Below are 44,885 nucleotides of genomic sequence, written 5' to 3' on the forward strand. Positions count from 1 at the left end.
GTCATGGTCTTTACCTCTTTCATATTCAGTTTTATAATTTATCACATTTTTATTAAATAAAACAAGTGTGCATATTAGATATCGTACGCTTATCTAATTTACACACTTTATTTTACACTCCCTGATAAAAGGGGAGGTTATATATTTATGAAAATATCAGTATCTAAAAGAGCTTTAATTGCCAGTATTATGTTTATTACATTGAATTTGGCTTTCAATAATATACAGAAAATCCTTTGGCCATCTCTCAACCATTCAGAAATCGCATATATTGTGGAATGCATCTTAGCAGTATCGGTAGTAGCTACGATAGAGCGCCTTCTTTATGATTTTGATCCTTCTCATAATGGTGTTGTATATCTAAAAAAAGAAAAGAGTAAATTATAATTTACTTATGAAAAGAAAGACATATTCCTTCCTATTGGAGAGAACATGTCTTTCTTTTATTTTGTTGCGTTTTCAAACGCTAGTATTTCTTGTTTAAGGCGTTCTACAATCTTTTCTTGTGGGAGTTTTTCGATAACAACTCCTTTTTTTATTAATAATCCTTCGTTATGTCCGCCTGCAATCGCAATATCAGCGTGTTTTGCTTCTCCAGGACCATTTACCGCACATCCCATAATAGCAACGCTTATATCGCAGTTAATTCCTTGGAGGAAGCTTTCCATTTCATTAACGATAGGTTGCATGTCCCATGCGGTTCTTCCACATGTTGGACAAGCGATTAGATTTGGTGTGTTGTGTAATAAACCGCAACACTTTAGCAATTGTTTAACGATGGTGATTTCGTTTACTGGATCTCCATTTACACTGATACGAATCGTATCACCGATTCCTTCGTTTAACAAAGTTCCTAAAGCCATACTACTTTTAATAGCACTTCCGATATATGTTCCTGCTTCTGTTACACCAAGGTGTAATGGGTAAGGGAATGTAGTAGATGCTAAGCGATAGGCTTCGATGCATAATAGTGGGTCACTAGATTTAAAAGATAGAACGATATCATGAAAGTCTAGTTCTTCTAAAATGGAAACATGACGTTTGGCACTTTCCATCATACCTTCTGCTGTTGGCTTACCGTATTTTTCATGGATATCTTTTTCAAGGGATCCTGAGTTTATACCTATACGAATAGGAATATTACGTTCTTTACAAATAGCTACCACTGCCTCTACATTTTCTTTTGATCCAATATTTCCAGGATTTAAGCGAATCTTATCAATACCAGATTCTACACATGCAATGGCTAAACGATAATCAAAATGAATATCTGCTACTAATGGAATATGTGTTTGTGCCTTAATGGATTGAATGGCAGTTGCATCTTCCATATCAATAATTGCTAAACGAACCATTTCACAGCCGACACTTTCTAACTTTAAAATTTGATCAACGGTTGCTTTTATATCTTTCGTGCGTGTGTTGCACATGCTTTGAATCACTACACGATTTTGTGCTCCAATTTGTACATCTTTCACACGTATACTTCTTATTTCTGTCCTTTTCATGAAATCACCTCTTAAAATATTATAACAAATCTGAATTCTTTTACAATAAGGTAGCATTTTTTCACCTATATGTATTATAATATGGGACAGGAGGTGAACGCATGATACGTAATCCTTTTCGAAATTTGGATCATAAAAAATTAAGTAGAAGTTCTGACATTTTAAAATCTCAAAATGATTATTATAAAATTGTAAATAGACGTATCTTTATATTTTCGATTGTAATATGTGTTTTGTTTTCGTTTATTGCTGTTCGTCTAGTTTTTGTACAAATATATGATAAAGAATCATATACCGTGAAATTAGAGAACTATTCATCGAATACAGAAACTGATGCAGCAAGTCGTGGGCAAATTTTTGATCGTCATGGAAATGTAATTGCAAAAACTGTAGCTTCACATAACATTATATATTTTCCGCCGAAAGGTGTAACTAAGGATGAACAGTGGAAGCTAGCACAAAAATTCGCGAAACAATTTACTGTTAGCATTGATAACATGACAACTTCTGATTATCAGGATTTATATATCTTTTTACATAAAGGAAAAGATGGTGAAAAAGATGGTGGAACTAACCTTTTGAAAAAAGGGGAAGAACTATTGGAGATGGAAAAGCAAGAAAAGCTAATCCGTAGTAGAATAACAGAAGAAATGGTAAACGAACTTGCGGATGAACAAACAAAAAAATCATTTGTTGTTTATCTTGCGATGCGTAAATTACCAAGCAAACAAAATAAAGTCGTCATCGAAGATGCAAGTGAAGAAGATGTTGCTTATCTAACGGAAAACAAAGATCAGTACCAGGGCTTTAATGTGGATTTAGGTTCATGGAAACGCGAATATCCATATGGAGATACATTGCGTGATGTATTGGGTAGTGTGACAACATCCAAACAAGGAGTGCCTGCTGAATTAAAAACGTATTATGAAGCAAAAGGGTATTCTATGACTTCAAGAGTAGGACAATCTGGTCTTGAACAACAATATGAAGAGTTGTTAGCTGGAACGCCACGTGTAAGTGAAATCAACTACGATGAAGATGGAACTGCATTATTGAATGAAATCAGCTCAGGAAAAAAAGGATATGATTTACATTTAACAATTGATATTGAACTACAACAGAAATTGGATGATGTAATAACTTCAGTTTTAGAAAAATACACTGGATCAAAAGGACGTGAAGCCTTTGATCGTGCAATCGTTGTAATTATGGATCCACAAACGGGTGATGTATTAGCCATGAGTGGGAAATATGTGCAGGATGGTAAAATATACAATTATTCCAGTGCTGCATATACACAATCCTATGAGGTCGGTTCCGTAGTAAAAGGCGCAACCGTTTATATGGCTTTACAAGAGGGTGTACAAACAAGATCTAGCATAGAGGATGATGCCCCTATGAAAATTGCTGGAACAGGTACAAAATCAAGTTTTTTGAACTATGGACCAGTAAATGCTATAAAAGCTCTAGAAGTTTCCAGTAATGTATATATGTTTAAATCTGTTATTAAACTAGCTGGAGGAAACTATGTATACGATCAACCATTAAATGTTTCTAATGAGAAATGGACAGAAGTACAAAAGACAATGCGTAATTACTACTCTATGTTTGGTTTAGGTACAAAGACATTATTGGATGTTCCTAATGAAGCAATTGGATTCCGTGATTATTCTGTTGCGGGTGGACGTTTAATGGATTACTCCATAGGTCAGTATGATAACTATACACCGATTCAATTAGCACAATACGTTACTACAATAGCAAATGGGGGTAAGAAACTACAACCTCATTTGGTGAGTTATGCAACGGAAGTAAATGCTGATTATAAAGTTATGGAAAATAAGACGAATGTATTGAGTACCTTGACTGGTGATAATAGTTCTGAAAACCTTGCGACGGTACAAGATGGATTTCGTTCTTGTGTAGCTGCAGGTCATTGTGGAAATTTAGGAGGCTTGGAAGAACCGGTTGCAGCTAAAACAGGTACTGCCGAAGTTGAGTCAATTTATACGAATGCATCCTTAATTGGATTTGCTCCATATGGTGGTGAAGCGAAGGTTTCTTTCGCTTGTACAGCACCAAAATCATCAACAAATAACAGCGCTGTAGAAGCAAATATTTGTGGTTCAGAAATTATGCCTCAGATTTTAGCAGAGTTTTTCAAAAAGTATTAGCATTTTTAAATATAATATGATATAATTTTCAAGCAAGTACGAGGAGGGTCAACATGAGAGATAGAATTACATTCAAATGTGCTGATTGTGGTGAAGAAAACTACATTGGAACACGTAATAAACGTAAAAATCCAGAACGTATGCAAATTCAAAAATATTGCCCACGTTGTAACAAGAAAACCTTACATAAGGAGAAAAAATAAGAAGGGCCATGTTTGGTCTTTTTTATTAGTGAGAACGATGAAAAAAATAGATACTTTTGTTTTAGGAATGGTACAAGTAAACACTTATTTGTTATGGCAAGATTCTCATGTCATCATTGTAGATCCAGGTAGTAAGTCTGCAAAGCTTCAGGAACGTATTGATAGCAATGGTGGTATTGTAGATGCGATTGTTTTAACGCATGGACATTTCGACCATATTGCAGGCGTGGATGCATTGGCAGATAAGTATCAATGTCCTATTTATATCAACGAAAACGATGTACCATTATTAAGCAATCCTACTTTGAATTTTTCTTTAGGTGAAAAGATTGTGGTAAAGAATAAGCCTTCAGTTTTGATGCCAGGGAATATGAAGATTGGGGTATTTGATTTCTTTATTATAGATGCACCTGGGCATAGCGAAGGGTGTTCTATGATTCAATGGGATGATAATTTATTTTGTGGAGATGTAGTGTTTCAAGGAAGTATTGGTAGAACAGATTTAGCTACAAGTAGTAATTCACGCATGATGCAATCTCTAAAAATGATGAAGAATACACTTCCTGTAGATTTAACGATATATCCAGGACATGGTCCTAGCACCACTTGGAAAGAAGAGCTTTTATATAATCCATTTTTACAGTTTTAAAATTTAGTTTAAGTGAGGACATCACATAGTGGATGTTCTTTTTTTATGAAAACTTTTATGAAAATTTAGGATTTTTAGTTTTTATCTCGTATTAAGTATAGTGAGGAGGTGAGAAGGTGAAAGAAAAAATGGAACATTTGTTGTATTGGATTTTGAAACATGACGCAAGTGATGTGCACTTCATAAAAGAAGCATCACGCTTGAAAGTTTCCTTCCGTACAGTGGATGGCATGCAAGAGATTCATCAAAACGCATTTGATATTGCGCTATTTAATTACTTAAAGTATATCAGTGATATGGATTTAGCAAACAGCAATCTACCACAAAGTGGAAACTTTACATACAACTATGAAGAAAAACGCTTTTATTTCCGTTTTTCTTTGCTTCAAACGATTGATAAAGAGACCGCTGTTTTACGTATTTTGAACAATCATGGTGACATTACATTAGAAAAATTGACATCCATCCAATCACAATATCAAAGCTTTTTGAGTTGGACAAAAACAAGAAGTGGTCTAGTTGTTTTAAGTGGACCTACAGGAAGTGGGAAAACAACAACGTTACATGCAATTTTATCACGTATCGCTTCATTACATCATTTGAAGGTCGTTTCTTTAGAAGATCCGATTGAAATCTATGATGATTCTTATTTGCAGTTACAAATCAACGAACGAAACAACTTTACATATGAAGAAGGAATACGTCAATTGATGCGTCATGATCCCGATGTCATTATGATAGGAGAAATACGTGACCCTAACAGTGCAAAAATGTTACTTAGAAGTGCATTGAGTGGACACATGATATTTACAACCATACATGCAAAATGTTGTAGTGAAGCAATTAAACGATTGAATGAATTTGGATTATCTAATGAAGATTTAAAACATACGTTAACTGCGGTATGTTCACAACGACTGTATGGTTCTAAAGATAAGAAAGGAAGAGTTTGTATTTATGAAGTACTCGAAAAAGAAGACTTACAGTTTTATTTCCATAATCAAGAACTTCCAATGGAACACAAAGATATCTTTGCGCAAATCAAGGAAGCCCTCCAACAACAAAAAATCAGCTATGAGGAAGCACAATACGATTTGCCAGATTGATTTGTCATCTTGGAAATTCTTTGCGGATTTATTAAAACATGGATATCCTGCTATGGATGCACTGCGCTTTTTGGATATTACAATGAGTGGAATTGAAGAATATGTTGAACAAGGTACACCGCTTATCGATGTTTTGTTAAAGGGGCAAAAAGGAAGGTTTTACGATCACCTAAGATTCTTTGTGAATATTATGTCTTTATATGATGCGATTGATAGCTCTATTGCATTACTGGAGTTTGAAAAGGGAATTAAGACAAGATTGTTAAAGAAGTCGATCTATCCGATTTGTATACTTGTTTTTGCTTATATGCTTTTATGGTTCTTTAGTACGATGATCATTCCTCAAATGATGAGTAGTTTTTCTATGGATGATAGTTTCCAATCTTTATCCTTCTTTGTACTTTGTATAAAGATGTTCTGCATCAGTTTTGCGCTCTTATGCATATTGTTTCTAGGATTTTCTTGTTACCTTATGATGCATAAACAACTTCGTACACAAGTGTTATATAAGCTACATAAGAAATTATCCTTTTTGGTAGATTATGAATCTTATGTATTTAGCGGATATCTTATCGAAATGCAAAAACGAGGCATATCCACAAAGAATGCAATGCGATATTTATCAAGTATTCAAGCAGATTCGCTTTTTAAATATTTAATCGATGAATTGAATCAGTGCTTGATGATGGGAGAAGATTTGTTAGATGTGATTGCACATACAACTCTTTTGAATAAAACATTTATTACTACGTTTCGTATTGGTGCGACTACTTCAAACTTATGTGAATTGTTAATTACATATATGAAACAACAAGAGTATGTTTGGGATAAATATATACGAAAGATTAGTACCACGATTCAATGTATCTCGTATACATTTGTAGGATTTGTAGTATTGATTGTATACCAAATCATGCTTGTACCACTTAGTATGTTAGAACAAATGTGAAGGAGGGAACCTTATGAGAAATAACACAAAAGGTTTTACGATTCTTGAAATGATGATTGTATTATCTATTATTGCGCTAGTTTTTCTTTTGACATTACCAAATATTCAGCAAAAGGAAAAAATCATACGAACAAAAGGGTGTGAAGCTTTGGTTGAGGTCGCAAATGCACAGATTTTATTGTATGAAGTAGAAAATTTAGTGCCACCTACAAGTATTCAGGATTTAATAAGTAAAGGGTATTTAAAGGATACACAAAGACGATGTCCCAGTGGAGATATGATTGAAATCAGCAATGGAGAAGCACATGTCAAGTAAAGGGTTTACACTGATAGAAGTTTTGTTGGTATTAAGCGTGATTGCGGTTTTGGGTGTTTGTTTGCCTTTTTTAAAGGTTCAATCATCTTTGCAACTTTCATATGAAATGAAGATAATCTATCACAAACTACTGTATGCACAAGCACAAAGTATAGCGAAGAAAAAAACGATTTCTGTCGATTTCCAGGGTGATTCTTATCATATAAATAATGACTTAGAAACGTTTTCTTCTTCAATGCATTGTTCAAGTATTCGATTTCACTTTACACCGCTAGGAACGATATCAAAAGCAGGAACAATCACATGTTCACTTCAAGGATATCAAAAGAAAATCGTATTACAGCTGGGAAGTGGAAGAATCTATGTTGAATAAAAAAGGGATGATCCTTTTAGAAACATTGTTCTTTTTGCTTATTTGTATCATACTAGCACAACTTATTGTATCTTATACAAATTCTCAAGTGCATATGGGACACATAGAGAAAGGGGGATTTCAAGATGAAGAAATTCGCTCGATTCAACAACCATAAAGGCTTCACGTTGATGGAAGTTCTCGTTTCCTTATTTTGTATATCACTCATGAGTGTTTTATTGGTAGGATGTGTGCAGATTATGGCTAGATTGAGTAGTATTTCATATGAAAGTGAAGACCGTATTGCTTGTATGCAATTACGTTTCATGCTAGCACAAAGCAAAGGTTTAGTCATAGAAGGGAATACGTTACAATTCCTTTTTCATAACGAACCATTTTCTTTGCAGTTGCATAATAAACGTCTTGTGAAAAGGGAAGGATATGAAATTTTTCTAAAAGATCTTGATACAGTACGTTTTGAATATTCTCAATCATGTGTTTATATGGAATGGAGTCGAAATCATGAAACTAAAAAAGCACTTCTTACATGTGAATAATAATGGATTTATCAGTATGTATGCACTCATGATATTAAGTATCTTTTTATTATTCGCAACCATGTGTACTCAAAAGATAGTTACGTACACTTACATTAGGAAACAAGAACGTGCGATGCTCATTGATTTATATATCATCGAAAACATACAGGATAAAATACAGGAATCCAAAGAAAATGATGTAGAAGATCGTACAGAGATAAACGAACTTGAAGTAATGGATGTAGAATCAGAAGAAAAGGAGATTGAAAAAGAAGAAATAGTTACATGGGAAGGGGAATATGAAAGTACCGTGTTTTATTTTGATTGGAATAAACAACAGGTATTTGTTACTTATATGTGGGATTATGAGCTTAAAAAGGTGAATGTGCAATTGAGTGAAGAATTTTTCATTCTTGATTATGCATATGGTACACCATAAAAGGTAGACTAATCATGGAGGTGTTTTCATGTTAGCCATATTAATGAGTACAATTTTATTTGCCTTTTTAACGTTTTTGGGAAATATCTTAATGTTTGTGGATGAGAGTGCCTATTGGTTGATTCCGTTCTTTTTCATAAGTATGCTTATGATACAGTTTTTGTATCGACAACCCAATTGTCATTCACTCGAATATAAAGATTTTGTATTGACGACATTTTTAACCTTAATATTTTCTATTTTCATTCTATCCATAAACAGAGAAGTGACCTATCATGAATTTTGGTATTTCTATTTGATTACCTTTATTTCTTTGATTCTATTTGCAGATTCGAGACGATTTAAGAGTCTAATGTAGGGTTTATCACAAAATATTTGACAAATGCGCTAAATACATTAAAATATAATAGGATAAATAAAGAAAGGTGACTGTATTTATGATTAGCTCAAACGATTTAAAACCTGGTATGACAATTCAACAGGATGGAGATATTTTCACTGTATTAGAACAAAGTCAAAACAAAACCGCACGTTCTGCGATGGTTGTTAAGGCAAAGGTTAGAAACTTAAGAACTGGTTCAAACGTAGAATTATCATGGGGCGGAGGAGATAAAATCACTCCTGCACATATCGAAAAAAAAGAAATGCAATATCTATATGATAGTGATGAAGCATTGATTTTCATGGATAATGAAACTTATGAACAAATTGAAATTCCAAAAGATAGACTGAAATGGGAAATTAACTTTTTGAAACCAAACGACAATGTAAACATTTCTATGTTTGAAACAGAAGTGCTTGGTGTTATTTTGCCAGATAAAGTAGCTTTAGAAGTTGTAGAATGTGAACCAGCAGTAAAAGGTGACACAGCTACTTCTGCTAGTAAAAATGCAACTGTTGAATCTGGTTTAGAATTAAAAGTACCACTGTTTATATCTCAAGGAGAAGTGATTTTAGTAAATACTTCTGATGGAAAATACTCAGGAAGATACAAAGATTAAATAAAATGACGATAGGGAATTTCATTTTGAAACCTATCGTTATTTTTTGTTTCTAATAAAAATAGAAAAAAGTTCATTTATTAGCTATAATAAGTACCAATGATTCATTATTTTTGGTATAATAAAGCTTAGATTAGGAGGTAATTCGAATGGAAAAATTATCTAGGGTAAAAAAATTCGAAGATTTGCGTAAATCAATTGATACTGAGAATGCTGTGAGTTCTTCAGCACATGATAATATGGAGGTTGAACAGCAAGAGGTATTGAAAAAATTTGATTCTTCTATTTTGAAGAAAGTGGAAATCAAAGAGGATTCTTCTTATATTCCAGAACGTGAAAAATCTCGTGTGCAAGATAACGAGAATAAAATTGAAGATACTTTTACCAACGAATACCTTGATGACTTTATTCGTGAAGTACGCGAATATAATATCCAGAGAGGAAATCGTGAAAGTGAAGATACACAAGTAGATATCCTTTCTCAATTGAATGCTGCTAATCGTGCAAAACGTACACATTATGTAAAACCTATTCAGGAGGATCCCTCTGTAGAGTATACTTCTGGATTAAGTAGAGAAGATATTGCACTTGAAGTACAAAGTTTATTACAAGAAGAAACTGCACCAATTCAACCTTCTTCATTGGATGAAGACATCTATGCAACTACGGAGATGATTATTGATAATCAAAGTGATGTTATAGAGGAACAAGAAATTCCGGTTATTCAAAAAAAGATTATTCAACCAGTATATGATATGGAGAATACGGATGCATTTGAATCCATCCAAACAGCTCCATTACCTGATGAACACTTACATAAGAAATTAATGGAAGAAACACAACAGTTACGTGTACAGATGGATGAGTATGAAGAAGAATTGACTGATTTATCAGATGGAGTAGAAAAAAACAATAAATTATTAAACTTTATTTTATGCTTTCTGATTCTTGTTTTACTTGTAATTATTGGTTTTATAGGATATTACGTATGGAAAGGTGGAGGTTTCTAACATGCGTTTTAATATTGCAATTGATGGTCCAAGTGCAGCTGGTAAGAGTACCATCGCCAAAATATTAGCGAAAGAACTTGGTTTTGCTCATTTAGATACAGGAGCAATGTATCGCTGCGTTGGTTATTATTCAAAAATAAAAGGTGTAGATCAAAGTGATGAAGAAGCATTATCTTCTTTGATTGATACTATGAATATTGAATTTGATTCTGTAGGAAATGTTTTTATCAATCAACAAGATGTTTCAAAAGAAATTCGTGAAAACAATATTTCTATGATGGCAAGTAATGTTTCTGCGTTTCCCAAAGTACGTGAGAAGTTAGTTGCTTTGCAACAAAAAATGGCGGAAGAAAAAGGCTATATTATGGATGGTCGTGATATAGGGACGGTCGTTCTTCCAGATGCAGAGGTAAAAATCTATATGATAGCAAGTGTGGAAGCACGTGCACAAAGACGTTATGATGAATATATTGGAAAACATATAGAAGCGAATTATGATGAAATTTTTAAAGATATAGAAAAGAGAGATTATCAGGATATGAATCGTGAGACTTCTCCTTTAAAGAAAGCAGAAGATGCTTACGAAATTGATACATCTACTATGAGTATCGAAGAAGTCGTAACTGCTATTCGCCATCTAATATCTGAAAAACACTGTTAGGAGGTGGATTCAGCAGCACTGCTGAAGTAATATGATAAATGGAATTGTCGCAATCGTAGGACGCCCAAATGTTGGGAAGTCCACAATATTTAATCGAATGATCGGTGAACGTAAGAGTATCGTTGAAGATACACCTGGTGTTACACGTGATCGAATTTATGGGAAAACCGATTGGTTAACCAAAGAATTTCGCCTCATTGATACGGGTGGAATTCAAATACAGGATCAAGATTTCCAGAATGAAATTCAAATGCAAGTTGAAATCGCTATTGATGAAGCCGATTGTATCGTATTCATCGTTAGTGGTAGAGAAGGTGTCACAAGTGATGATGAATATATCGCAAGAATGTTACAGAAATCTGGTAAAAAGATTATTCTTGCTGTGAATAAAATAGATGATGAATCTATGAAAGCTAGCATTTATGAGTTTTACGGTTTGGGTGTCGGTGAACCAATTGCAGTCTCTGGAGCCCATGGTATTGGGATTGGGGATGTATTAGATGAAGTGGTACATTCACTTCCGCAACAAGGCAAAAACGAATACGAAGGAATGACTAAGTTCTGCGTAATTGGTAGACCAAATGTTGGAAAGAGCTCTTTAGTGAATGCGATTTTGAATCAAGATCGCGTTATCGTATCCAATATTGAAGGTACTACAAGAGATGCTATTGATACACCTTTCAAAAGAGAAGGAAAAGACTACGTTGTTATTGATACTGCAGGTATCCGTAAACGTGGAAAAATCTACGAAAACATTGAAAAATACTCTGTATTGCGTGCCATGAGTGCAATTGAAAGAAGTGATGTTGTACTTGTTGTTATTGATGGAGAAAGTGGTATTCGTGATCAAGATAAACATGTTGCTGGATTTGCACATGAAGCAGGTAAGGCAGTTATCATCGTTTATAATAAATGGGATACTGTTGAAAAAGATGAATTAACCATGGTGAAAATTGAGAAAGAGATTTATGCACATTTCTTATATTTAAACTATGCTCCAATTTTATTTGTATCTGCATTGAAAAAGCAAAGAATTCAAACGCTTCTACCTATGATTGATGAAGTACATGATTATTCATTGATGCGTATTCAAACCAATGTGTTGAATGAAGTCATTATGGATGCTCAACTTATGACGCCTCCACCAACACATAAAGGACAACGTTTGAAAATTTATTATGCATCTCAGGTTGCAGTAGCTCCGCCTACATTTGTATTGTTTGTAAACGATCCTGAGTTACTACATTTTAGTTATAAACGATTCCTTGAAAATAGACTTCGCGAAGCATTTAACTTCAATGGTACAACGTTACGTATTCTAGCAAGAGAACGTACAAGATAGAAAAATGATACCTATGCGTATCATTTTCTTTTGACCCTAGATTTTACATGTAAATTCATGTATAATTAACACGCATTTAGAATCGAATGAAATAGGAGGTAATATCATGGGCAATATCGTCAATGAAATTAATAGAAGAAGAACCTTCGCAATTATATCCCATCCCGATGCTGGTAAGACAACCTTAACGGAAAAGCTATTACTATATGGTGGAGCTATCAATCAAGCGGGAAGTGTAAAAGGTAGAAAAGCGAACAAACATGCAGTCAGTGACTGGATGGAAATAGAAAAACAACGTGGAATCTCTGTCACTAGTTCTGTACTACAATTTGAATATAATGATTGTTGTATTAACATTTTGGATACTCCAGGACATCAAGACTTCTCTGAAGATACTTATCGTACACTTATGGCTGCGGATTCTGCAGTTATGGTGATTGATGCTAGTAAAGGGGTAGAGGCACAGACAAAGAAATTATTTAAAGTATGTTTGTTGCGTAAAATCCCAATCTTTACATTCATTAACAAGATGGATCGTCAAGCAATGGATCCATTTGAATTGATGGAACATATTGAAAAAGAACTAGGGATACATACATATCCTATGAATTGGCCAATCGGATCTGGAAAAGAATTTAAAGGTGTCTATGAACGTGACCATAATAGTATTATTGCGTTTCATGGAGGAGACCATGGACAAAAAGCAGCGAGTGTAACTACAGGGAATCTTGAAGATGAAACATTCCGAGATATTTTAGGAGATCATTTCTTCGAAAAGTTGCGTGAAGATAGTGAACTTCTTAATATTGCTAGTACGGAATTTGATCAGTATGCTGTATCGAACGGAATATTGACTCCTGTTTTCTTTGGTAGTGCTTTGACTAACTTTGGGGTACAACCTTTCCTTGAACATTTCTTAGATATGACAACTGCACCATTACCAAGAGAAAGTAGTGAAGGTGAAATCGACCCATTTGATGAACGTTTTTCTGCCTTCGTATTCAAAATACAAGCTAACATGAACAAGGCACATAGAGATCGTATTGCCTTTATGCGAATTTGTTCTGGTAAGTTTGAAAAAGGCATGGAAGTTACTTTGATGCAACAAAACAAAAAGATTAAACTTTCTCAGCCTCAACAATTCATGGCACAAGATCGTGAGATTATTGATGAAGCATATGCAGGAGATGTTATTGGTGTATTCGATCCAGGAATCTTTTCTATCGGAGATACGTTATGTGATCCTTCCTTCAAATTCACATTTAAAAAGATCCCAACATTTGCACCAGAACATTTCGCACGTGTAACGCAAAGAGATACGATGAAACGTAAACAATTCACCAAAGGAATTACCCAAATTGCACAAGAAGGTGCTATCCAAGTATTCCAAGAAATCAATATTGGTATGGAAGAAATCATTGTTGGTGGGGTAGGGGTATTACAATTCGAGGTGTTGGAACAACGTTTAAAAACAGAATACAACGTAGATATTAAATTGGAAATATTACCATTCCAGTGTGTACGTTGGATTGATGATCAAAGCATTGATCCAAATACCTTGAACTTAACGAGTGATTCCAAGCGTGTTCGTGATTTAAAAGGAAGAAACTTAATTATCTTCATGAATAATTGGGGAATCAAATGGGCACTTGATCAAAATAAGAACCTAACCTTAACAGATGTAGGTACAGTAGAATAATATATGCGAAAGCGTATGTTATTCTTTTTTTTGTGAATACTACAAATAAGGAGGGATTTATGATGAGTGATGACGATATTATCTGCACTTGTATGAGTGTATCTGTAATGGATATTAAAAAAGCAATCGAAGCAGGAGGAAAATCTTTTCCAGAGATTCAAGAAATCACTGGTATTGGCACAGTATGTGGAGCCTGTGATGATGATGCACAAGCATGTGTAACTAGATTATTACGTGAACATAAAGAGCAAGTTCAATAGATGACCTGCTTTTTTTGTGGTTTTTATTCTTACTTTCTATAAGAATCTTTTTGAAATAGTGTCATAATCTATTCTTTCTTAACATAAGTTTAGAATGACTAAGGGAGGTAACGTATGAATACCACAGAGATTATGAAAAATATTGCGCAAAGATGCGGTGGCGATATATACTTAGGAATCGTTGGTCCAGTACGAGTAGGTAAATCTACATTCATCAAATCATTCATGGAAAAAGCAGTGATTCCATACGTGCAGGATGAATATGAAAAAGCTCGTATGATTGATGAATTGCCACAAGCAGGCGTAGGTAAAACCATCATGACTACAGAGCCAAAATTCGTACCTAATAATGCCGCAACAATCGAGTTTGATGATGGATTTAAAGTAAATGTACGATTAGTAGATTGTGTTGGTTATGTAATACCAGAAGCAAAAGGATATAAGGATGAGGATGGCATTCGTATGGTTCGTACACCATGGAGTGATGAACCAGTACCATTCAATGACGCCGCAAAGACTGGAACCCAGAAAGTAATACAAGATCATTCTACGATTGGTATTGTTGTTACTACAGATGGATCTATTTCCGATTTATCAAGAGAAGCATATATTGAAGCAGAAGCAGAAGTGATCGATGAACTAAAAGCCATTGGAAAGCCATTCATTGTTGTTGTCAATAGTGCAGATACCTCATCTTTATCCTGTAAATCTGTAGTAGATAAATTGAAAGAAAAATATGAAGTGCCTGTACTAGCTATGGCTGTCAATCACATGAATGAAACGGACATTCATGATTTATTAAGAGAAGCACTTTATGAATTTCCAGTTTCACAAATCAACATCAACATGCCACAATGGATTGCTGTCTTGAACGATGAACATTGGTTAAAAAAGAGTTTCAACGAGACTATTCAAAATAGTATGGCAAGTGTAGAACGTTTACGTGAAGTAGAAAATATCAACGGAGTTCTTGATGAAAATGAATATATCGAAAGTAGTAATCTTGCCTCTATTGATACTGGAGAGGGAATTGTAAACGTTGATATCACTGTACGTCAAGGATTGTATAATGAAATTCTTAAAGAAATTATTGGTAGTGATATCCATGATAAAGCTCAACTTATTTCACTAATGCAAGATTATAGCAAAGCTAAAAAGGAATATGACGCAGTATCCAGTGCACTTAAGATGGTGAAACAAACCGGCTATGGGTTTGCAAGTGCATCTCTTCAAGATATAGAATTAAGTAAACCAGAAATCATTAAACAGGGAAATCGTTATGGTGTACGTTTAAAAGCAATCGCGCCAAGCATTCATATGATCAAAGTAGATGTAGAAAGCTGTTTTGAACCTATCATTGGTTCAAAAGAACAAAGTGAAGAACTAATTCGTTATTTATTACGTGATGAAGAAAGCAATGAACAGGGGATTTGGGACAGTGAAATTTTTGGAAGAAAACTTTCAGATTTGATTCGTGATGGATTAAATGCAAAACTTTCTATGATTCCTGAAGCAGCTCGTATGAAGCTACAAGATATCCTTACAAAGCTCGTAAATAAAGGAAAAGGAAATGTAATTGCAATCGTATTATAAAAGCGCTTAACTTTTTGTTAAATTGTTGTTTTTTACCTTATTTATATTGAAATATACGCCTAATAATGGTATTATATAAGTATGTTGGAGGTAAATAACATGAGTGAAATTTTAAACAAAAAAGCATTAGTTGAAAGTGTTTCAGAAAAATTGGATATTACTAAGAAAGACGCTACAGTTGCTGTAGATACTGTCTTCGAAGAAATCGCTGCTATCTTAGCTAAAGGCGGAAAAGCTGATATTTCTGGATTTGGTAAATTCGAAATTAGCGAGCGTCCAGCTCGTATGGGAATCAATCCTGCTACGAAAGAACCACTTCAAATCGCTGCTTCAAAAGCTCCAAAATTCAAAGCTGCTAAAGCCTTGAAAGACGCAGTTAAATAATTACTGCTTAATTAAAATTCAAAGATAATCAAAAAGGACATCTATCAACAGATGTCTTTTTTGCATATGAATTAAAATAAGAGACAACAAGAAAAGCCCCCCCTTGAAAGAGGTCAGTGAAAACGCTATGGTTGTTAGATCTTTAACAGAGACATTATATTCCTCACAGCAAAATATCCCTAAAGGGCAGATTCATGCCACATCTTCGTGACTCTTAATATGAAACATTTCCATCTCAAATAGAATCAATATGAGAAAAATCTATAAAAAACATAAACTAAATAGCGACTATTTTTTATTTTTTAGTCTTGTTCTATATTCGTTGACATTATGAGTAGATAGTAAATATAATATGTATATAAAACAAATGTGGGAAGGAGGGATGATTTGTGATTGCATTTATGGGAGTAATTTCATACATTATACAAATAATTTTCTTGTTTTGTGCAATTGATTGTGTTTTTTATCTTAAGAAAATATATAATGAATTAAGTAAAAAAACAGAAAACAACTAAAAAAATATTTTATTGTATCATAAAATTTTAGAAGAAAAATATAAGGAGAGAATGAAATGAAAAAAAATTATTAGTTCTAATCACATCTATAGCTACAGTCACATCTTTAAATTTATCCTTAGCACCAACGTCAATTGTTGCAAAAGAAGTCTTGAAACAGCAAAACAATGATAATACTATATCTGTTGATGGAACAACCTATGTAAAACTAGATTTAAACAAATCCGAAAAACAAACCACACAATATATTGCTGACAATGGTGAAACTTACACGTTCACCTTATATCCATCAGAAGATAACCAAGTTTCATCTTCTTCAAGATTATATGTTACTGATTTTTCTCAAAGATTCGAAGCTAGATCTGCAGATACGGATGTTACTATGTCTGCTGTGTTCTCAGGATCATCAAATCCATATTTAAGTAAATTTACTGCTACACCTAGATCCGGAATTTTTAAGAGTAGTCTTCTCAAACTTGTTTCTAATATTTATGAAATAAAGCAATCCTCAGGGGATTCATCTAGTCCTGCGCATGCTGTTTATATAGCGAATTGCACTTGGACCGCGCCTACTCCATGGGGTGAACTTGGAGGAACAACAACAAAAACGTTGCATATGCTTTTATACCCAGGTCATTCTGCTAGTGTGTATGTATCTGTTCAATAAAACTAATCATGATTTGTGAATATTTGTAGTTAATCTAATAGTATAGTGAAGTAAACAATTTATTGTATAAAAACCAAAACAGATGAAATCGAATATGATGGTCATCTGTTTTTTATATTAAACAATTACTTCGCATAATGTGTATTATGTAATTTAAAGAAATCCATATTTAGCGATATAAAAAGAGAGTATGTATTGCGCTAAGGCTCACACTCTCTCATCTATCATTGAATACCCATTCTTTTAAGCATATGAATCTTAGCTTTGTTTTCTAATTCATCATCTAGTGGTGTCAAATCTTCAAAGTTGAATTCTGGATTTCTTTTCTTTAAGCTCTTATAAATTACAAAATCTGCAATTTCAGGATTTTTAGGAAGTAATGGCCCATGCATATAGGTTGCTAGAACTTGACCATTATAGAACCCTTCCCTTTTTGCATCGAAACTATTCCCACAACCACTCAACACTTCTCCTAACGGAGTTGTTACGTTCATTGTCTGTCCACCATGGTTTTCAAAGCCAACTGCAGTAATATCATGGCCGTCTAATTTGCAACGAATGGCTATATTGCCGATACATCGTGTACCATTGCATCCTGTATCTGTATAATAATCAAAGAATTTCAAACCTTCAATTTTTTCATTATCCGCATTGATATAGTATTGACCAAACAATTGATAGCCACCACAAATCAACAATGCAAAACTACCTTGATCCATAGCTTGCTTAATATTGTCTTTACGTTTTAGTAAATCATCAATAAGAATCATTTGTTCCTTATCAGCGCCTCCGCCTAAAAATAATAAATCATATTGTGATAAGTCACATTCATCACCAATGGATAAGGTGTCAATTGTGATATCGATCCCACGCATTTCACAACGTCTACGTAGTACCATCATATTTCCTTTATCACCATATAAATCCATGATGTCATGATACATCCAACATACTTTTATATTCATAGAAAGACCTCTTTCTTATTTCACATTCGCAACAATCAAGTTTCTGACTGGCTGTAAAGCTGTATAAGTAGCAATCGCATACATCGTTCCATTTGCGTTCAATAAACTTGTGACCGCATCTTGTAAGGACTCATGTAGTTCGATAGTTTCTTCATATCCACTGTATTTCAAACGCAATGCCATATCGTAACAACGAGTACCAGATACAATGATATGTTTGGTACGTTGATTCAATAATTTTTCAAAAAATGTATCATAAATCCAAGAGATATCAGTACCATCTTGGTCGTTATCATTCAACACAAGTAAGATCGTTTTTTCACTTTCATCTTCTTCAATAACCTTCATAACTTCATTGGCGCCTGTGGGATTTTTGATTAAGTTTAAGGTACATGCATGGCCATTTATCTCAAGTATCTCGTTTCTTCCTGCAGGAACTTTAATGTTTTCAAAGGCTTTTTTTGCATATTGTGGATCGATTGAAAATAGTTTACAAGCACATAATACAGCCATACAATTATACATTGTATACAAGCCACCTTGTGGTGCATGATACGTTTGTTGTTCGTATATAAATTGGCGTTGAGGAATGCTTTTTACTTCCCCTTTTACTTCCATGTTCGGTGTTTTAAAATCACATTTTGTACATTGAAATTCACCAATGTGAGAGTATTGATAAAAAGAATATTGTAAACGACTTCCACAACGAGGGCAGAATTTACCTTCACTTGCTTCCCTACTTTCTAGTACGCTGCTTTCACAACGTTCAATTCCATAATACAGTTCCTTAGCAAGTGGTGCAGAATCTTTTAAACGTACAACGTTTGGATCATTCGCATTCAATACAAGTGTTCCTTCAAAAGTATCTAAAGATTGTTCCATACGCTGAATAAGTTGTTCCATTTCTCTTGCACGATCCAATTGATCACGGAAGAAGTTTGTGACTACAAGAGCATCTACTTTCAAACTCTTTATAATATAAGGAATATTCAATTCATCTACTTCCAACACAATGGCTTCCGCTTTTACTTTTCCGCCTAATGTTGCATTTGTTAATAGAGTCGTCACGATACCAGGACGTAAGTTATCCCCTTTTCGATTACTAATTACATGCTTATTCGCATGTAGAAATGTTTCCGTAATCATATTCGCAGTTGATGTCTTACCATTGGTACCTGTCACTAGGATTAGAGGACAATTGGTTTGCAATTGATCCAATATTGTCGGGCATATTTTTAAAGCTATCTGTCCAGGAAGAGAACCTCCTCGTTTTATCAGTTTTAATAGAAATGATGAGATTTTCGTCATTGTAATGGCAATTATCTTCATATAGTTCCTCCCTTTGTCGTGTTCCTAAAACTTCCTTTTTTATTATACATGAAAATCTATAAAAAAGTTTGATATTTTATTACTTTTTATTAATATTATGGATAAGATTTTAATATCCATGTATTGTTTTACTTTATTTATTGAAAAAATGCAATTGTTTTTCTAAAAAATTGAAGAAAGTATAAAAAGTAACTAGAAATACAAAAAAATAATGATATAATATTTACGTTATTCGATATGGAGGTATATCATGAAAAAGATCTACGAAGGAAAAACAAAAGATGTTTATGCATTAGACAACGGAAACGTCATGTTAAAGTTCAAGGATGACTGTACTGGAAAAGATGGAGTGTTCGATCCAGGTGAAAACACAGTTGGCTTAACAATCGATGGTATTGGTAAAGCAAACCTTGAAACTTCTATTCACTTTTTTGAAATTTTAAACGATGCAGGTGTTAAAACTCACTATGTAGGAGCAGATGTTGAAAATGCTACTATGGAAGTTTTAAACGCAAAAGTATTCGGTCAAGGATTGGAAGTTATTTGTCGTTTAGTGGCAACAGGAAGTTTTATTCGTCGTTATGGTGCTTATATAGAAGATGGTACTCCACTTACTGGTGGATTAGTTGAGTGTACATTAAAAGATGATGATAAAGGAGATCCATTGATCACAAAAGATGCTTTAGTGGCTCTTAACATCATGTCTGATGAACAATATGAAAGCTTAAAAGAACAAACTTTAAAAATCACAAAGGTTGTTGCGGATGATTTAAAAACTATGGGTCTAGATCTTTATGATATTAAATTCGAGTTCGGATACCACAACAATGATGTTGTATTGATTGATGAAATCGCTTCCGGAAATATGCGTGTATACAAAGATGGTAAAATTGTTGAACCAGTTGATTTAACAAATATCATTTTAGGTAAATAAAGAGAATGTTAACTGCAGAAAAGAACTACTTTTTCTGCAGTTTTTCTTTGAATTTAAATTGTTGACATGGAATATACACTGCACTATAATGTTGTGTGGAAATGGAGGATATCACGTGGAACAAAAAGAAATGCTATATGAAGGTAAAGCAAAAAAAGTATATGCAACAGATGATGAATTTTCAGTAATTGTAGATTACAAAGATGATGCTACTGCTTTCAATGGATTAAAAAAAGGTACCATTACAGGAAAAGGTGCAATCAACAACAAAATGAGCAATCACCTATTTCAAATATTAGAAAGTAAAGGTATTCCAACGCATTTTATAGAAGAACTAAATGAACGTCGTACCATAGTAAAAAAAGTAGATATTATTCCTTTGGAAGTAATTATTCGAAATAAGGCGGCAGGTAGTTTCGCAAAACGTATGGGGTTAGAAGAAGGAAAAGAATTACTCTCCCCTATTCTTGAATTCAGTTATAAGGATGATGCTCTTGGAGATCCTATGATCAACGATTATATGGCATTGGCTTTAGGAATCGCAGCACAAGAAGATATTGACACCATTACAAAGATGGCTTTTCAAATCAACGAAGAGTTAAAACACATATTCTTAGAAGTAGATATTGATTTGATCGATTTTAAATTAGAATTTGGTCGATATAAAGGTCAAATCGTATTGGCTGATGAGATATCACCAGATACTTGTCGATATTGGGATGTTCATACACAAGAACATTTGGACAAAGATCGCTTTCGTAGAGATTTAGGAAATGTAGAGGATGCGTATCAAGAGGTATATCGTCGTCTACACATACAATAGAAGAGAAAGGATGTAACTACATGTACGATACATATGAAAGTCCTCTAGGGCTACGCTACGCTGGAAAACAGATGCAGCAGTTATTTTCACAGGAGAAAAAATTTCGCACGTGGAGAAAGCTTTGGATTGCGTTAGCACAAAGTGAAAAAGAATTAGGCTTATCTATTTCAGAGGAACAAATAAAGGAATTGATAGCTCATCAAGACGATGTCAATTATGAAGTAGCAAAAGAACGTGAAAAAGTAGTCCGTCACGATGTTATGTCCCATGTATATGCGTATGGCGTACAGTGTCCAAACGCTAAAGGAATCATCCATTTAGGCGCAACTTCATGTTACGTTGGAGATAACACTGACCTTATCATCATGCACGAAGCACTAGAATTAGTAAAACATAAGATTGTGAATGTTATGGCAGCTTTAAAGCATTTCGCATTAGAATACAAAGATTTACCAGTACTGGCATTCACTCATTTTCAACCAGCACAACCTACTACCCTTGGAAAACGTGCTGCTATATGGGCACAAGACTTGTTGTTGGATTATGAAGAACTATGTTTCTTATTAGAAAACAAGAAGTTATTAGGATGTAAAGGTACCACTGGTACACAAGCAAGTTTTATGGAACTCTTTGACAATGATACTGAAAAAGTAAAGAAGTTAGATCAGTTGATCGCAAATAAAATGGGTTACAAAGAGTGTTATCCTGTTTCAACACAAACATATTCTCGTAAAATTGACGCAAGAATCTTAAATGTGCTTTCTTCTATTGCACAAAGTGCACACAAATTCTCTAATGATATTCGCTTACTTCAGCATTTAAAAGAAGTAGAAGAACCTTTTGAAAAAGGACAAATCGGTTCAAGTGCGATGGCATATAAACGCAACCCTATGCGTAGTGAACGTATGGCTTCCCTTGCTAACTATGTAATCGTGGATGCCTTAAATCCAGCTATTACCGCATCTACACAATGGTTTGAAAGAACATTGGACGATTCTGCGAATAAAAGAATCAGTATCCCTGAAGGATTCTTGGCAGTTGATGGAATTCTTGACTTATATCTAAATATTATGGACGGTTTGGTTGTATATCCAAAGGTAATTCATTCACATTTGATGAAAGAACTTCCATTCATGGCCACAGAGACCATTTTAATGGACGCTGTAAAGGCTGGTGGAGATCGCCAAGAACTTCATGAACAAATTCGTATTCATTCCATGGAGGCTGGCAAAACAGTAAAAGAACTAGGTGAAGAAAACGACTTACTTGATCGTATCGCCAAAGATTCTATCTTCCATATGAATAAGGAACAACTAGAAAGTATTATGGACCCTAAAAACTTTGTGGGACGTTCTTCTCAACAGACAGAAGAATTCTTTAAAGATTATGTAGATCCAATTCTAGAAAAAGAAAAGCATGCATTAGGAATGCATGCAGATATACAAGTGTAAACTACATCGAAAGATGTGGTTTTTTTAAAGGAAGAAATTATTTTTCTTCCTCAAAGTTTAAATGATAGGATTCAACCAACTCTTTACGAGCAGGTTTATGATCGATTACTTGTTGGTATTCATATAAGCTAGTAGGATAAACACCATGAAAACAAGAAGTACATAAATTCTTCGTTTGGAATGCTACACTTAAATCTTCAACTTCTAAGAATTTTAAGGAATCCGCTTGCAAATAAGCACATAATTCTTCTTCACTCATTCTTGCGGATATCAATTCTTCGTATGTAGAAGTGTCTACTCCATAGAAACATGGGTATTGAAATGCAGGACTCCCAATACGAACATGCACTTTGTGTGCACCCGCCTCTTTTAAGAGCTGTACGATACGTTTGCTTGTTGTCCCTCTAACAATACTATCGTCTATCAAAACAACGTCCTTGCCAGCTACAATGGCGGATATCGCAGATAATTTCATACGTACACCACGTTCGCGTTGTGTTTGTGTTGGCTGAATGAAGGTTCTTCCTACATAACGATTCTTAATCAAACCAATTTCATATGGAAGACCACTCTCTTGTGCATATCCAATCGCTGCTGAAGTGGAAGAATCAGGTACCCCTACAACAATATCTGCATGTAGCGTATCTTGATCTTTCTTTGCCATTAAAATACCACTTCTTTTACGTGCATCATGTACATTGATTCCATCAATATCACTATCTGGACGTGAGAAATAAATATATTCCATTGCACACATTGCGCATTGTTTCATTTCACGATAATGATCTTTCACAATTCCTTGTGGTGTGAAACAAACCACTTCTCCTGGTTCTACATCCGCAATAAATTCAGCTGATGTTGTAAGGAATGCACAACTTTCAGAACTAATACAATATCCATCTTGTAAAGAAGCATAAGACAATGGTCTTAATCCGTTATGATCACGAATTGCAAAGATGCTGTCATTCGTTAATACCAAGGCCGCGAATGCTCCTTCCAATTTAGAAAAAGCACGTTTGATACGTTCAAGGAAAGTTCCCTTTTCTCTTTGTATTAAATGTAAAATAATTTCACTATCACTCGTCCCTTGAAAGATACTTCCTTTATTTTCTAATTCAATCCTTAAATCTTTCGCATTTACAATCTGTCCATTATGACATACAGAAAATTCACCATGATTCAAATTTGCATGAAGTGGTTGCACATTCTCCAACTCATTTCCTCCTGCAGTCGCATATCTTACATGTCCAATCGCAAGTTCTCCCATAAGTTTTTCTATGCTTTGTGTAGTAAACACTTCTTGTACCAAGCCATGTCCACGATGCGTATAAATAGCACTAGCATCACTACTAGCAATACCACACCCTTCTTGTCCACGGTGTTGTAATGCATGTAATCCATAATATGTTAAAGAAGCCGCATCTTCATTGTGATATACTCCAAACACCCCACACTCTTCATGAAGCTCATCTTGTTGGATACGATAATCATCTTCTATCATGTTGTCTAACCTCTATCTTTCTTTTATAAAAAGTACGTAATTACAATACCACAACTAGAGTATGCATTCAATATCTTACTACATATTTTTACTTGTAAGGGTTAACAACATATCCGTCATCTCTATCCCCGTGAGTATAAGAAAAGAGAGCATCGCTCTCTTATTTCATAAAGGAATGAATATAAATGTTGCAGTTTCTTTCTGCCCCTACAGATACCATAGATATTCTCGTCTTTGTTAATTCTTCAATTCTTTTCAAATATACTTTACACGCTTCTGGAAGTTCTTCATATGTCTTTACATTGGATATATCTTCTTTCCATCCAGCAAATGTTTCGTAAATTGGTTTTGCTTTTGCAAGTTCCTCAATCGAACTTGGAATATAATCAAAGCGTTTACCATCAATATCGTATGCTACACACATTTTGATTTCTTCCAAACCACTTAAAATATCTAGCTTTGTAATCACAAGATCACTTAGTCCATTGATCATAGCCGCATGTCTAACTACATTCACATCCAACCAACCACATCGTCTAGGTCTTCCGGTTGTCGCTCCAAATTCATGTCCCTGTTCTCTTAACCATGAACCCATTTCATCGAACAGCTCACTCGCAAATGGTCCTTCACCAACCCTTGTTGAATATGCTTTCGCAATCCCAATAATTACATCAAGTTTTTGAGGTGATACTCCAGCACCCGTACAAACACCTGCAGATGTTGGTGATGATGATGTAACATATGGATAATTCCCGTAGTTAATATCCAACATCGCAGCTTGTGCGCCTTCAAACAATACTTGCTTTTGATCATCTAACGCTTGATTCACGATCATTTGAGCATTTAAAATTCTAGGCAGTATCGCCTCTTTAATTGCCTCAAAACGTGCAACTAAATCTTCATATACAAACCCTTCGTTTTCATATACTTTTTGAAATACTTCATTTTTCATATCAAGAGCAAGTTTTAATTTACGCTTAAAGGTTTCAAAGTTTCGTAAATCTCCTATACGAATGCCTGTTCTTGAATACTTATCCGCATAACAAGGTCCTATTCCTCGCTTTGTCGTTCCTATTTTATAATCTTTTAACTGTGCTTCGCTCAGTTCATCCATCAAAATATGATAAGGCATGATGATATGTGCACAATCCGAAATAAATACATGATTTGTTGATAATCCACGATCCTCTAATTGTTTAATTTCATCTAAGAAAACAAAGGGATCCACAACAACACCTGGTCCAATCACACAAATTGCCTTTTGTAATACTCCAGATGGCAATAAATGTAATACGATCTTTTCATCTCCAACAACGACCGTATGACCAGCATTGTTACCACCTTGAAAACGTACTACCATATCCATTTTAGATCCAAGGTAATCTACTACCTTACCTTTTCCTTCATCGCCCCACTGTGTTCCTACTACTACATATCCTGGCATAAAAATTCCTCCTTAGGACTATTTATAAGCCTATGTAATGCACTTTTAAAAAAAGCCTTTAATAATATAGCACAATTCAAACAAAAGTAAAATAAAATAGTGCAGTTTTTGCACTATTTTTCATATATTTCCAAAAGTTTATCTACGGCTGGTGATATAGATGTACGTATCTGTTCACGATATGCTTCATCAAAGTTATCATCTTGGTAAATTTGTGACACACTATCCATCATTGGTAGTTCTGCCCATAATTCTACTTCATTTTGAGTTAAAAAAGAATCCACGTTTTTATGTGCGAAAATTTCAATACGTTTGCCGCAGTCTGGGCAAAGCACATAACTCATATTTTCAATGATTCCTAACACTTTTACATTGGCCTGTTTACACATATTGATAGCTTTGGATACAATCATAGATACCATTGGTTGAGGAGTAGATATCATAACGACTCCATTTAACGGTATGCTTTGCATAACAGTCAACGCAACATCCCCAGTTCCTGGAGGCATATCGATGAACAAATAGTCTAGTTCACCCCAGATTACATCACTCCAAAATTGTTTTACTGCATTTCCAACAATTGGTCCTCTCCAAATAACAGGTTGGTTTTCATCTTCCATTAAAAAGTTCAAAGACATAACCTTGATGCCATCTTTATCCACAACGGGTTCAATTGCATCATTCGCTCCATATGCGCTTTCTCTTTCTAAACCAAATAATCTTGGAATACTTGGACCAGTGATATCCGCATCCATAACACCAACTTTATAACCACGTTTGTTTAATTCTTTTGCTAGTAGCGTTGTCATACTTGACTTCCCTACGCCACCTTTACCACTCATCACACCAATCACATGTTTGATTTTGTTTTTCGGATTGTTTGATATTCCACAAGCATCTTCTTTTTTACCGCAACTTCCTTTGCTTGGACATGTACCACAATTACTCATTCACTTATTCTCCTTCTTTATCTTTCTTCGCTCTTGGATGAAACGAAGTGTACACACTTTGTAATCTCTTATTTTGAATGTGTGTATATATTTGGGTAGTAGCAATATCACTATGACCCAATAATTCTTGTACAACACGTAAATCTGCACCACCATCTAATAGATGTGATGCGAAGCTATGACGGAAACTATGTGCTGAAAGTTGTTCATTTAAATTTTGTTCTTTCAATTTACTCTTGATCAGCGTATGCACATATTGACGAGTTAAGGGGTTTCCTGAAGCATTGATAAAGACATATGGAGAACGTCTTCTTTCCCACCCTTTACGTACGACTTCCAAATACACACGAAGTGCTTTCACACATCGCTCATGCATGGGAACCATACGTTCCTTATCACCTTTTCCAATAACCCTTAAAAAACCTTGTTCCAAATGGGTTTGATTCAACAATAGCCCACAACACTCACTCACACGCAACCCACATCCATACAACAACTCCAAAATTGCCTTTTCAAACAATTCTTGATCGGAATTCCCAAAACTATTCAACAAGCGATCCATATCATCAATATTAAAATATACAGGTAAATGTTTAGGTGTCTTTTTACTTCGTATATGTATCGCTGGATCCATAATTTGGGGGTATGCCATTGTAATATAGCGATGAAACATATGTATGGAGGTAATCATATGATTGATGCTACTGCCTTTTCGCTTACTTCGAATAAGACTAGTTCCATCATATTGATCCTTACCAAGAAAATCCAAAAAATTTTGAATGTGTTGATATTCAATATCATTCATATCCGAAATATTTTCTTGTTTAAGATATTGCATATATTCTTTCAAATCTGTACGATATGATTGAATCGTTGCATTTGATTTTTGGTCAACAGATACAATGTAGTGCATATAATCTTCAAACGCTTCTTCGATTTTCATGTTTGATCACCTTATTTATTATAGAACAAATTCTAACGACTAGCAAACAGGAATATCCAAAACTTTTTTTAACAAGAGTCCTTCGTTTTTTCATATGTATCTCATGCAACACATGTAGAGTGATTTAACGCTTTACGTAGATACCATTAGCTACATGAGCATTTACTTTTCCATCCTTAACTGCCTCAATCAATACAGTTATAGCTTCTTCCTTCTGTTCATCATAGACAAATTGTAACGTGCGAATTTCTAAACGATTCTTTCGTAATTCACATATGATTTCAGCGATGCGATTGGCGCGATGCACTAAATAGAACCTTCCCTTTTCATCTAATAAAGACGATACCTTTTGACATAATTGTGATAATTCTAAATACGTTTCATGGCGCGCTTTACGTAAGGTTTCAGATTCATTCAAATTAGCACCATCATGAACTTTGAAATATGGAGGATTACAAAGAATGACTTGTACTTTTGGTAATGAAGCAGTTTTGAAATCCTCACAAATAAGTTCTACGTTTTCAATATGTTGTTGTTGCATATTATACCTTGCTAGTTCAATCGCTTCCTCTTGAATATCCACTCCATACATAAAAGATGGTTGTTTTCTACTCGCTGCCAATAATAAAGCGCCATTGTTTGTCCCAACATCAAGAACACGTTCCCCTTTCTTGATGGTCATAAACTTCGCCAGAAGTGAAGTATCCGTGTTGATACGAAACATATCTTTGCGTTGATATACGTAGATATCGCTATCTGCAAGAAAATCATACGATAAATTATCCATGCCCTACCTCCTGAAATATCTTTTCATTATACAGGAGAATTACATTAAATTAAAGAGTTTAATACATTCTATTCCAATCGTTGATTTTAAGTAACTTCCTATAAGCACGATTAAAAAACAGATGAAGATATCATTTAGAATCGAGTTTGCCAGTTTTTTGAAATCGAGCTTTTCACGATTTGTACAACTGTATACGATATACATAGACAATTGAATTGCACTCGCAGATATAAGGAAGGTCGCTATGAGATCAAATAGAACTTGTGGTAATAAGGTCATAAAAATACCTGCAATCCCTTTTAGCTGATAGCTAAATACAAACAACGCACATGAAAACCCAATCTGTAAGCCTTTTGTAAACACCACAAAGCTAATCAAAGGGATTCCCGCAAAACTAGTTCCCAATAAAAAAACAAATAGAATAAACAAGATACCTGTGAAAAACTGGGATACGAAGAAATCATATTTATTGACCCCACTACTCACCGTTGTCAAATACGAAGATAAATGTTTAATATCATTAACATCTATAAAATTCGATAATACAATACCCGTTAATATTCCACACCCAACCAAGATCCCTATATAGAGATACACATTATGATACTTATGAAAGAATCCATGGTATTTATGATGTTTTCTCATGAAATCACCTCACTGTATTCTATGAAAAAAAAGAAGGAGTTTTCCTTCTTTCATCAGACAAAATTCTATTTATTTCGCAAGAGTTCACTCGCTCTCATCAAATGTGCTTGTGGCAATTGGCGATTTAATTCTTTTAAGACATCACTTGCGTCGTGCACAATATCTTCTTCTTTTTGGAAGAGGTTAATTTGATCAATTGTTTTCCTTTGGGAAAACAAGGAACCAAGACCAATTCCTAAATGACGTATTTCTTTACCATTGTTATTTTGATCAAACAACAATAATGCATGTTCTAATAATGTATTTTCATCATTGGTATAATCCGATATGGATTGAGAACGTACAGCATTACTAAAATCAAAGTAACGAATAGAAATGGAAATTAAAGAGCCTTTTAAATCGTCTTCTTTTGCGCGTTTGCTTAGTTGCATGGCCAAACGTTTGAAGACAGTTTTTACTTCATCATAATCGGATATATCTCGATCCAAAGTTGTTGATTGAGAAATGGATTGCAATGTATGATTATAACTTAATTGATTACTTCCATTCCCTCTTGCGTTTTGTATCATACCATAGCTATGTTTTCCAAGAAGGGTCATTACTTTACTCTCATTTTCAGGATTCGCTAAATCTCCAATGGTCGTAATACCATGTTCCAATAAAAGAGGCACGGTTTTCTTCCCTATCCCAAACATTTCATGAATGCCAAGGGGCCAAAGTTTCTTACTTACTTCTTGTTTACGAAGAATGGTTATGCCCATAGGTTTTCGCATATCACTTGCCATTTTTGCTAGGAATTTATTAGGCGCTACACCAATGCTACAAGGAAGCCTCAAATCTTCATATACACTTTTTTGTATCACCCAAGCTAAATCTAATGGACGTTTATAGGCTTTGATTGCTTCTGTCACATCCATAAAACACTCATCGATACTGGCAGGTTCAATATAGGGAGAAAAACGTCTAAGATATTTAAAAAAACGCTCACTTAATTCTTCATACCAAGCATAACTTCCTTGCACTACCACAAGTTGGGGACACTTTTCCATTGCCATATGAAGCGGCATTGCAGCTTGTACACCAAAAGCCCTAGCTTCATAACTAGCAGTACACACTACACTTCTTCTATTCAATCCCGCAACAACAATGGGTTGACCTTCCAAAGCAGAGTTTTTTAGTATCTCCGCACTTGCGAAGTATGAATTTAAATCAATATGAAAAATTACTCTTCCTGCCATACAATCTCCTTTAATCTATGGGTATAGTATAAAGGAAATTGTATAAAATTACTAGCGATATGTTTTGATCGCTTGTACTTTATTTTTTAATCTATGTTCTAAACGAAGCTTATCAGAAATCATCGCAATGAATTCTGAATTGGTTGGTTTTGCTTTACTCGCTGAAATTGTATAACCAAAAATATCATCGATAGCATCGATATTCCCCCGGTTCCACGCAACCTCAATCGCATGACGTATGGCACGTTCCACCCTGGAAGCTGTAGTCGCGTATTTCTTTGCGATTTCTGGATATAATACTTTGGTTATTTGGCCTAAGAAATCCACATTGATATACGTTTCTAAGATAGCCGTTCTTAAATACATATATCCTTTGATATGCGCTGGAATACCTATTTCATGTAACAATTCTGTAATTTCACTTTCTAATTCTAGTTTTGCTAAACGTTTCTTTTCATCATCATTTAAGTTCACACTCATGGTATTTACATTTGAATTCTCGCGATGTGTAAATCCAACGATGAAATTCAAACGATCAATCAGATGATGAATCTCGAAAGGTTTCATCAATATGTAGTCAACCTTATAGTTCTGAATGGAGCCAACAATCAGATCGTTCACAAAAGGTGTCGTACAGATGATATGATCTACGGTGATGTTATTTTTCTTCAAATCTTGTAATACACTCATACCATCCTTCTTTGGCATGATAAGATCTAGAATCAAAATATCCATCTGTTTTCCATGCAATTCCATAATACACTGTTCACCATTTGTTGCACTACCAACGACTTGATAGTTGTCACTTTTAGCAAACGTCTCCTTCATACTATGGATCATTTCCAAACTGTCATCTACTACATAAACTCTTAACTTGTTATTCATATTTTCTCTTTCCTCCTCTTTACAATTATACAAATGCAGATTGCATAATTACAGTAAATTTGTCGAAAGAGCGACGCTTTTTAACAAATTATTCCAATTACAAAAAAAGAGCGACTTTTTACGTCGTTCTTTGGGCTACTTTTGATTACATTTGGTCGAAAAAGGTCGAATTTACTATTTTTATTTCAAGGATCTAGAAGTATCTAGCATCCATTCAATATATACCCCATATCCATTAATCGGATGTGATGTCACAACATGCGTGACTGCCCCAATGATTTTTCCGTATTGAACGATAGGTGAACCGCTCATTCCTTGGATAATTCCATTGGTTGCCTCTAACAATCGTTGATCACTAACTTCAAATTCAATCCCCTTTATGGAAGATTGGCTCTGTTTGTTTAATTTCGTTATATTGATATCATAAGAATCAATACGTTCTCCATTTAAGACCGTATATAGTTTTGCAGGACCTACTTGTATTTCATCTTGTTTCGCCCAAGGCAATGCTACTGCGTTGGTTGGAAGAGAATCGTAGGTTCCATAGATTCCAATTTCACTATTCAATAACACATCTCCTAACGCTTGGGTATAGTCGATTTGCGCATGTTTTTCTCCTGGTACATTATCTTGCGCTTTTTGTATAGATTTTACCTGTGCAGGATAGATTGTGCCACTATGAACATCTGCAATTTGTTTTACATCGCTATCATAAATCTCATGACCTAAAGAACCAAAGGTGTGCGAGAGTGGATCATAATATGTCATAGTTCCTACTCCAGCAATTTTGTCCTTGATATATAACCCCGACTTATAAGATGAACTAGCCTTATCGAATACACTTATCAACACGCTATCCATTTCTACTTGATTACGTTTGATTCGTATGGGGATCTCATTGACACCGTCTTGATACTTGTTCAATTGAGCGTACAAATCATCCATAGAATGTATACGTGTACCATTGATACTTACTAAAATATCATGTGGTTTTAGTTGTGTTGATGGATCATAGGATTTTCCATCCACTTCGAAACGATAAGTCCCGCTGACCATAACCCCATCATATGTCACTTCAATACCAATGCTATCTCCACCTAAGATCAAATCATCTGCCGCCAATATACTTAAGGGGCCACTACAAAATAAACAAAGTAAGAAAACCATAATTTTCTTACGCATGGCACCACCTCCTAAAAGGTAGTCTGCCACAAAGCGTATGAACTCACATAAGAAATAATTACCTATCCTTTTTGAGCATTCATATAAAGCTCTTTTGCGGCCTCCATTGCGGAAGTTGACATAGAATTATTGGAAATCATTGCCAGTTGTGCAATTCTTTCTTCTTCGTTCAATTCTCGAATCTTCGTATTTGTTGTATTTTCTTGTTGTAGTTTCTCTACGATGTAGTGATGTTGTGCACAAGCTGCAACACTGGCTAGATGTGTCACACAGAACACTTGGGTTTGATTCGCAAGTTCTTTCATCTTACGACCAACACTAAACGCCACACTTCCACTCACTCCAGTATCAATCTCATCGAAAATAATCGTCTCGATCTTTTGCAAGGACGTAAACACCGTTTTTAGCCCCAACATGAAGCGAGACAACTCTCCGCCACTTGCTGTTGTGCTCAATGGTTTTAGTGGCTCTCCAGGGTTCATAGAGATTAAAAACGCAACATTGTCTATTCCACTCGCATTCCCTTCCATTGTTTCTAAGACAACTTCAAAACGTGCATGAGGCAGTTGTAAATCCTTTAATTCTTCCAATATTTTCTGTTCCAACTCTTTTGCCTTCGTACTACGAATTTCATGTAGTTCATTTGCCACTAGCAAATATTGTTTCTTCGCTTCCTCACGAAGCGCTTCTTGTTTTGTAATAAAATCTTGACGATGCAAAATCATATCAATCTTTTGATTCAATTCTTCACGTTTCACTTGCAACGCTTGTACATTAGGTCCATATTTTCTATATATCTTATGAATACACGAAATGCGTTCTTGTAACTCATGAAAGTGTACTTCATCGTAATCGAAATCATCCATGTAATCCTTTAACTCATGAACCACTTCTTCCACCTGATAATACGCTTCTTGAAGTTTCTCTTTTACTTTTTCAAAAAAATCATCTTCATGAATACTGCCAATCTCACGACAAGCTTCATAAAGTGATGCACTCCCTTTATGTTCATCTTCCAACAGTTCCAAAGAGGAAGCTACTTTACTTGATATCTTTTCAAACGCCATTAAGCGTTTGCTTTCTTCTTCACACTCTTCTAATTCATGTTCTTTTATATCTGCTTCATCAATTTCATTTAATTGAAAGGTTAAAAATTCAAGATCATCTTCATTATAATCCTCATGTAAAGCAGATTCTAATTTATCATGAATCTTTTTATATGCTTGATATTGTGTTTTTACTCGTTGGCATAAATCTTCCACATTACAAAAATTATCCAATAGTGTAATGTGGTACTTGGTATTTAGAAGGTATTGTGTATCGTGTTGAGAATGTATATCCACAAGAGTAGATACAACATCCTTTAAAAAGGATACATTTACAATACGTTGATTGATACGTGCAACGCTCTTTCCTTCTCTTCCAAACTCACGACTAGCAACAAACATGAAGTCTTCTACATCATATCCTGCTTCTTGTAGTAAAGTGTATGCTGGATGATGTTCTTCCACTTCAAAAACACCTTCAATGAAGGCTTTTTCTTTTCCTTCTTTGATCATAGAAGTATTGATACGTTCCCCTTTTAAAACTCCAATGGCATCCATCAACAAAGACTTACCAGCACCAGTTTCTCCAGTAAAAGCTGACATTTGCGTATCAAAATTCAAACGAAGTTCATCAATCAACACAAAATCTTTCACATACATTTCTTTTAGCATAACATCACCTCTTTGTATGATATTCTTTTATGATTTGTTTAAGAGGAAACACCTTATGACATTCTTCCTCTTTGATATGTACTACAAACTCTTTATTTCCATCGCGTCCCAATAAAGAACTAGCTTTTACATGATGCACATAAACGCCAAGTGTTTCTATATAAGAAATGATATCATTTAATACTTGAAGATGTACCTTTTCATTTTTTATAACCCCATGTTTGCCAATATATTCTTTCCCCGCTTCAAACTGTGGTTTCACAAGTACAACGAGTTCTTTTTTTGATAACACAGATAATAAGGCTGGTAAAATACATTTAATGGATATAAACGATACATCCATACAAGCAAAATTTGGTAAAGGTGAAAACATCTCTTTTGTTAAATAACGACAATTCACACCTTCCATATTGATTACACGTGGATTACCCTTTAAGGCTTCCAGTAGTTGATCTTTTCCTACATCTACTGCATATACTAACTTTGCGTCTTGTTTTAAACACACATCACTAAAACCACCCGTACTCGCACCAACATCGATACAAATACGATCTTTTAAATCTATTCCAAAATCCTCTAACACATCATACAGTTTAAAACCTGCTCTTGATGCCAAAGAAAGTTCTTCTTCAATAACACGAACACAATCTTCTTCATCCACATAATAACTGTTCTTTTGAATCACTTTATCATTCACATACACACGTTGTTGTTGAATGGCATCTTGTGCACGCGCTCGAGTTGTACAATATTCATGTTGTACTAGATATTGATCTAATCGCATACAATTCCTACTTCAACAATGAATGAAGCTCTTCAAATAAGGACGTGATATCAATCTGTTCAAGTTTTCGTAGTTGAGGAACACTACCATGTTCTACGAAATGATCCCCAATCCCCATACGTATACATGATGTATTAAGTTGGTGATCATTGAAGTATTCTAGAATCGCAGAAGACAAGCCACCTGCCATCATATCCGTTTCATAGATTAAGATTGGTTTTTTACTATGATAAAGTTCTTCTAACATCGCTTCATCAATCGGTTTAAAGAAACGTGCATTTACAACTCGTAAATTCACTCCATTTACACCTGCTTTAGAAATCACTTTATCAACATCACTACCATATGTAATTACAATTGCATCGTAATCTTCTTGTGAACACCAGCTTGTCCAACTTCCAATTGGGAGTGCTTCATAAGTTGGAGCTTTCCCATATGGAACGCTTCCTCTAGGATAACGAAGGGCAAATGGCTGTGTGTTTTGTGAAAAAGCAGTATACATCATATTTTGTGCTTCTAGACTATCTTTGGGTTGTGCTAGTATCATATTAGGAATAGAGCGCAACATCGCAATATCAAATACTCCATGATGGGTTTCTCCATCCTCTCCAACAAGACCACAACGATCGATTCCAATCACAACTGGAAGCTCCATCCGGGCTACATCATGATTGATTTGATCATATGCTCTTTGAAGGAAACTAGAGTACACAGAAATAAAGGGTCTTTTTCCTGATACCGCTAGCCCTGCCGCAAATGTCATGGCATGTTCTTCCGCAATCCCACAATCAAAAGAACGCTGTGGTAATTCCCGGAAGAATTTATCTAATTTAGATCCGCCTTTCATTGCAGGTGTAATCGCAACAATATCTTCATTTTGTTTCGCTAGATCAAGTAAGGTTTCAGAAATGACTTCACTCCAATTCAAATGTCCTGCTGGTAATTTTGATAGTGTTTGTCCAGTTTCTGGATCAAATTGAGAAACTCCATGCCATTTCCCTTCACTATCATCTTCTGCGTAGCGATATCCTTTTCCTTTTTTTGTCATCACATGAACCACAATTGGTCCTTCATGATGTTTTGCGATATTTAACACTTTTACCAAAGATTTAATATCATGTCCATCCACTGGTCCAATATAATCCAAATTAAAATCACCAAAAATAGAAGTATCCACTACATTTTCCTTGACTGCATTTTTCATATTTGTCATGGTCTTTAATACACTATTCCCAAGCTTCGTTGTGGAAAGTGAACTCTTTAAGTCATCTTTTAGGGTATTGTATGGTTTACTCATGCGAAGCTTTGTAAATGTTTCATCCATCGCACCAACATTTTTTGATATAGACATATTATTATCATTAAAAATAATGACCATATTACGTTGTTCACTACCAATTTGATTCAACGCCTCAATTGCCATACCTCCACTCAACGCACCATCCCCAATCACGGGTAATACTTGATAGGTATCATGATTCAAATCACGCGCAACTGCCATACCCAAAGCCGCAGATAATGAGGTAGAAGAATGTCCTGCCTCCCAAACATCATGTTCACTTTCTTTGCGTTTTTGAAAACCTGCAATCCCTTTGTATTGACGAAGCGTTGAAAATTGCCCGGCTCTTCCTGTTAAAATTTTATGTACATAAGACTGATGTCCTACATCAAATAGAAAGCGATCCTTTGGTGAATCAAAGACATAATGCAACGCAATCGTTAATTCAACAATACCAAGATTACTTGATAGATGTCCTCCTGTTTTTGCGATACTTTGCACCAAGAAAAGACGAATTTGTTGAGACAAATCCGCTAATTGCGCAAAGGACAGGTCTTTTATATCTTGTGGTTCTTTTATATCATAAAGATTCATCCAAATACCTCCAGCCTATTTAGTACTTACGTTTTGTTAATTCATCAAATACAGCTTCCATTGCCTCTGTATCAATGGACAAACGACGTAACCATTCCCATGCTTTTTTATAGAAGAACTGTGCCTTTTCTTTTGCCGCATCAATTCCCATCAAAGTGACATATGTGCTTTTTTGATTACTTTCATCACTGTTTACATTTTTACCTAATACTTCTACACTACTTGTTACATCCAACACATCATCTTGTATTTGAAAAGACAAACCAATATAATGTCCAACTTCTTTCCAAATCTCTATATCTTCTTTTCTATGCGCAATAATGGCAGCACATATCAACGGCAAAGTAATAAGTTTACCGGTCTTATAAAAATGAATTTTTTCGAGTTCTTCTACTGTAATATTAGGATTTGCTTCTCCTTCCAAATCAAGGATTTGTCCATACACCATACCATTGGCACCACTATAATCAGAAAGATAATCAATCATCAAACTAGACATTGTACTATCCTCACAAGATTTTAGTGCTTCTTTAAATGCGTTGGTGAGCAGTGCATCTCCTGCAAGTATCGCAACACCTTCCCCATACTTCACATGACAAGTAGGTTTCCCTCTACGCAAAGTATCATTATCCATGGCAGGAAGATCATCATGAATCAGTGAGTACGTATGAATCATTTCAATCGCAGCACCTGCACCAAGTCCTTTTTCTTCACACACCTGATATGCATTTAAAGCTGCGAATAAAAGTTTTGGTCGTATTCTTTTCCCACCAGCCATCAAGGAATATTCCATCGCATCTTTTACATTGCTATTTGGCAAATCTTGTAATGTTTGTCTTAAGTATTGTTCAAAATCAAGCATTCTTAGGATCCTCCTGATAGGTATCTAATAAATCTTGTACTTTATTTTCAAAATTCTTCAATTGGGAATCACAACTATTCACTAATTGTAAACCTTCTTCAAATAATTGAATTGCTTCTTCTAATTCGATATCGTTCTTTTCTAGTACTTCGATAATTTCTTCAAGACGACTCATAGATTTACGAAAAGGTACTTTCTCACTCATTATAATGCCTCCTTTTTTAAAACATCTGCGATGACATAGCCATCTTGCAAACGGATTTTTAATTCTTCTTGTTCATTGACATCTTCAATACTTTTTATAATGTGACCTTCTTGATAACTTATATGATATCCTCTTTTTAAAATCTGCAAAGGACTATAGGCATCTAACAAGGTAATTTGTTCTTTCATTTGGCGTTGTGCCTGTTTTGTAAACTGTTCCATACGAAACTTCAAGTTGGTATGTCTTTCATCCAATTGTCCTTGGTTGAAAGCACGTATTTTAACGGATTGCATCGCCAATTTATGAGATGCCTTATGCAAAGAAGCTGCCATTTGCTTCACTTGGGTATCTACGATACCCAGTTCTTTTACATGCATTGCCAATGTCATTTGTTGTTGCACAATATAGGAAAGTGGATCTTTTAAATAGCGATATTGTTTCACTCGTAAAAGTTGTTGTTTTCGTTCCATCAATAGCGTTTGCATACGTTGTTGTAAACGTTTCGCATGTATTTGTACTGCTTGTTTTACTTCGTTAATATCTGGGGTGATCAATTCTGCAGCAGCTGTTGGTGTCGCTCCTCGAGCATCACTTACATAATCTACTAAAGTTGTATCAGTTTCATGACCTACTCCAGTTACAATGAAACTTTTCATCGCAAAGATACAACGTGCCAAACTTTCTTCATTAAAACACCACAAATCTTCAATTGCTCCTCCACCTCTTGCTAGTAGAATCACATCGTGCTGTTGTGCATCCGCATGTTCTAATTGCTTTATGATGGCAGAAGTTGCTTGTACGCCCTGTACCAACGTTGGGTATACACAAACATCCGCCAATGGCCAACGTCGTGCAATCGTTGTTAAAATATCTTGAATGGCTGCGCCAGTCTTAGCACTTAACACACCAATACGCATCGGATACATTGGCAACTCTTTTTTATGATTTGGATCAAACAAACCCTCTTTAGAGAGCTTTTCTTTCACTTGCTCCAACTTTAAAAACAAATCTCCTAACCCATCCGCTTGTACAGAAGTAACATACAACTGTACACTTCCTCCAGCCTCATACATAGAAACCGAAGCATTCACAATGACCTTCATACCCTCTTTTAAAAGAATACTAGAGCGCGATGCATAAGAAGCAAACATCACACAAGATATCTTTGCTTTCGCATCTTTAAGGGTAAAATACCAATGTCCACTGCGATGATTCGTAAAATTTGAAACTTCGCCTTTGATTAAGATAGAACGTAAGTTGAAATCATTGTCTAAGCTTTCTTTGATATAGTGTACTAAGGTAGCAACACTATACATACCTTGACTCATAGTTGGTCCAATACCCCATTGATCAATCGATAAGTTTCTTCATCACAGAATTTCTTCGCTAACGTGATAGCCTCATCAATGACAATAGCTTTTGGCGCAGTTTCTAAATCCAACTCACAACAAGCCATTAATAAAATCGCTTTTTCTACATACCCAAGTCGTTCAAACGTCCAATCATCTCGTAAATTTGAGTCAATCTTTTCAATATATGTATCTTCATATTTGATAGCGTCCAATGTAACAGTATACAAAAAAGGATCTATTTCATTGGTTTCACTGTTATCAAATACACATTGTTTAATATCTTTTCCAAGTAGGAAGTGCTGATATAATGAAGTCATCGCAATTTCCCGTAGTTTATGTCTGCTTAATGCCATAAATATCCTCCATTCATCTCTTCTATTTTACCATAAAAGAGTTTGTTTTTTTATTTTAATCCTTGTTTTTATAAGGAACTTGTGCGCTTGGCACCACTTCACTTGCTGGTAAAGCATGCGTCGCTTGATCATCAAAGAAGATATGAGGATGAAATGCCTTCAACACATCCTTCTTTGTAATGCCTCCTAGAAAGAAAGCTTCATCAATCCGTACATTCCATGCCCGAAGTGTACGAATGACACGTTCATGCGCTGGCGCATTACGTGCCGTCACTAACGCTGTACGTATTGGCGAATGATTTCCATCAAACGCTTCTTGTAAATCCGAAATCGTCTTTAGAAACTTTGCAAATGGTCCTGCAGATAAATTGTTTCTAGCATTTACTTTTTCATTCTTCACAAACGCTTCTAAGCCCTGTTCCTGAAAAATCTTCTCAGAATCATCTGAAAACAAAACAGCATCTCCATCGAACGCAATACGTATTTGATCAATATCCGCAAATGCATCATACCCACCAATCGTATTTGTATATATGCGCCCTGAAGCAAATCCACAGTTAATTGCAAGTTCTACATCATCTTCATTTGCAGATAGAAACAAATCCACTTGAAACGCCTCTAGGTAATTGGAAAGAGTTGCTCCACCACTCAACACTGCTCTTGAGATATCCAAACCATAATGTTCAATGGAATGAAAAATACGCAAACTTGTATCCGCACTATTACGTGACATAATAATAACTTCTACTAAGCGATTTGTACTCAGTTCATTTAGTTTTAACAAGGCCTTTACTAACGCAAATCCACTTCCAGGTTTTAACACATCGTCTTCATGTTCTAACTGATATTTCGAATAGACCTCTAAACCTTGTTCCTCATATATCTTATTTTCTTCATCTAGATCAAATAATGCTCTAGAAGATATTCCAATCATCAAGTAATCCTTGATATCAACACCCATTCTCAACACCTACTTTCCATAGTATATGAAAAAAAGAAACCCCTAAGGATTTCTTTTAAAATATAAAGCCTACCACGCGGATATCAATAACATCTGGAGTATATCCGGTCATATGTTCAATATTTTCAAAGATCTTGCCCTGTACTTTGTTGCATACGTCATTTACATTTGCCGTATATTTTACTTTCACATCAGCATTTAAGATTAGCTGATCATTTTGAATCTTGCATGTAATTGCATACTTAAACGGAGTTGCATTTTCCGCTAATTTTAAATTCTCATCTTCTTCAATTACGTTCTTCGCAATTGTTTGAAATGCTGATTTATTTAACGCAATTAAACCAACATTATTTTTTTCTTTCAGTGCTATATATTCCTGAGCCATTTTTATCACTCGCCTTCTACTGCTATTATATCAAATTCCCTCATTATTTAAAAGTAACTTCGATTAAATATTTGTTATTTGTAACAGAACTAGTCTTCATGAGTACAGCTTTTGCCACTTTACTATCATCTTTCTGCTCAAAAACATTCACTATACAGGTAGAATCACTAATTTCTACTGCTGTTTTATAGCCATCCTTCGCAAGCGCATCCACCACTGTTTTCTGTAAGGTTTGTTGAGCCTTTAAGGTATCTATCTTAGATAGTGCATCCTTCTTTGCTGTGTCATCTGATGTATCATTTGCGACTACTTCATTGTTTCTGTTAATCTCTACTTCTTTTTTCTGATCAATGCTTTCTTGAAGCTTTACAACCTCACTAGATTGTGATGTATCACTTTTCGCATCACTGTCTTTTGATGTATCTGTTTTCTTTGATGTATCTGTTTTCTTTGTAGTATCAGCTGTACTTTTGTTCTTCTTGGCGGTTTCTTCCTTCATTACAGTCTTTGTACCATCACTTGGTAGTGTCACATAATACACCGACAACATAAGGATCAAAGAAAACATAGTCAGAAATGCAAGTGCTTGTTTGTTCATAAAAAGAGTCCTCCTTGCTAACACCCTATGCAAAAAAGACTCTGATTATACCTTTTTAGTTAGAAGAAAATATCATTCGAAGACGCATCAACCATTCCTCATAATACGCACTTTGATATTGCATAAAATCCGTGTAAGAGATAACGCGTTCTTCTAATTCCTCTATAAACTTCACAAATTCTTTATTGATCGCAACCATTTTATCATCATGAATGATATCGATTTTGCTCACTTCACATAATGAATTTGCCAAGATTTTCGCACATTCCCCATGTAACAATTCTCCTTGTTCCATTGGAAGCTTCACAAAACTTGTATTTAACCAATAATTATCAACTAAATAATTCTTGATAACACTTAAAAACAATGTGAAATCTTCAAGATTGTTTCCTGGTTCAATCGCAAACAACATCTTAAAGAAAACAAACCAATCATAGTCTTTATTCAACACAGAAATCAAGTGTTGTCCTAAAATATGAATGAAGATATCCTGTGAAGCGAAGGCTCCTTCCATTTCAATTTCATTCTCAAAATCCATAGTAACAGAATTCATCTTACGGAATGTTCGAAACAATGTTGAAATACGATCGTTATTTCCTCCATCATAGCGAATATCTTTGATGAAAATATAATGCCCTAATATCGTAGAGGTTTTCTTTACATTCATGGTAAAGCCAATGGATTCATTCATTTTCACCGCAAATAAATCATTGATTGCCTTTGATATCAACTGTTCAAAACTATTCTCAGTAATTCCCGAATCATTTTGCGCAGCTGTTTGCATTTGATCGTATATGATTTTCAATTGTCGATCCGTAATTGTTAGATTTGCTTTAATAGATGCTAATAAGTCCTTCATAAAATCATCGTATACATAATAATTTGTATTCTTATATACCAATTTATGTTCAATTTCACCCCAGAACGAATGCACTAGTGCTTTAATTTGCACTTCTACATTGATTTTTTGTCCCTCTTTTAAATAGTATCCATCAATGCGATAAATCGCAAACCCATTCTTTTGTATTTGAGGCTGTCTTGAATCACAATCCAAAAAGAAATTTGGATTGCTAGGATGACTATAAAATCCATCACTACTATTCCTTACATTTAGTTTGTCACGTAAAAAATTCAGCACATGAAATTCATCTTCGATAAAACGACATTCAATGATGAATCCAATCAAATCACTGAGATTATCCAATATCTCTTGCGCACTATCATTTCCTGCATAGAAACGATTACGTATAATTTTTTCTCGCAAGCTCTCTTTTGATTTCACACGTGAATTGATATCCACAATCATATCCTGTTGTTCTAAAAGATCCATAAGATAATCTTCAATATCATTTTCCGCTGTATGATATAGCGTATTATTTTGTTCTAACAGTTGTAATGTTTCGTCGATTGTATCAAATACTTTTAATCGCATAAAACATTCTCCTTCCTCGCCTCAATATAAGCTTTTGCAGATTCTTTATCACAATGAAGTTGTTCTACTAACGCTTCCGCATTTTGAAATTTCTTTTCTTCTCTTATATAATGACAAAATTTAAACACAACATTTTTATTGTATAAATCACCTTCAAAGTCCAATAAATGCGCTTCAATGGATGTGTTTTTTTGGAAATTATAGGTAGGATTATGTCCAATATTTAATATAGCCGCATGCCATATTCCATCTACTTTCACACCGCCTACATATACTCCTTGTTTGGGTATAACATAAAGATCTTTCAATTGAAGATTTGCTGTTGGAAATCCGAACTTTCTTCCCATCTGAGATCCTTTTTTCACATACCCGCTCATCGTATAATATCGCCCCATAAACTGAGCCGCTTTTTCTACATCTCCAAGTTCTATTAACTCCTCAATTCTTGAAGAACTAATCTTCTTGTGTTCACTACTCACTTCTTCTACTATATCAATCTGAAAGTTTGTTTGTGAGCGAAGTGTATCCACACTTCCTTGCCCTTTCGAAGCATAATGGAAATCATATCCACACACCAATGTCTTTAAATGTAATGGTTTTAAAACTCGTTCATGAAACTGTTCAACGCTTAAATTTTGCATTTCTTCTTCAAAACGTAAAATAATCCAATTTCGTATACCTAATTGTTCTCCAATTTCAATACGTTCACGCATAGGTGTAATATGAGGAATATTATCCAAATGTTTAATAATAGTCCAAGGGTCTGGATCAAACGTTATCAAAGAAGGTACGCTTCCATCTTCTTTTGTATGATTCAAGACTCTTTCAATCAATTTTTGATGTCCTAAATGTAACCCATCAAAATACCCAATGCAAGCCGTAATATCTTCATCAAATTGAATTGGTTGATGTAAATCAAAATAATGTATTTTCATATACTCACCTACCACAATCCACGCATACTACGAAACACGTTATGATGTTCACGTTCATAAATTGCGATTGGTTCTTCTTTTCCCATAAGAACAACACGATTTTCATCCGTTTCTAAACGAATACGTTTCCCATGATAAACATCTAAAATAGGTTCATACTCCACCATCGGTAAATGATGTAGCACTTCTTTCATACCATGTAGTTGAAAGTTTCCTTTTTCAACATCTGCCAAGCTTACACAATCCTCAAGTTTGAATCTTCCTATACCTGTACGAACAAGAGAGGACATGCAACCTAAATTCCCTGTCTTACATGCGACATCCACACAAAGAGAGCGAATATAGGTACCGCTACTACACGCAACTCTAAATTTCAAAGCATCCGCATCCAAAACTTCTAATTCATAGAATTCCACATCACGGAGTGGACGTTCGACTTCTTCATGAGCTCTTGCGTACTCATAAAGCTTTCTACCATTCACACGAACACTAGAAACCATTGGTGGAAGTTGTTTTTGTTTTCCTTGAAACGTATTCAACACTCCTTGTAAATTCTCGATTTTATGAACTGGAGCAGTTTCTAAAACTTCGCCTGATGTATCATCACTTAACGTTCGTTTCCCAAGTTCCATAGTTGCAACATATTCTTTATCTGTATCTTCAAGGTATGGTAAAAGCTTACAAGCCCTTCCAACAAGAACCAGTAAAACCCCAGTTGCATCTGGATCAAGTGTACCACTGTGTCCAATCTTTTTTGTATGTAAAATGCGTCGTAATCGTGCTACCACATCATGCGACGTCATCCCTGCTTCTTTATGTATCAATAATATTCCATCCATTGTATCACCGTTTATTATTATACAATAAAACACTTTGATTAACCATACTAATACAAAACTTCACATAACTTTACAAAAAGATCAAATAGCAATCTGATACAATTGTTTTTCATATGAAACGAGTTCGATTCAAATCCATATGTT

The 44,885-nt window shown here is 34.8% G+C and carries 49 protein-coding genes; 24 read left to right on the plus strand and 25 right to left on the minus strand.

Annotation, left to right across the window (positions count from 1 at the left end; translation table 11 throughout):
- Positions 1-147 precede the first annotated feature (147 nt).
- Positions 148-387: a hypothetical protein gene (locus ACWG0P_RS12990; protein WP_455802080.1), complete on the plus strand. Its 240-nt coding sequence runs from the start codon at positions 148-150 to the stop codon at positions 385-387.
- Between the two features lie 56 nt (positions 388-443).
- On the opposite strand, the gene ispG is transcribed toward ACWG0P_RS12990, so the two are convergent.
- On the minus strand, positions 444-1,508 hold the full coding sequence (gene ispG / locus ACWG0P_RS12995) for a flavodoxin-dependent (E)-4-hydroxy-3-methylbut-2-enyl-diphosphate synthase (RefSeq protein ID WP_455802081.1): 1,065 nt from the start codon (positions 1,506-1,508) through the stop codon (positions 444-446).
- Positions 1,509-1,609: 101 nt separating this feature from the next.
- Here ispG and ACWG0P_RS13000 point away from each other — a divergent pair, with 101 nt between their 5' ends.
- The 20 genes from ACWG0P_RS13000 (at position 1,610) to ACWG0P_RS13095 (ending at position 17,367) form a co-directional block, all read left to right on the plus strand.
- Complete coding sequence (locus ACWG0P_RS13000) at positions 1,610-3,682, plus strand: peptidoglycan D,D-transpeptidase FtsI family protein (RefSeq protein WP_455802082.1); 2,073 nt, start codon at positions 1,610-1,612, stop codon at positions 3,680-3,682.
- A gap of 53 nt (positions 3,683-3,735) precedes the next feature.
- Positions 3,736-3,885, plus strand: a complete 150-nt coding sequence (gene rpmG / locus ACWG0P_RS13005; protein ID WP_455791241.1) for a 50S ribosomal protein L33 — start codon at positions 3,736-3,738, stop codon at positions 3,883-3,885.
- Positions 3,886-3,922: 37 nt separating this feature from the next.
- The gene (locus ACWG0P_RS13010; RefSeq protein ID WP_455802083.1) at positions 3,923-4,534 is read left to right on the plus strand and encodes an MBL fold metallo-hydrolase; all 612 of its coding nucleotides are present in this window, start codon (positions 3,923-3,925) and stop codon (positions 4,532-4,534) included.
- Positions 4,535-4,650: 116 nt separating this feature from the next.
- Positions 4,651-5,640 carry an ATPase, T2SS/T4P/T4SS family gene (locus ACWG0P_RS13015; protein ID WP_455802084.1) on the plus strand — a complete coding sequence of 330 codons (990 nt, stop codon included), beginning with the start codon at positions 4,651-4,653 and terminating at the stop codon, positions 5,638-5,640.
- On the plus strand, positions 5,609-6,589 hold the full coding sequence (locus tag ACWG0P_RS13020; protein WP_455802085.1) for a type II secretion system F family protein: 981 nt from the start codon (positions 5,609-5,611) through the stop codon (positions 6,587-6,589). Before ACWG0P_RS13015 ends, ACWG0P_RS13020 begins: the two co-directional genes overlap by 32 nt.
- Before the next feature lie 13 nt (positions 6,590-6,602).
- On the plus strand, positions 6,603-6,905 hold the full coding sequence (gene comGC / locus ACWG0P_RS13025; protein ID WP_455802086.1) for a competence type IV pilus major pilin ComGC: 303 nt from the start codon (positions 6,603-6,605) through the stop codon (positions 6,903-6,905).
- Entirely contained in the window at positions 6,883-7,278 is a 396-nt protein-coding gene (comGD, locus tag ACWG0P_RS13030; protein ID WP_455802087.1) for a competence type IV pilus minor pilin ComGD, read from the plus strand. The genes comGC and comGD overlap by 23 nt, the downstream gene beginning before the upstream one ends.
- On the plus strand, positions 7,268-7,435 hold the full coding sequence (locus tag ACWG0P_RS13035) for a hypothetical protein (RefSeq protein WP_455802088.1): 168 nt from the start codon (positions 7,268-7,270) through the stop codon (positions 7,433-7,435). The genes comGD and ACWG0P_RS13035 overlap by 11 nt, the downstream gene beginning before the upstream one ends.
- Positions 7,404-7,814 carry a prepilin-type N-terminal cleavage/methylation domain-containing protein gene (locus tag ACWG0P_RS13040; protein WP_455802089.1) on the plus strand — a complete coding sequence of 137 codons (411 nt, stop codon included), beginning with the start codon at positions 7,404-7,406 and terminating at the stop codon, positions 7,812-7,814. The genes ACWG0P_RS13035 and ACWG0P_RS13040 overlap by 32 nt, the downstream gene beginning before the upstream one ends.
- On the plus strand, positions 7,780-8,235 hold the full coding sequence (locus ACWG0P_RS13045) for a hypothetical protein (RefSeq protein ID WP_455802090.1): 456 nt from the start codon (positions 7,780-7,782) through the stop codon (positions 8,233-8,235). The genes ACWG0P_RS13040 and ACWG0P_RS13045 overlap by 35 nt, the downstream gene beginning before the upstream one ends.
- A 28-nt stretch (positions 8,236-8,263) precedes the next feature.
- The gene (locus ACWG0P_RS13050; protein WP_455802091.1) at positions 8,264-8,593 is read left to right on the plus strand and encodes a hypothetical protein; all 330 of its coding nucleotides are present in this window, start codon (positions 8,264-8,266) and stop codon (positions 8,591-8,593) included.
- A 79-nt stretch (positions 8,594-8,672) separates the two neighbouring features.
- On the plus strand, positions 8,673-9,236 hold the full coding sequence (efp, locus tag ACWG0P_RS13055; protein WP_455791223.1) for an elongation factor P: 564 nt from the start codon (positions 8,673-8,675) through the stop codon (positions 9,234-9,236).
- 149 nt (positions 9,237-9,385) lie between these two features.
- Positions 9,386-10,246 carry a hypothetical protein gene (locus ACWG0P_RS13060; protein ID WP_455802092.1) on the plus strand — a complete coding sequence of 287 codons (861 nt, stop codon included), beginning with the start codon at positions 9,386-9,388 and terminating at the stop codon, positions 10,244-10,246.
- A 1-nt stretch (position 10,247) separates the two neighbouring features.
- Positions 10,248-10,907, plus strand: a complete 660-nt coding sequence (gene cmk, locus ACWG0P_RS13065; protein ID WP_455802093.1) for a (d)CMP kinase — start codon at positions 10,248-10,250, stop codon at positions 10,905-10,907.
- A gap of 31 nt (positions 10,908-10,938) precedes the next feature.
- Positions 10,939-12,249, plus strand: a complete 1,311-nt coding sequence (gene der, locus ACWG0P_RS13070) for a ribosome biogenesis GTPase Der (RefSeq protein ID WP_455791218.1) — start codon at positions 10,939-10,941, stop codon at positions 12,247-12,249.
- Between the two features lie 106 nt (positions 12,250-12,355).
- Positions 12,356-13,948, plus strand: coding sequence for a peptide chain release factor 3 (locus ACWG0P_RS13075; RefSeq protein WP_455802094.1), 1,593 nt, complete (start codon positions 12,356-12,358; stop codon positions 13,946-13,948).
- A gap of 62 nt (positions 13,949-14,010) precedes the next feature.
- Positions 14,011-14,208, plus strand: coding sequence for a (2Fe-2S)-binding protein (locus ACWG0P_RS13080; protein ID WP_455802095.1), 198 nt, complete (start codon positions 14,011-14,013; stop codon positions 14,206-14,208).
- 114 nt (positions 14,209-14,322) lie between these two features.
- A complete protein-coding gene (gene spoIVA, locus ACWG0P_RS13085) occupies positions 14,323-15,801 on the plus strand; it encodes a stage IV sporulation protein A (protein WP_455791212.1) in 1,479 nt (492 codons plus the stop codon).
- 99 nt (positions 15,802-15,900) lie between these two features.
- Positions 15,901-16,185 (plus strand): HU family DNA-binding protein, encoded by a 285-nt coding sequence (locus tag ACWG0P_RS13090; protein ID WP_455791211.1) that lies wholly within the window; start codon positions 15,901-15,903, stop codon positions 16,183-16,185.
- Between the two features lie 666 nt (positions 16,186-16,851).
- The gene (locus ACWG0P_RS13095) at positions 16,852-17,367 is read left to right on the plus strand and encodes a hypothetical protein (protein ID WP_455802096.1); all 516 of its coding nucleotides are present in this window, start codon (positions 16,852-16,854) and stop codon (positions 17,365-17,367) included.
- Between the two features lie 224 nt (positions 17,368-17,591).
- Here the strand turns inward: ACWG0P_RS13095 and ACWG0P_RS13100 are convergent, their stop codons facing one another.
- The gene (locus tag ACWG0P_RS13100; RefSeq protein WP_455802097.1) at positions 17,592-18,332 is read right to left on the minus strand and encodes a type 1 glutamine amidotransferase; all 741 of its coding nucleotides are present in this window, start codon (positions 18,330-18,332) and stop codon (positions 17,592-17,594) included.
- Positions 18,333-18,347: 15 nt separating this feature from the next.
- On the minus strand, positions 18,348-19,661 hold the full coding sequence (locus ACWG0P_RS13105) for a MurT ligase domain-containing protein (protein ID WP_455802098.1): 1,314 nt from the start codon (positions 19,659-19,661) through the stop codon (positions 18,348-18,350).
- 250 nt (positions 19,662-19,911) lie between these two features.
- Between ACWG0P_RS13105 and ACWG0P_RS13110 the strand changes: the two genes are divergently transcribed.
- From ACWG0P_RS13110 to purB, 3 genes are all read left to right on the plus strand, one after another.
- Positions 19,912-20,595, plus strand: coding sequence for a phosphoribosylaminoimidazolesuccinocarboxamide synthase (locus ACWG0P_RS13110; RefSeq protein ID WP_455791205.1), 684 nt, complete (start codon positions 19,912-19,914; stop codon positions 20,593-20,595).
- 115 nt (positions 20,596-20,710) lie between these two features.
- Positions 20,711-21,418: a phosphoribosylaminoimidazolesuccinocarboxamide synthase gene (purC, locus tag ACWG0P_RS13115; protein ID WP_455802099.1), complete on the plus strand. Its 708-nt coding sequence runs from the start codon at positions 20,711-20,713 to the stop codon at positions 21,416-21,418.
- Positions 21,419-21,438: 20 nt separating this feature from the next.
- Complete coding sequence (gene purB, locus ACWG0P_RS13120) at positions 21,439-22,869, plus strand: adenylosuccinate lyase (protein ID WP_455802100.1); 1,431 nt, start codon at positions 21,439-21,441, stop codon at positions 22,867-22,869.
- A 37-nt stretch (positions 22,870-22,906) separates the two neighbouring features.
- Here the strand turns inward: purB and purF are convergent, their stop codons facing one another.
- The 22 genes from purF to truB form a co-directional block, all read right to left on the minus strand.
- Positions 22,907-24,370, minus strand: coding sequence for an amidophosphoribosyltransferase (purF, locus tag ACWG0P_RS13125; protein ID WP_455802101.1), 1,464 nt, complete (start codon positions 24,368-24,370; stop codon positions 22,907-22,909).
- Positions 24,371-24,530: 160 nt separating this feature from the next.
- Positions 24,531-25,814 carry an adenylosuccinate synthase gene (locus tag ACWG0P_RS13130; protein WP_455802102.1) on the minus strand — a complete coding sequence of 428 codons (1,284 nt, stop codon included), beginning with the start codon at positions 25,812-25,814 and terminating at the stop codon, positions 24,531-24,533.
- 113 nt (positions 25,815-25,927) lie between these two features.
- A complete protein-coding gene (locus tag ACWG0P_RS13135; protein ID WP_455791199.1) occupies positions 25,928-26,764 on the minus strand; it encodes an Mrp/NBP35 family ATP-binding protein in 837 nt (278 codons plus the stop codon).
- 4 nt (positions 26,765-26,768) lie between these two features.
- The gene (locus tag ACWG0P_RS13140) at positions 26,769-27,707 is read right to left on the minus strand and encodes a tyrosine recombinase (protein WP_455802103.1); all 939 of its coding nucleotides are present in this window, start codon (positions 27,705-27,707) and stop codon (positions 26,769-26,771) included.
- A 124-nt stretch (positions 27,708-27,831) separates the two neighbouring features.
- Entirely contained in the window at positions 27,832-28,494 is a 663-nt protein-coding gene (locus tag ACWG0P_RS13145) for a tRNA1(Val) (adenine(37)-N6)-methyltransferase (RefSeq protein WP_455792837.1), read from the minus strand.
- Between the two features lie 39 nt (positions 28,495-28,533).
- Positions 28,534-29,139 carry a stage II sporulation protein M gene (locus ACWG0P_RS13150; RefSeq protein ID WP_455792835.1) on the minus strand — a complete coding sequence of 202 codons (606 nt, stop codon included), beginning with the start codon at positions 29,137-29,139 and terminating at the stop codon, positions 28,534-28,536.
- A gap of 65 nt (positions 29,140-29,204) precedes the next feature.
- Positions 29,205-30,377, minus strand: a complete 1,173-nt coding sequence (dinB, locus tag ACWG0P_RS13155; protein ID WP_455802104.1) for a DNA polymerase IV — start codon at positions 30,375-30,377, stop codon at positions 29,205-29,207.
- A gap of 51 nt (positions 30,378-30,428) precedes the next feature.
- Positions 30,429-31,262 carry a sporulation transcription factor Spo0A gene (gene spo0A, locus ACWG0P_RS13160; RefSeq protein ID WP_455792831.1) on the minus strand — a complete coding sequence of 278 codons (834 nt, stop codon included), beginning with the start codon at positions 31,260-31,262 and terminating at the stop codon, positions 30,429-30,431.
- 180 nt (positions 31,263-31,442) lie between these two features.
- A complete protein-coding gene (spoIVB, locus tag ACWG0P_RS13165) occupies positions 31,443-32,444 on the minus strand; it encodes a SpoIVB peptidase (protein ID WP_455802105.1) in 1,002 nt (333 codons plus the stop codon).
- A gap of 62 nt (positions 32,445-32,506) precedes the next feature.
- A complete protein-coding gene (gene recN / locus ACWG0P_RS13170) occupies positions 32,507-34,162 on the minus strand; it encodes a DNA repair protein RecN (protein WP_455802106.1) in 1,656 nt (551 codons plus the stop codon).
- Positions 34,163-34,166: 4 nt separating this feature from the next.
- The gene (locus tag ACWG0P_RS13175; RefSeq protein ID WP_455802107.1) at positions 34,167-34,946 is read right to left on the minus strand and encodes a TlyA family RNA methyltransferase; all 780 of its coding nucleotides are present in this window, start codon (positions 34,944-34,946) and stop codon (positions 34,167-34,169) included.
- Between the two features lie 7 nt (positions 34,947-34,953).
- Positions 34,954-36,819 carry a 1-deoxy-D-xylulose-5-phosphate synthase gene (dxs, locus tag ACWG0P_RS13180; protein WP_455802108.1) on the minus strand — a complete coding sequence of 622 codons (1,866 nt, stop codon included), beginning with the start codon at positions 36,817-36,819 and terminating at the stop codon, positions 34,954-34,956.
- Between the two features lie 19 nt (positions 36,820-36,838).
- The gene (locus ACWG0P_RS13185; protein ID WP_455802109.1) at positions 36,839-37,681 is read right to left on the minus strand and encodes a polyprenyl synthetase family protein; all 843 of its coding nucleotides are present in this window, start codon (positions 37,679-37,681) and stop codon (positions 36,839-36,841) included.
- Positions 37,674-37,886 carry an exodeoxyribonuclease VII small subunit gene (xseB, locus tag ACWG0P_RS13190; protein WP_455792823.1) on the minus strand — a complete coding sequence of 71 codons (213 nt, stop codon included), beginning with the start codon at positions 37,884-37,886 and terminating at the stop codon, positions 37,674-37,676. The genes ACWG0P_RS13185 and xseB overlap by 8 nt, the downstream gene beginning before the upstream one ends.
- The gene (gene xseA, locus ACWG0P_RS13195; RefSeq protein WP_455802110.1) at positions 37,886-39,214 is read right to left on the minus strand and encodes an exodeoxyribonuclease VII large subunit; all 1,329 of its coding nucleotides are present in this window, start codon (positions 39,212-39,214) and stop codon (positions 37,886-37,888) included. Before xseA ends, xseB begins: the two co-directional genes overlap by 1 nt.
- A complete protein-coding gene (gene nusB / locus ACWG0P_RS13200) occupies positions 39,211-39,591 on the minus strand; it encodes a transcription antitermination factor NusB (protein ID WP_455792820.1) in 381 nt (126 codons plus the stop codon). The genes xseA and nusB overlap by 4 nt, the downstream gene beginning before the upstream one ends.
- A gap of 55 nt (positions 39,592-39,646) precedes the next feature.
- Positions 39,647-40,552 carry a 5'-nucleotidase gene (locus ACWG0P_RS13205; protein WP_455802111.1) on the minus strand — a complete coding sequence of 302 codons (906 nt, stop codon included), beginning with the start codon at positions 40,550-40,552 and terminating at the stop codon, positions 39,647-39,649.
- 55 nt (positions 40,553-40,607) lie between these two features.
- Complete coding sequence (locus ACWG0P_RS13210) at positions 40,608-40,937, minus strand: Asp23/Gls24 family envelope stress response protein (RefSeq protein WP_455792817.1); 330 nt, start codon at positions 40,935-40,937, stop codon at positions 40,608-40,610.
- A gap of 43 nt (positions 40,938-40,980) precedes the next feature.
- On the minus strand, positions 40,981-41,535 hold the full coding sequence (locus ACWG0P_RS13215) for a SpoIIIAH-like family protein (protein ID WP_455802112.1): 555 nt from the start codon (positions 41,533-41,535) through the stop codon (positions 40,981-40,983).
- A gap of 55 nt (positions 41,536-41,590) precedes the next feature.
- Entirely contained in the window at positions 41,591-42,967 is a 1,377-nt protein-coding gene (locus ACWG0P_RS13220; protein ID WP_455802113.1) for a GTP pyrophosphokinase, read from the minus strand.
- Positions 42,958-43,902, minus strand: a complete 945-nt coding sequence (locus ACWG0P_RS13225) for a bifunctional riboflavin kinase/FAD synthetase (RefSeq protein ID WP_455802114.1) — start codon at positions 43,900-43,902, stop codon at positions 42,958-42,960. The genes ACWG0P_RS13220 and ACWG0P_RS13225 overlap by 10 nt, the downstream gene beginning before the upstream one ends.
- An 8-nt stretch (positions 43,903-43,910) precedes the next feature.
- Positions 43,911-44,741: a tRNA pseudouridine(55) synthase TruB gene (gene truB / locus ACWG0P_RS13230; protein ID WP_455802115.1), complete on the minus strand. Its 831-nt coding sequence runs from the start codon at positions 44,739-44,741 to the stop codon at positions 43,911-43,913.
- Positions 44,742-44,885 lie beyond the last annotated feature (144 nt).

It is taken from the genome of Amedibacillus sp. YH-ame6 (genome assembly GCF_053848845.1).

Excerpts from the sequence above, each read along its gene's own strand:
- ACWG0P_RS13035 (WP_455802088.1), top strand. The coding sequence starts at position 7,268 with ATGTTGAATAAAAAAGGGATGATCCTTTTAGAAACATTGTTCTTTTTG.
- ACWG0P_RS13090 (WP_455791211.1), top strand. The coding sequence starts at position 15,901 with ATGAGTGAAATTTTAAACAAAAAAGCATTAGTTGAAAGTGTTTCAGAA.
- ACWG0P_RS13140 (WP_455802103.1), bottom strand. The coding sequence starts at position 27,707 with ATGAAAATCGAAGAAGCGTTTGAAGATTATATGCACTACATTGTATCT.
- dxs (WP_455802108.1), bottom strand. The coding sequence starts at position 36,819 with ATGAATCTTTATGATATAAAAGAACCACAAGATATAAAAGACCTGTCC.
- xseB (WP_455792823.1), bottom strand. The coding sequence starts at position 37,886 with ATGAGTGAGAAAGTACCTTTTCGTAAATCTATGAGTCGTCTTGAAGAA.
- ACWG0P_RS13145 (WP_455792837.1), bottom strand. The coding sequence starts at position 28,494 with ATGGATAATTTATCGTATGATTTTCTTGCAGATAGCGATATCTACGTA.
- xseA (WP_455802110.1), bottom strand. The coding sequence starts at position 39,214 with ATGAGTCAAGGTATGTATAGTGTTGCTACCTTAGTACACTATATCAAA.
- ACWG0P_RS13100 (WP_455802097.1), bottom strand. The coding sequence starts at position 18,332 with ATGAATATAAAAGTATGTTGGATGTATCATGACATCATGGATTTATAT.
- ACWG0P_RS13060 (WP_455802092.1), top strand. The coding sequence starts at position 9,386 with ATGGAAAAATTATCTAGGGTAAAAAAATTCGAAGATTTGCGTAAATCA.
- comGD (WP_455802087.1), top strand. The coding sequence starts at position 6,883 with ATGGAGAAGCACATGTCAAGTAAAGGGTTTACACTGATAGAAGTTTTG.
- purB (WP_455802100.1), top strand. The coding sequence starts at position 21,439 with ATGTACGATACATATGAAAGTCCTCTAGGGCTACGCTACGCTGGAAAA.
- spo0A (WP_455792831.1), bottom strand. The coding sequence starts at position 31,262 with ATGAATAACAAGTTAAGAGTTTATGTAGTAGATGACAGTTTGGAAATG.
- recN (WP_455802106.1), bottom strand. The coding sequence starts at position 34,162 with ATGCTAAAAGAAATGTATGTGAAAGATTTTGTGTTGATTGATGAACTT.
- ACWG0P_RS13040 (WP_455802089.1), top strand. The coding sequence starts at position 7,404 with ATGAAGAAATTCGCTCGATTCAACAACCATAAAGGCTTCACGTTGATG.
- efp (WP_455791223.1), top strand. The coding sequence starts at position 8,673 with ATGATTAGCTCAAACGATTTAAAACCTGGTATGACAATTCAACAGGAT.
- cmk (WP_455802093.1), top strand. The coding sequence starts at position 10,248 with ATGCGTTTTAATATTGCAATTGATGGTCCAAGTGCAGCTGGTAAGAGT.
- ACWG0P_RS13215 (WP_455802112.1), bottom strand. The coding sequence starts at position 41,535 with ATGAACAAACAAGCACTTGCATTTCTGACTATGTTTTCTTTGATCCTT.
- ACWG0P_RS13045 (WP_455802090.1), top strand. The coding sequence starts at position 7,780 with ATGAAACTAAAAAAGCACTTCTTACATGTGAATAATAATGGATTTATC.
- spoIVA (WP_455791212.1), top strand. The coding sequence starts at position 14,323 with ATGAATACCACAGAGATTATGAAAAATATTGCGCAAAGATGCGGTGGC.
- truB (WP_455802115.1), bottom strand. The coding sequence starts at position 44,741 with ATGGATGGAATATTATTGATACATAAAGAAGCAGGGATGACGTCGCAT.
- comGC (WP_455802086.1), top strand. The coding sequence starts at position 6,603 with ATGAGAAATAACACAAAAGGTTTTACGATTCTTGAAATGATGATTGTA.
- der (WP_455791218.1), top strand. The coding sequence starts at position 10,939 with ATGATAAATGGAATTGTCGCAATCGTAGGACGCCCAAATGTTGGGAAG.
- spoIVB (WP_455802105.1), bottom strand. The coding sequence starts at position 32,444 with ATGCGTAAGAAAATTATGGTTTTCTTACTTTGTTTATTTTGTAGTGGC.
- ACWG0P_RS13000 (WP_455802082.1), top strand. The coding sequence starts at position 1,610 with ATGATACGTAATCCTTTTCGAAATTTGGATCATAAAAAATTAAGTAGA.
- ACWG0P_RS13175 (WP_455802107.1), bottom strand. The coding sequence starts at position 34,946 with ATGCGATTAGATCAATATCTAGTACAACATGAATATTGTACAACTCGA.
- nusB (WP_455792820.1), bottom strand. The coding sequence starts at position 39,591 with ATGGCATTAAGCAGACATAAACTACGGGAAATTGCGATGACTTCATTA.
- ACWG0P_RS13150 (WP_455792835.1), bottom strand. The coding sequence starts at position 29,139 with ATGAGAAAACATCATAAATACCATGGATTCTTTCATAAGTATCATAAT.
- ACWG0P_RS13110 (WP_455791205.1), top strand. The coding sequence starts at position 19,912 with ATGAAAAAGATCTACGAAGGAAAAACAAAAGATGTTTATGCATTAGAC.
- purF (WP_455802101.1), bottom strand. The coding sequence starts at position 24,370 with ATGATAGAAGATGATTATCGTATCCAACAAGATGAGCTTCATGAAGAG.
- ispG (WP_455802081.1), bottom strand. The coding sequence starts at position 1,508 with ATGAAAAGGACAGAAATAAGAAGTATACGTGTGAAAGATGTACAAATT.
- ACWG0P_RS13010 (WP_455802083.1), top strand. The coding sequence starts at position 3,923 with ATGAAAAAAATAGATACTTTTGTTTTAGGAATGGTACAAGTAAACACT.
- ACWG0P_RS13205 (WP_455802111.1), bottom strand. The coding sequence starts at position 40,552 with ATGGGTGTTGATATCAAGGATTACTTGATGATTGGAATATCTTCTAGA.
- ACWG0P_RS13220 (WP_455802113.1), bottom strand. The coding sequence starts at position 42,967 with ATGCGATTAAAAGTATTTGATACAATCGACGAAACATTACAACTGTTA.
- ACWG0P_RS12990 (WP_455802080.1), top strand. The coding sequence starts at position 148 with ATGAAAATATCAGTATCTAAAAGAGCTTTAATTGCCAGTATTATGTTT.
- ACWG0P_RS13020 (WP_455802085.1), top strand. The coding sequence starts at position 5,609 with ATGAGGAAGCACAATACGATTTGCCAGATTGATTTGTCATCTTGGAAA.
- ACWG0P_RS13075 (WP_455802094.1), top strand. The coding sequence starts at position 12,356 with ATGGGCAATATCGTCAATGAAATTAATAGAAGAAGAACCTTCGCAATT.
- ACWG0P_RS13135 (WP_455791199.1), bottom strand. The coding sequence starts at position 26,764 with ATGAGTAATTGTGGTACATGTCCAAGCAAAGGAAGTTGCGGTAAAAAA.
- ACWG0P_RS13185 (WP_455802109.1), bottom strand. The coding sequence starts at position 37,681 with ATGCTTGATTTTGAACAATACTTAAGACAAACATTACAAGATTTGCCA.
- ACWG0P_RS13105 (WP_455802098.1), bottom strand. The coding sequence starts at position 19,661 with ATGAAGATAATTGCCATTACAATGACGAAAATCTCATCATTTCTATTA.
- ACWG0P_RS13050 (WP_455802091.1), top strand. The coding sequence starts at position 8,264 with ATGTTAGCCATATTAATGAGTACAATTTTATTTGCCTTTTTAACGTTT.
- dinB (WP_455802104.1), bottom strand. The coding sequence starts at position 30,377 with ATGGCAGGAAGAGTAATTTTTCATATTGATTTAAATTCATACTTCGCA.
- ACWG0P_RS13225 (WP_455802114.1), bottom strand. The coding sequence starts at position 43,902 with ATGAAAATACATTATTTTGATTTACATCAACCAATTCAATTTGATGAA.
- ACWG0P_RS13210 (WP_455792817.1), bottom strand. The coding sequence starts at position 40,937 with ATGGCTCAGGAATATATAGCACTGAAAGAAAAAAATAATGTTGGTTTA.
- rpmG (WP_455791241.1), top strand. The coding sequence starts at position 3,736 with ATGAGAGATAGAATTACATTCAAATGTGCTGATTGTGGTGAAGAAAAC.
- ACWG0P_RS13130 (WP_455802102.1), bottom strand. The coding sequence starts at position 25,814 with ATGCCAGGATATGTAGTAGTAGGAACACAGTGGGGCGATGAAGGAAAA.
- ACWG0P_RS13080 (WP_455802095.1), top strand. The coding sequence starts at position 14,011 with ATGAGTGATGACGATATTATCTGCACTTGTATGAGTGTATCTGTAATG.